At 70.6% G+C, this 56,190-nt stretch carries 55 protein-coding genes; 38 read left to right on the top strand and 17 right to left on the bottom strand.

The genetic code is table 11. The features are described 5' to 3' along the window. Positions 1-3 precede the first annotated feature (3 nt). The 4 genes from FXO23_RS35635 to FXO23_RS35620 all read left to right on the top strand — a co-directional run bounded on the left by FXO23_RS35635 (position 4) and on the right by FXO23_RS35620 (position 4,591). Complete coding sequence (locus tag FXO23_RS35635) at positions 4-1,197, top strand: alpha/beta hydrolase (protein WP_158890531.1); 1,194 nt, start codon at positions 4-6, stop codon at positions 1,195-1,197. Then, on the top strand, positions 1,194-2,420 hold the full coding sequence (locus tag FXO23_RS35630; RefSeq protein ID WP_158890529.1) for an MFS transporter: 1,227 nt from the start codon (positions 1,194-1,196) through the stop codon (positions 2,418-2,420). Before FXO23_RS35635 ends, FXO23_RS35630 begins: the two co-directional genes overlap by 4 nt. Before the next feature lie 78 nt (positions 2,421-2,498). Continuing rightward, positions 2,499-3,665, top strand: coding sequence for an alpha/beta hydrolase family protein (locus tag FXO23_RS35625; RefSeq protein ID WP_158890527.1), 1,167 nt, complete (start codon positions 2,499-2,501; stop codon positions 3,663-3,665). 74 nt (positions 3,666-3,739) lie between these two features. Continuing rightward, positions 3,740-4,591: an alpha/beta hydrolase gene (locus FXO23_RS35620; RefSeq protein ID WP_158890525.1), complete on the top strand. Its 852-nt coding sequence runs from the start codon at positions 3,740-3,742 to the stop codon at positions 4,589-4,591. Here FXO23_RS35620 and FXO23_RS35615 read toward each other — a convergent pair. Both FXO23_RS35615 and FXO23_RS35610 read right to left on the bottom strand, forming a co-directional pair. Beyond that, positions 4,575-5,063, bottom strand: a complete 489-nt coding sequence (locus tag FXO23_RS35615; protein ID WP_158890523.1) for a pyridoxamine 5'-phosphate oxidase family protein — start codon at positions 5,061-5,063, stop codon at positions 4,575-4,577. The genes FXO23_RS35620 and FXO23_RS35615 overlap by 17 nt on opposite strands. Before the next feature lie 222 nt (positions 5,064-5,285). Then, positions 5,286-8,984, bottom strand: a complete 3,699-nt coding sequence (locus FXO23_RS35610; RefSeq protein ID WP_158890521.1) for an nSTAND1 domain-containing NTPase — start codon at positions 8,982-8,984, stop codon at positions 5,286-5,288. Between the two features lie 178 nt (positions 8,985-9,162). On the opposite strand from FXO23_RS35610, the gene FXO23_RS35605 reads away from it, so the two are divergent. The 4 genes from FXO23_RS35605 to FXO23_RS35590 all read left to right on the top strand — a co-directional run bounded on the left by FXO23_RS35605 (position 9,163) and on the right by FXO23_RS35590 (position 12,919). Continuing rightward, positions 9,163-9,789: a response regulator transcription factor gene (locus tag FXO23_RS35605; protein WP_158890584.1), complete on the top strand. Its 627-nt coding sequence runs from the start codon at positions 9,163-9,165 to the stop codon at positions 9,787-9,789. Positions 9,790-9,908: 119 nt separating this feature from the next. Then, positions 9,909-10,286, top strand: coding sequence for a nuclear transport factor 2 family protein (locus tag FXO23_RS35600; RefSeq protein WP_158890519.1), 378 nt, complete (start codon positions 9,909-9,911; stop codon positions 10,284-10,286). Positions 10,287-10,333: 47 nt separating this feature from the next. Beyond that, positions 10,334-10,936 (top strand): TetR/AcrR family transcriptional regulator, encoded by a 603-nt coding sequence (locus tag FXO23_RS35595; protein ID WP_158890517.1) that lies wholly within the window; start codon positions 10,334-10,336, stop codon positions 10,934-10,936. Between the two features lie 111 nt (positions 10,937-11,047). Beyond that, the gene (locus FXO23_RS35590) at positions 11,048-12,919 is read left to right on the top strand and encodes a sensor histidine kinase (protein ID WP_158890515.1); all 1,872 of its coding nucleotides are present in this window, start codon (positions 11,048-11,050) and stop codon (positions 12,917-12,919) included. Positions 12,920-13,059: 140 nt separating this feature from the next. Here the strand turns inward: FXO23_RS35590 and FXO23_RS35585 are convergent, their stop codons facing one another. Then, positions 13,060-13,674, bottom strand: coding sequence for an HD domain-containing protein (locus FXO23_RS35585; RefSeq protein WP_158890513.1), 615 nt, complete (start codon positions 13,672-13,674; stop codon positions 13,060-13,062). A 58-nt stretch (positions 13,675-13,732) separates the two neighbouring features. Here FXO23_RS35585 and FXO23_RS35580 point away from each other — a divergent pair, with 58 nt between their 5' ends. After that, a complete protein-coding gene (locus tag FXO23_RS35580) occupies positions 13,733-14,302 on the top strand; it encodes a periplasmic substrate-binding domain-containing protein (RefSeq protein WP_158890511.1) in 570 nt (189 codons plus the stop codon). A 4-nt stretch (positions 14,303-14,306) separates the two neighbouring features. On the opposite strand, the gene FXO23_RS35575 is transcribed toward FXO23_RS35580, so the two are convergent. Then, positions 14,307-15,089 carry a PP2C family protein-serine/threonine phosphatase gene (locus tag FXO23_RS35575; protein ID WP_158890509.1) on the bottom strand — a complete coding sequence of 261 codons (783 nt, stop codon included), beginning with the start codon at positions 15,087-15,089 and terminating at the stop codon, positions 14,307-14,309. Between the two features lie 83 nt (positions 15,090-15,172). Here FXO23_RS35575 and FXO23_RS35570 point away from each other — a divergent pair, with 83 nt between their 5' ends. From FXO23_RS35570 to FXO23_RS35560, 3 genes are all read left to right on the top strand, one after another. Then, the gene (locus tag FXO23_RS35570; RefSeq protein WP_158890507.1) at positions 15,173-16,909 is read left to right on the top strand and encodes an N-6 DNA methylase; all 1,737 of its coding nucleotides are present in this window, start codon (positions 15,173-15,175) and stop codon (positions 16,907-16,909) included. A gap of 16 nt (positions 16,910-16,925) precedes the next feature. Beyond that, entirely contained in the window at positions 16,926-17,828 is a 903-nt protein-coding gene (locus FXO23_RS35565) for a serine/threonine-protein kinase (RefSeq protein ID WP_158890505.1), read from the top strand. An 81-nt stretch (positions 17,829-17,909) separates the two neighbouring features. Then, positions 17,910-19,202, top strand: coding sequence for a vanadium-dependent haloperoxidase (locus FXO23_RS35560; RefSeq protein ID WP_158890503.1), 1,293 nt, complete (start codon positions 17,910-17,912; stop codon positions 19,200-19,202). A gap of 20 nt (positions 19,203-19,222) precedes the next feature. On the opposite strand, the gene FXO23_RS35555 is transcribed toward FXO23_RS35560, so the two are convergent. After that, positions 19,223-19,354 carry a SapB/AmfS family lanthipeptide gene (locus FXO23_RS35555; protein WP_158890502.1) on the bottom strand — a complete coding sequence of 44 codons (132 nt, stop codon included), beginning with the start codon at positions 19,352-19,354 and terminating at the stop codon, positions 19,223-19,225. Positions 19,355-19,575: 221 nt separating this feature from the next. After that, entirely contained in the window at positions 19,576-20,565 is a 990-nt protein-coding gene (locus tag FXO23_RS35550) for a YeiH family protein (RefSeq protein WP_246258222.1), read from the bottom strand. A gap of 72 nt (positions 20,566-20,637) precedes the next feature. On the opposite strand from FXO23_RS35550, the gene FXO23_RS35545 reads away from it, so the two are divergent. From FXO23_RS35545 to FXO23_RS35530, 4 genes are all read left to right on the top strand, one after another. Continuing rightward, positions 20,638-21,537 (top strand): LysR family transcriptional regulator, encoded by a 900-nt coding sequence (locus FXO23_RS35545; protein WP_158890500.1) that lies wholly within the window; start codon positions 20,638-20,640, stop codon positions 21,535-21,537. A gap of 179 nt (positions 21,538-21,716) precedes the next feature. Further along, entirely contained in the window at positions 21,717-23,060 is a 1,344-nt protein-coding gene (locus FXO23_RS35540) for an amino acid permease (protein ID WP_158890580.1), read from the top strand. Between the two features lie 109 nt (positions 23,061-23,169). Beyond that, positions 23,170-23,532, top strand: a complete 363-nt coding sequence (locus FXO23_RS35535; protein ID WP_246258221.1) for a hypothetical protein — start codon at positions 23,170-23,172, stop codon at positions 23,530-23,532. A 28-nt stretch (positions 23,533-23,560) separates the two neighbouring features. Next, positions 23,561-24,745: a cytochrome P450 family protein gene (locus FXO23_RS35530; protein WP_158890496.1), complete on the top strand. Its 1,185-nt coding sequence runs from the start codon at positions 23,561-23,563 to the stop codon at positions 24,743-24,745. Here FXO23_RS35530 and cysC read toward each other — a convergent pair. Together cysC and cysD are read right to left on the bottom strand one after the other, a co-directional pair. After that, positions 24,735-26,549 (bottom strand): adenylyl-sulfate kinase, encoded by a 1,815-nt coding sequence (gene cysC, locus FXO23_RS35525; RefSeq protein ID WP_158890493.1) that lies wholly within the window; start codon positions 26,547-26,549, stop codon positions 24,735-24,737. The genes FXO23_RS35530 and cysC overlap by 11 nt on opposite strands. Then, positions 26,549-27,463 (bottom strand): sulfate adenylyltransferase subunit CysD, encoded by a 915-nt coding sequence (cysD, locus tag FXO23_RS35520; protein WP_246258226.1) that lies wholly within the window; start codon positions 27,461-27,463, stop codon positions 26,549-26,551. Before cysD ends, cysC begins: the two co-directional genes overlap by 1 nt. A 76-nt stretch (positions 27,464-27,539) precedes the next feature. Here cysD and FXO23_RS35515 point away from each other — a divergent pair, with 76 nt between their 5' ends. After that, entirely contained in the window at positions 27,540-28,001 is a 462-nt protein-coding gene (locus FXO23_RS35515; protein WP_158890490.1) for a nuclear transport factor 2 family protein, read from the top strand. On the opposite strand, the gene FXO23_RS35510 is transcribed toward FXO23_RS35515, so the two are convergent. Further along, complete coding sequence (locus FXO23_RS35510; RefSeq protein ID WP_158890488.1) at positions 27,998-28,879, bottom strand: IclR family transcriptional regulator; 882 nt, start codon at positions 28,877-28,879, stop codon at positions 27,998-28,000. The two genes, FXO23_RS35515 and FXO23_RS35510, sit on opposite strands and share 4 nt — an antisense overlap. Before the next feature lie 85 nt (positions 28,880-28,964). Between FXO23_RS35510 and FXO23_RS35505 the strand changes: the two genes are divergently transcribed. From FXO23_RS35505 to FXO23_RS35495, 3 genes are read left to right on the top strand one after another with little or no spacing between them, the layout of a single operon-like run. After that, positions 28,965-30,134, top strand: a complete 1,170-nt coding sequence (locus FXO23_RS35505) for a hypothetical protein (protein ID WP_158890486.1) — start codon at positions 28,965-28,967, stop codon at positions 30,132-30,134. A 4-nt stretch (positions 30,135-30,138) separates the two neighbouring features. Next, positions 30,139-30,915: an SDR family oxidoreductase gene (locus tag FXO23_RS35500; protein ID WP_158890484.1), complete on the top strand. Its 777-nt coding sequence runs from the start codon at positions 30,139-30,141 to the stop codon at positions 30,913-30,915. 16 nt (positions 30,916-30,931) lie between these two features. Then, complete coding sequence (locus tag FXO23_RS35495; RefSeq protein ID WP_158890482.1) at positions 30,932-32,092, top strand: sulfotransferase family protein; 1,161 nt, start codon at positions 30,932-30,934, stop codon at positions 32,090-32,092. Positions 32,093-32,348: 256 nt separating this feature from the next. On the opposite strand, the gene FXO23_RS35490 is transcribed toward FXO23_RS35495, so the two are convergent. Further along, on the bottom strand, positions 32,349-33,263 hold the full coding sequence (locus FXO23_RS35490; protein WP_158890480.1) for an SCP2 sterol-binding domain-containing protein: 915 nt from the start codon (positions 33,261-33,263) through the stop codon (positions 32,349-32,351). 76 nt (positions 33,264-33,339) lie between these two features. On the opposite strand from FXO23_RS35490, the gene FXO23_RS35485 reads away from it, so the two are divergent. Further along, entirely contained in the window at positions 33,340-34,005 is a 666-nt protein-coding gene (locus tag FXO23_RS35485) for a TetR/AcrR family transcriptional regulator (protein ID WP_158890478.1), read from the top strand. 34 nt (positions 34,006-34,039) lie between these two features. Next, the gene (locus FXO23_RS35480; protein ID WP_158890476.1) at positions 34,040-35,032 is read left to right on the top strand and encodes an LLM class flavin-dependent oxidoreductase; all 993 of its coding nucleotides are present in this window, start codon (positions 34,040-34,042) and stop codon (positions 35,030-35,032) included. On the opposite strand, the gene FXO23_RS35475 is transcribed toward FXO23_RS35480, so the two are convergent. From FXO23_RS35475 to FXO23_RS35465, 3 genes are read right to left on the bottom strand one after another with little or no spacing between them, the layout of a single operon-like run. Further along, entirely contained in the window at positions 34,973-35,785 is an 813-nt protein-coding gene (locus FXO23_RS35475) for an alpha/beta fold hydrolase (protein WP_158890474.1), read from the bottom strand. The two genes, FXO23_RS35480 and FXO23_RS35475, sit on opposite strands and share 60 nt — an antisense overlap. Further along, positions 35,775-36,983 carry a glycosyltransferase 87 family protein gene (locus tag FXO23_RS35470; RefSeq protein WP_158890472.1) on the bottom strand — a complete coding sequence of 403 codons (1,209 nt, stop codon included), beginning with the start codon at positions 36,981-36,983 and terminating at the stop codon, positions 35,775-35,777. The genes FXO23_RS35475 and FXO23_RS35470 overlap by 11 nt, the downstream gene beginning before the upstream one ends. Positions 36,984-37,031: 48 nt before the next feature. Then, positions 37,032-37,448: a PPOX class F420-dependent oxidoreductase gene (locus FXO23_RS35465; protein WP_158890470.1), complete on the bottom strand. Its 417-nt coding sequence runs from the start codon at positions 37,446-37,448 to the stop codon at positions 37,032-37,034. Positions 37,449-37,569: 121 nt separating this feature from the next. Here FXO23_RS35465 and FXO23_RS35460 point away from each other — a divergent pair, with 121 nt between their 5' ends. Next, a complete protein-coding gene (locus tag FXO23_RS35460; protein ID WP_246258220.1) occupies positions 37,570-38,127 on the top strand; it encodes an HAD family hydrolase in 558 nt (185 codons plus the stop codon). An 87-nt stretch (positions 38,128-38,214) separates the two neighbouring features. Then, positions 38,215-41,796, top strand: coding sequence for a GH116 family glycosyl hydrolase (locus tag FXO23_RS35455; protein WP_158890468.1), 3,582 nt, complete (start codon positions 38,215-38,217; stop codon positions 41,794-41,796). A 32-nt stretch (positions 41,797-41,828) separates the two neighbouring features. Here the strand turns inward: FXO23_RS35455 and FXO23_RS35450 are convergent, their stop codons facing one another. Beyond that, positions 41,829-42,371: a TetR/AcrR family transcriptional regulator gene (locus FXO23_RS35450; RefSeq protein ID WP_158890466.1), complete on the bottom strand. Its 543-nt coding sequence runs from the start codon at positions 42,369-42,371 to the stop codon at positions 41,829-41,831. A 90-nt stretch (positions 42,372-42,461) separates the two neighbouring features. Between FXO23_RS35450 and FXO23_RS35445 the strand changes: the two genes are divergently transcribed. Continuing rightward, complete coding sequence (locus FXO23_RS35445; protein ID WP_158890464.1) at positions 42,462-43,676, top strand: MFS transporter; 1,215 nt, start codon at positions 42,462-42,464, stop codon at positions 43,674-43,676. Here FXO23_RS35445 and FXO23_RS35440 read toward each other — a convergent pair. Then, the gene (locus FXO23_RS35440; RefSeq protein ID WP_158890462.1) at positions 43,651-44,403 is read right to left on the bottom strand and encodes a Long-chain-fatty-acid--CoA ligase; all 753 of its coding nucleotides are present in this window, start codon (positions 44,401-44,403) and stop codon (positions 43,651-43,653) included. The two genes, FXO23_RS35445 and FXO23_RS35440, sit on opposite strands and share 26 nt — an antisense overlap. Positions 44,404-44,484: 81 nt before the next feature. Between FXO23_RS35440 and FXO23_RS35435 the strand changes: the two genes are divergently transcribed. From FXO23_RS35435 to FXO23_RS35400, 8 genes are all read left to right on the top strand, one after another. Beyond that, complete coding sequence (locus FXO23_RS35435) at positions 44,485-44,901, top strand: phage holin family protein (RefSeq protein ID WP_158890460.1); 417 nt, start codon at positions 44,485-44,487, stop codon at positions 44,899-44,901. After that, positions 44,901-45,158 (top strand): DUF3618 domain-containing protein, encoded by a 258-nt coding sequence (locus FXO23_RS35430; protein ID WP_158890458.1) that lies wholly within the window; start codon positions 44,901-44,903, stop codon positions 45,156-45,158. Before FXO23_RS35435 ends, FXO23_RS35430 begins: the two co-directional genes overlap by 1 nt. After that, the gene (locus tag FXO23_RS35425; RefSeq protein ID WP_158890456.1) at positions 45,155-45,418 is read left to right on the top strand and encodes a DUF4235 domain-containing protein; all 264 of its coding nucleotides are present in this window, start codon (positions 45,155-45,157) and stop codon (positions 45,416-45,418) included. The genes FXO23_RS35430 and FXO23_RS35425 overlap by 4 nt, the downstream gene beginning before the upstream one ends. 7 nt (positions 45,419-45,425) lie before the next feature. Continuing rightward, a complete protein-coding gene (locus FXO23_RS35420; protein WP_158890454.1) occupies positions 45,426-46,445 on the top strand; it encodes a chemotaxis protein CheB in 1,020 nt (339 codons plus the stop codon). A gap of 8 nt (positions 46,446-46,453) precedes the next feature. Beyond that, a complete protein-coding gene (locus FXO23_RS35415; RefSeq protein ID WP_158890452.1) occupies positions 46,454-47,212 on the top strand; it encodes an ATP-binding protein in 759 nt (252 codons plus the stop codon). Between the two features lie 115 nt (positions 47,213-47,327). After that, complete coding sequence (locus tag FXO23_RS35410; RefSeq protein WP_158890450.1) at positions 47,328-47,705, top strand: STAS domain-containing protein; 378 nt, start codon at positions 47,328-47,330, stop codon at positions 47,703-47,705. A gap of 36 nt (positions 47,706-47,741) precedes the next feature. After that, the gene (locus FXO23_RS35405; RefSeq protein ID WP_158890448.1) at positions 47,742-49,016 is read left to right on the top strand and encodes an NAD(P)/FAD-dependent oxidoreductase; all 1,275 of its coding nucleotides are present in this window, start codon (positions 47,742-47,744) and stop codon (positions 49,014-49,016) included. 14 nt (positions 49,017-49,030) lie between these two features. Then, positions 49,031-49,591, top strand: coding sequence for a hypothetical protein (locus FXO23_RS35400; RefSeq protein ID WP_158890447.1), 561 nt, complete (start codon positions 49,031-49,033; stop codon positions 49,589-49,591). Positions 49,592-49,851: 260 nt separating this feature from the next. Here the strand turns inward: FXO23_RS35400 and FXO23_RS35395 are convergent, their stop codons facing one another. Then, positions 49,852-50,295 (bottom strand): DUF4383 domain-containing protein, encoded by a 444-nt coding sequence (locus tag FXO23_RS35395; protein WP_158890445.1) that lies wholly within the window; start codon positions 50,293-50,295, stop codon positions 49,852-49,854. A gap of 141 nt (positions 50,296-50,436) precedes the next feature. On the opposite strand from FXO23_RS35395, the gene FXO23_RS35390 reads away from it, so the two are divergent. From FXO23_RS35390 to FXO23_RS35375, 4 genes are read left to right on the top strand one after another with little or no spacing between them, the layout of a single operon-like run. After that, positions 50,437-50,868, top strand: coding sequence for a hypothetical protein (locus tag FXO23_RS35390; protein ID WP_158890443.1), 432 nt, complete (start codon positions 50,437-50,439; stop codon positions 50,866-50,868). Next, a complete protein-coding gene (locus FXO23_RS35385) occupies positions 50,865-51,662 on the top strand; it encodes a SigB/SigF/SigG family RNA polymerase sigma factor (protein WP_158890441.1) in 798 nt (265 codons plus the stop codon). The genes FXO23_RS35390 and FXO23_RS35385 overlap by 4 nt, the downstream gene beginning before the upstream one ends. Positions 51,663-51,679: 17 nt before the next feature. Beyond that, complete coding sequence (locus tag FXO23_RS35380; protein ID WP_158890439.1) at positions 51,680-53,788, top strand: catalase; 2,109 nt, start codon at positions 51,680-51,682, stop codon at positions 53,786-53,788. A gap of 20 nt (positions 53,789-53,808) precedes the next feature. Beyond that, on the top strand, positions 53,809-54,636 hold the full coding sequence (locus tag FXO23_RS35375; RefSeq protein WP_158890437.1) for an SDR family oxidoreductase: 828 nt from the start codon (positions 53,809-53,811) through the stop codon (positions 54,634-54,636). Here FXO23_RS35375 and FXO23_RS35370 read toward each other — a convergent pair. After that, entirely contained in the window at positions 54,633-55,361 is a 729-nt protein-coding gene (locus FXO23_RS35370; protein WP_158890435.1) for a helix-turn-helix transcriptional regulator, read from the bottom strand. The genes FXO23_RS35375 and FXO23_RS35370 overlap by 4 nt on opposite strands. 152 nt (positions 55,362-55,513) lie before the next feature. Here FXO23_RS35370 and folE point away from each other — a divergent pair, with 152 nt between their 5' ends. Continuing rightward, positions 55,514-56,122 (top strand): GTP cyclohydrolase I FolE, encoded by a 609-nt coding sequence (folE, locus tag FXO23_RS35365; RefSeq protein WP_158890433.1) that lies wholly within the window; start codon positions 55,514-55,516, stop codon positions 56,120-56,122. The last annotated feature ends 68 nt before the right edge of the window (positions 56,123-56,190 follow it).

The raw sequence follows: 56,190 nt of genomic DNA, 5'->3' as shown, positions 1-56,190 counted from the left end.
CGGGTGGTTTCGCGTACGGTGCTCGGCCCGCGGCTGGTGGAGTACGAACTCGACTCGCCGGTCCTCGGCGAGCGCACCATGGCCCGGATCCTCTTCCCCGCCGACTACGCGGCGAATCCCGCGACCCGGTACCCCGTGCTGTACCTGCTGCACGGCGGTGGCGACGATTTCCGGTCCTGGACCGACAAGGGCGAAGCCACCGAGTCCACTGCGGACCTGCCGCTGATCGTGGTGATGCCGGAGGCCCGCAACGGTTTCTACTCGGACTGGGTGAAGGCCGGTGCGCACGGCAGAACCCCCTGGGAGAGCCACCACGTCGGCGAGCTGATCCCGTGGGTCGATCGGACGTTCCGCACGATCGCCGACCGCGGCGGGCGGGCGCTCGCCGGGCTGTCGATGGGCGGGTTCGGCGCGATGTCCTACGCGGCACGGCATCCGGACCTGTTCACCGCGGCGGCGAGTTTCTCCGGGGTGCTGGACACCAACCGGCACACCTGGATCCCCGGGATCGCGGCGCAGCGCGACGGCGGGCCGCCGGACGCGATCTGGGGCAGCCGGCTGACCCGGGAGATGCGCTGGCGCGCGCACAATCCGTGGGACCTCGCGGCCAACCTGCGCGGTATGTGGCTGTCCGTGCGCACCGGGACCGGTGTGCCGTCCGATTTGGACAAACATCCGAAGCTGGACCTGATCGAGGCGATCGTGTGCCACTGGTCGGTGCGGCTGCACCGGAAGTTCACCGAACTCGGCATCGAGCACGACTGGTACTGCGGTCGGGGCACGCACGACTGGCCGTACTGGGCGCGGGATCTGCGGGTGACCCTGCCCTCGCTGATGAAGACCTTCGCCGATCCCCCGCCCGCACCGAATCCGCTCTCCTACACCTCGGCCGAACCGGAATACAGCGTCGCGGGCTGGACCGTCCGCAGTAGACGGATGCGGGAGGCCTTCTCCACGTTGTCCAGCGCGCATCGCGCCGGGTTCTCGCTGACCGGCGTGGGCATGGCCGATGTGCGCACGGCGACCTGGTACGAGCCGGGGCGCGCGTACCGGGTGTGGATGGCGGGCCCGTTCGAGCACCGCACGATGGCGTTGAAGGCGGACGGAGTCGGCAGCCTGACGATGAACGTGCGGCTCGGCCCGTTCGGGCTGGGCGGGCACACCGTGCACGTGGCCATCGCCGAGGACTGTGCATGACGACCGCGCTCGAGGAACCGACGACCTTCGTCCGGCCGCGGTGGATCGGCGCGCTGTCCGGCGCGGTCCTGGGCATGTCGCTGGCGGTGCTCACCCCGATCCAGGTGCTGCTGCCGTTGCAGATCGAGGCGATCGATCCGGCCGCCAAGGTGGTCAACCTGGGCTGGATCACCACGGCCGCGGCGATCGTGTCCATTGTGGTCTGCCCGATCGCCGGTGCACTGTCGGACCGCACGACGTCCCGGTTCGGGCGGCGGCGGCCGTGGGTCCTGGGCAGCGGGCTGGTGTGCGCGGCGGGCCTGGTGACGCTCGGGCTCCAGGGCGCGATCATCGGGGTCGCGCTGGCGTGGATGCTCGTGCAGGCCGGGACGAACGCGATGTACGCGGCGCTGACCGCGTCGGTGCCGGACCGGGTCCCGGTGCCGCAGCGGGGCCTGGTGTCCGCGTTCGTCGGGCTCCCGGCGCCGCTCGCGCTGATCCTCGGCTCGTTCCTGGTGAGCAAGGTGGTGACCGGCCGGTTCGCCGGGTACCTGCTGCTCGCCCTGCTCCTGCTCGCGTTGATCCTGCCGTTCGTGCTGGACCGTTCGGACACCCCGGTGCCCACGCGCCCGGCGACCCCGCTTTCCGCCCAGCTGCGCGGAATGGCGCGGGCGCTGTTCGCGACCCGGGACCTGATGTGGGCGTTCGGCTGCCGGTTCGCGATCCAGCTCGCGAACGCGATCGGCACCTTGTACCTGCTGTACTACCTGCGCGATGTGGTGCGCGATCCCGATCCGGCGGGCGCGGTGTTCGTGCTCATTCTGCTGTACACCGCGGGAATCCTGGTCACCAGCGTGCTCGCCGGGCGGTGGTCGGACCGGATCGGGCGGCGCAAACCGTTCGTCATCGCGTCCTCGGTGGTGGTCGCGGTGGCGATGGGCGTGCTCGCGCTCGGCGAGACGTGGACCGCGACGCTGGCGGCCGCCGCGATCCTGGGCGTCGGCTACGGTGTCTACCTCGCGGTGGACAACGCGCTGATCACCCAGGTCCTGCCGTCCGCGGGCGACCGCGCGCGGGACCTCGGCGTGGTGAACCTGGCGAACACCGCACCGCAGGCGATCGCCCCCGCGGTCGCCGGTGGCGTCCTCGGCCTGCTCGGCGGCTACACCTGGCTGTACCTGCTCGCCGGAGTCTGCGCCCTCGTCGGCGCCGCCCTCATCCACCCGGTCCGCTCGGTCCGCTGAGGAGTCCTACCCGCGAGGGAGGCGGCGAGGCGGCTCTTCTGGTGGAATCGGGGCAAGATCCGCGAATCGGAGGTGCGCATGGGGGACTTCGGGGTGATCGGGCGGCGCGCGGTGCTGGTGGGGACGGCGGCCGCCGCGGCGGGGGCGGCGATCGGCGTGCCCGCGCTGGCGGCGCCGGGTACGGGTGTTCCGGCGCGGGTCGACCTGCCCAGGCCGACCGGCCCGCACGCGGTGGGCACGCGGGCGCTGCATCTGGTCGACCGCGACCGGGCGGATCCGTGGTACCCGGACCGGCGGCGCGAAGTCATGGTCCAGCTCTGGTACCCGTCCTGGCCGCTGCCCGGCGCGCCGAAGGCCGGGTACCTCCCGCTTTCGGTGGCGCGGCTGTATCTGGCGCAGTTCGATTTGGGTGACCTGCCGGAGGACGTGTTCACCCGGCTTCGCGGCCACGCCGTCGACTGCGCACCGCCCGCCCCCGGCCCGCGCGGGCGGCCACTGGTCCTGCTCTCCCACGGCCACGGGCAGTACCGCACCGCGCTGACCGGCCTCGCCGAGGAGCTGGCCAGCCGGGGCATGGTGGTCGCCTCCATCGACCACCCCTCGGACGCCGTCGGGGTGGAGTTCCCGGACGGCCGGGTCACGCCCTACCGGGAACCGGGGGAAGGCGAGATCCCCCGGTACCTGGACACCCGGACCGAGGACAGCGTGTTCGTGCTCGATCAGCTCCTCGGACCGGATTCCGAGCTGCGCGGCCGGATCGATCCGTCCCGGGTGGGCATGTTCGGCCATTCCCTCGGCGGTGCGACCGCCGCCGAGGTGATGCGCGTCGACCCGCGCGTGCGCGTGGGCGCCAACCTCGACGGGTCCCAGTTCGGCCGGGTGGTGGAGACCGGGCTGGATCGCCCGTTCCTGCTCTGGCAGATGTCGGCGATTCCCGGCGGGATGCCCGGCTGGGCGCAACTGTGGGCCGGACTGCGCGGCTGGCGGCGGCATCTGCTGCTGGACCGGGCCGGGCACATGACCTGCACGGACCTGACCGCGCTCATCGATCCGCTGGAACTCGCCCGCCGCCTGCCGCCCGAGGACTTCGCCTTCGGCTTCGGCTCGCTCCCCGGCGGCTATTCCCTCGAGGTGAACCGCGCGTACGTGTCCGCGTTGTTCACCCGGCACCTGCTGAACCGGCCGGATCCGCTCCTGGAAGGTCCGTCGCGCCGATTCCCCGAGGTGTCGTTCGTCGGTCGCTGAACGGGAAACCCACCCGGCCGGTCCGGGACCTCGGTCCCTGTCTTCCGGGACGGGATCCGGGCACGGTCGGAGGCATGACTCCCACTTTCGTCTTCGTCCACGGTTCGAACGGAAACTCCCGCATGTGGGCGAGCCTGCAGCGCGAACTGGCGTTGCGCGGCCACCGCTCGCTCGCCGTCGACCTGCCCGGGCACGGCCGGGGCGCCGGTTTCACCGCGGCCTACCAGGCGCCCCAGGATCTCGTGGCCTTCGCCACCGCGCCCTCGCCGCTGGCCGGGGTGACCTACGCCGAGGGTGTGGAGCACGTGATCGACACCGTGCGCCGGGTGCGCGCGTACGGGCCGGTGATCCTGGTGGGCGCCAGCCGGGGCGGGGTGGTGCTGAACGGGGTCGGCAACGCGATTCCCGATCTGCTCGACCGGATCGTCTACATCTCCGCCTGGTGCTGCGCGGAAAAGACGGTCGCCCAGTACCTGCTGGGTCCGGAATGGGCGGCGAGCGCGCTCAACGAAGTGCACGGCCTCATGATCGGCGACCCCGCGGCGCTCGGCGCGGTGCGGATGAACTGGCGCTCCGCGGATCCCGAACTGCTCACCGCGCTGAAGCGGGCGCTGCTCGCCGACGGCACCGACCAGCAGTTCCTCGGTTTCCTGAGCAGTTGCGAGCCGGACGACATCCTGGACTTCGGCGCGGACCTCGTCGATCCGGACACCTGGGGCCGGGTCCCGCACAGCTACCTCCGCCTGACCGAGGACCTGGCGATGCCGCTGGCGCTGCAGGACCTGCTCATCGAACGGGCCGACGCGATGACCCCGGACAACCCGTTCGACGTGCATTCGGTCGCCTGCAGCCATGCCGGTTTCGCGCTTCCCCAGCACGTGGGCAAGGTCGCGGCGATTCTGGACGGGGTCATTCCCGCCAGGTGACGGTCCGGTCGAACCGCCCGGCGAGGTAGTCGTCGCCGGAAAGCGCCCGCAGCCGCCAGGGACGCAGGCGCAGTGCGGCGAACGCGGGCGAGGTCGGCGTGTCCCAGCCCGGCACGCCGATCCCGCCCGGGTCGTAGCCGAGGGGTTCCGGGGTTTGCTTGAGCAGGTTCCACACCTTGGTGCGGGTTTCGTCGTCGGTCAGCAGTTCGGCGTGGCATTCGGCGGTCGCGTTGTCGTGGCTCGGCGCCCAGTAGCCGACCGAGACGTACGGACTGTGCGCGAGATGCGCGCGCTTGACCGGAGTCGGCGCGGTGCCGATCCAGCCGACCAGCGATTCGCCGTCCCACTGCCAGATCGGGTGCAACACCCGGGAACGCGGCCGGTTCGACCGGTCCACGGTGGTCACGTTCGCCCACACGACGCGGTGCGCTATGTCTACAAAGGACGGTGCCACCTCGGCAAGAGTCGTCATGCCTCCCACCCTAGCCAAAGCGCGGCCACCCGAGCGGGCACCCGAAGTTCCGGACGCGCGAGTTCCCCGTTCCGGTAGTCGAACTACACACTCGGGCGAGCGAACTACACATTCGGAGCCACCCCGTGCCCCCTGACGGGAACCGCGCACTCGGCTGCCTGAATGCGCAGTTCGCGGTCCCGAACGTGAAACTCGCTTACCCGAGTGTGCGACTCGCGGCAGTCACGGCCCACAGGGTGGCTGGTAGGCGACGCCGGGGAAGTACTGGGACCATTCCTCCGGGGTGATCCGGGGGTGGGCGAGGTCGCACACCCGGGCCGCCACTCGGTCCGGGTCCGGGTCCCACACCGCCGGGGCGAAATCGACCGACGTGGCGAGCAGCCGTCCATCGGGGCTGAACGTGGCGTTGATCGCCGGTCCGACGCTGCCCGCGAACACCCCGAGCGGCACCGGCGCCCGCGGGTCGGACACGTCCCACAGCCGCGCGGTCCGGTCGGCGCTGCCGCTGGTGAACCGGCGACCGTCCGGGCTGAACGCCAAGCCGTACACGAAGTTCGTGTGCCCGGTGAGCAATCCGAGTGCCTGCGGCCGGGCCGGATCGCCGAGATCCCACAGCCGCACCCCGTTCTCCCGGGTCCCCGTCGCCAGCACCCGGCCGTCCGGGCGGAACGCCAGCGACCCCTCGGGCAGGCGGGCCAGTTCCCGCGGCGCACGTGGATCGGCGACGTCCCAGATCCGGGTGGTGCGGTCGGCGCTCGAGGTCGCCAGCAGGCGGCCGTCCGGACTGAAACTCGCCTGGTGGACCGGTTCCGGGTGCGCGGTGATCGTCGCCAACTCCACCGGGTTCCGGAGATCGGTGACGTCCCACAGCCGCGCCGCGCGCGCGGCCGTCGCGGTGGCCAGCCACCGGCCGTCCGGGCTGAATTCCACCCACTGCAGTTCGCCGTCGAGACGGGGGAGCACGCCGAACGGCGCGGGCGCGCGCGGATCCGCCACGTCCCACAGCCGGACGGTCCCGTCGTAGGCCGCGGTCGCCAGGGTGCGGCCGTCGGGGCTGAACGCGACGTGCCAGACGACCTGGGAATGTCCGGTGATGATCGCCAGCAGCCGGGGGTGCAGGGGATCCGCGGCGACGTCCCACAACCGCGCGGTGTTGTCGTGGCCGCCGGTGGCCAGCACCTTGCCGTCCGGGCGGTACGCGACCCATTTGATCCCGTCGCCGTGCTCGTGCAGGTTCAGCTCGGACAGCACGTCCAGCCGGACGGTGGTGTCGCCGGTGGAGGACAGGGTCCGCCCGTCCGGGCTGAACGCCACCGCGTTGACCGAATCGGTGTGGCCGAGCAGCCGCGCCGCCTGCCGCGGCGCGCGCCGATCCGCCACATCCCAGAGCCGCGCGGAATTGTCGCTGCCCGCGGTGGCGACGAACCGGCCGTCCGGGCTGAACGTCACGCCGTAGATCGGGTGGGTGTGCCCGGTGAGCACGCTCAGCAGCGCGGGCGCACGCGGCTCGGTGACCTCCCACAACCGCGCGGTGCGGTCGTGACTGCTGGTGGCGAGCGTGCGGCCGTCGGGGCTGAACGCGACGCCGGAAACCGGGGCGGTGTGCCCGGTGAGCACCGCGATCTCGCGCGGGGAGCGGAGATCGGCGACCTCCCACAACCGCGCGCCGAAGTCCCCCGCGGTCGCCAGGATCCGGCCGTCCGGGCTGAACGCCACCGCCCCCACGGTGCCCGCGTACGCACCGAACGCGGTGATCTCCCGCCCGTCCGCGACCGACCACAACCGGGTGGTGCGGTCGGCGCTGACGCTCGCCAGCACGCTGCCGTCCGGGCTGAACGCGGCCGCGTAGACATAAGAGGTGTGCCCGTTCAAGGTCACCAGTTCGCGGGCTCGCGCCGGATCGGTGACATCCCAGAGGCGCACGGTGTGGTCGCGGCTCATCGTGGCGAGGGTCCGGCCGTCCGGGCTGAACACGGCGCTGAACACCACATCGGAATGCCCGCGCAACACCGCCAGTTCGCGAGTGTGGCGCGGATCGGCCACGTCCCACAGCCGCGCGGTGCGATCCGCCGAGGTGGACGCCATGACCCGGCTGTCCCGGGAAAACGCGACCCCGCCGACGGTCTCGGTGTGCCCGGTCAGCCGAGTCGAGTACGGACTGTGAAAGGCGCCGAGCAGCCCGTCGCGGGCCTCCGGGAGCGGGTTCATCCGGTACGCGGCCAGGCTGAGCTGGGTGGACAGCGCCGGATTGGCCGCGCGCAGCCCGGCGGCGTCGCTCACCGCCTTGCGCACCAGCGCGATGTTCCGCTGTTCGGTCGCGGTGTCCTCGGCGCGGACCGCGTAGACCGTGGCGGCCACCGCCACCACCAGCAGGACGCTGAGCAACGCGACCAGTTGCCGCAGCCGCCGGGTGCGGCGGCGGGCCGCGGCGCGTTCGGCGGCTTCGGCCGCCAGGCTGGCGTCCAGGAACTCGCGTTCGCGTGCGGTGAGCGCGGATTCGTGCGCGTCGGCCCAGCCCTGCGCCCGGGCGAGCCGGACGCCGCGGTACAGCGAGCCCGGATCTCGATCGAGTGATTCCCACGCGTCCGTGGCCTCGGTGAGCTGGCGGTGGACGCGCAGGCCCTCCCGATCGTCGGCGAGCCATTCGCGGAGCCGGGGCCAGCTGCGGATGAGCGCCTCGTGCGCGATGTCGATGCCCTCGTTGTCCAGCGCGAGCAGGCGGGCGTGCGCGAGTTCTTCCAGCACCACGCCGGTGTCGGGATCGGATTCGTCCAGCTCCCGGCGGCTGATCCGGCGCTTGGTGTCCTCGGTCCCCTCCCCCAGCGCGGTCAGCCGCAGGAAGATCTGCCGGGCCACCTGGCGCTGGCCCTCGTCCAGTCCGGTGTAGACGTTCTCCGCACTGCGCGCGATCGCGTCCTGGATGCCGCCCGCCGCCTCGTACCCGGCGACGGTCAGGGTCAACCCCTGCCTTCGCCGCCAGGTTTCCAGCATCGCGTGCGAGACCAGCGGGAGCACGGCGGGCTGCCCGGTCGCGTCGGAGATCAGCCGCGACACCAGGGCCGTCTCCACCCGGCAGCCGGTGCGCAGGGCGGGTTCGGTGATCGCGGCCCGCAGTTCGTCCGGGCTCATCGGGCCGATCAGCACCTGCGCGTCGCGCAGGGCGTCGACCAGGCCCGGATGGCGTCCGCAGTGCCCGTAGAAATCCGCGCGCACGCCGAGCACCACCCGGGCCCGCCCGTTCGCGGCGGCGAGGAGTCCGTCGATGAACCGGTTCCGCTCCTCGGGGTCGGGGCACAGCGTGAAGACTTCTTCGAACTGATCGACGACGAGAAGTTGGTCATTCTCCAACGCGTCACCGTTGAGTTCGGACAGTCGATTTCCGTGCTTGGCCATGGGATGCGGTCCCGGCGTGAGCACCGCGGCCGACCGGCGCCCGTCCCCGGTCAGCTCGGCCACCAGGCCCGCCCGCAGCAACGACGACTTCCCCGATCCGGAGGCGCCGAAGACCCCGACGAACCGCCGCTCGCGCACCCGGGCCAGCAGCTCGGCGAGCACCTTCTCGCGCCCGAAGAACCGGTCGGCGTCGGCCGGTTGGAACGGGGCGAGGCCGAGGTAGGGAGCCCGGGTTTCCTCGTCGGCCTCGGGTTCCCGGGCCGCCAGTTCGGCGGCCGTGGCCCGCCAGCGGGCCTCCCATTCGGCGGTGTCGCCGAGGCAGGCGTCCACATAGGCCAGGGTCAGCGGCAGGCTCGGCAGCTTCCGGCCGCCCGCGGCGTCGGACAGCGCGGCCGCCGAGTATCCGGCGAGCTTGCCCAGCTCGCGGTAGGTCGGGCTACCCGCTTTCTCCCGGAGCGAACGTAGTCCGGCGGCGAATCGCAACAGGACGTCATCGCCCGGTTCCAGCGGGCGCTCACGTCGAGGCATGTGTATCTACCCCCTCTTGCCGAGCCTCATTTTTGTGCGGTCGTTGTTCAACGTCCAGCTCGCGACACTGAACAACCGATCTGCGATAGAACGGCCAAGCGGTGCGTCGACGCCAGCGCATCGCCGAAGGCGGGGAGAAGTCGTGACGGTACAGGCAGTGCGAAAAGAAGTGTCGGTGATGCTCGTCGACGATCATCCGGTGGTCCGGGGCGGCCTGCGCGCCCTGCTTTCCTCGGTCGGCGGGATCCACGTGGTGGCCGAGGCGACGACCGGTGCGGAGGCCCTGCGCGAAGCCGTCACGCACCGGCCCGACGTCATCCTGATGGACCTGCAGCTGCCGGATCTGAACGGCATCGCGGTCACCCGTCAGGTGCTCAAGAGCGCACCCGGTACGGCCGTGCTCGTGCTCACCATGTTCGAGGACGACGAGTCCGTGGTCGCCGCGATGCGCGCCGGAGCGCGCGGATACCTGCTCAAGGGCGCCTCGCAGGACGACATCGTGCGGGCCGTGCACGGCGTCGCGCGCGGCGCGGCGATCTTCGGCCAGAACATCGCCCACCGGGTGATCGGCCTGCTCGCCGAACCGCAGCGGCTGGAGGCCTTCCCGGAACTCACCACCCGGGAACGCGAGGTGCTCGACCTGATCGCCGCGGGCCTCGGCAACGCGTCCATCGCGCAGCGGCTGCACCTTTCCCCGAAGACGGTCAGCAATCACATTTCGGCGATCTTCGTCAAGCTGCGCGTGGCGGACCGCGCGGAGGCGGTCGCGCGGGCCCGGGCCGCCGGTCTGGGCCGCGCCGGTTAATGACTTGACCGCGACGCCAAGCTAGCGGTTCACTACGATAGTAGTACATGACGATCAGCTGAGGGGGCTCGCTGATGTTGTTGTCCGAGAACAGTGCTGATACCAGATACAAGGCCTTGGTGTTGCGGCTGAACGCGGCGCTCAACGCCAAGGACCTCGCGGCGATCGACGACTGCGTGACCCCGGATTTCGTGGAGCTGCGCGCCGGTGCGCGTTCGGGCCCGGAAGGCCTGCGGGATTGGCTCCGCGAGGTGTACCGGACGGTCCGCGAACCGCGCTGGCAGGTGCTCGGCCTGGTCGCCGAGGGCACCACGGTCGTCCTGCGCGTGCTCTTCACCGGCATCGACGCGTCGGGCGCGCCGATCAGCGTGGAGCAGGCGCACTTCTACGAGGTGCGGGACGAGCGGTTGGCCATTCACCATGTGATCCAGCACTGCGAAGACGAATGCGGGGAGCTGACCGGATCCGGCAAACGCCCGGCGGCGAGCGTCGCATGAACTACGCTGCCCTCTCGGTACCAGACGGGAGGACGGACTTGCCGCCGGTGAACCAGCAACGCCGCGACTCGCTGGCCGACGCGGGCATCGAACTGCTCGCCGAACAGGGCGCGCACGGGTTGTCCCACCGTGCCGTCGACGATCGGGCGAGGGTGCCCAAGGGCACCACGTCCAACTACTTCCGCTCGCGTGATGCGCTGCTGGCCGCGGCGGCCGAGCGCATCATCGAGCTGCATTTCGCCTGGCTGGACGAAATCCGCGCCCGGCACCGGGGCGAACTCGACCGGGAACGGCTGATCGAGATCATGGCCGAGGTCGTCGAGCAGGCGCTCGGCCACTACCGCCCGCGTTATCTCGCGATGTTCGAACTCTCCCTGGAAAGCACTCGCCGACCGCAGCTCGCCGAGGCCCTGGGCCGGATCGCGGACACCTCCCTGCAGCTGACCCACGGCGCGCACCTCGGCTCCGGCGTCGAACCGACCCGGCTGGACATCGCGCTCCTGCACGTCTTCTACAACGGCATGCTGTTCAGCTCCCTGGTCATCCCGAAAACCCTGGGCAAGGGCAGCCCGAGGACACTGGTCCGCACGATGCTCGACCGCGTGCTGCCCCCGGAGAAACCCGCCCGGCGCGGGCGGAAGGCGGGCTGACCCGTTCCCGGTCCGGCTGGGAGCGCGGTCCCAGGCGCACCGGGAGGTTTTCCCGATCAAGGTCACCTCGCGCGGGACGACAAACCCGCGCGCGCCGGGGACCATGTAGCGGTGCCGCCGATCGATCGACAGCGGGTGATCACCTGCCTGGCCTGGGTGCTGCTCGCCCTCGCCGGGCTGGAGGCCGCCACGGCCACCGTGCTGGCGTTGATCGTCGATCCGGCCGTGGTGCGGACCCCGCCCGTGTTCGACGCGACGAACGTGGCCATCGGGATCACCTGCGTGGCGAGCGGCGCGCTGGTGGCGTGGCAACGCCGGCGCAACCCGATCGGGTGGCTCCTGATCGGGTCCGGGGTGGTCACCGCGGTGGTGCCGCTGGCCACCGCGGGGACGCGCTGGCCGCTGACCTGGGCCACCGCGCTGGGTATCGCGCTGGCGCTGGTGTTCTTCCCGAACGGGCGGCTGGCAGGGTGGGGCTGGCGGGCCCTGGCCCCGGCGGTCGCCCTGGCCCAGCTCACCGGTTACCTCACCACGACGTCCTGGAACCGGCTCACGCCGTGGTCGACGCTGGTCTGGTTCGGGCTGCACGCCGCCGTGCTGGGCTCGCTGATCCTGCGCTACCGCCGGGGCGACGAGGTGCTGCGCCGCCAGGTGCTCTGGCTCCTGCTCGCCGCCGCGCTCGGGATCGTCATGCTCGTCCCGTGGGGGCTGTCCCCGGTGCGCTCGCTGCTGATGCTCCCGGCGGTGCCGCTGTTCCCGGCGGCGATCGCGGTGGCGATCCTGCGCTACCGGCTGGTGGACATCCGGCTCGTGGTCTCCCGCGTGCTGCTCTACCTGACGCTCGTGCTCGGCCTGATAATTGTCTACATCGGACTGTTCCGATTGCTGGAAGTAGTGCTGCGCGAGAATGTCGGGGCGACGGGGGCCGCGGTGCTGACCGTGATCGTCGCGCTCGCCGGGCATCCGGTCCGGGTGCGGCTCCGGCGGTTCCTCGACCGCACCCTGCGCGGGCCGCAGGTCGATCCGGTGCGCGCGCTCAACCACCTCCACGCCGGGCTGGACGCGGAGACCGGTTCGCTGGACGCCCTGCTGACCACGATCCGCGGCGCGCTGCACCTGCCGTTCGCGGCGTTCCGGTTACGCGGTCAGGAGATCGCCGCGTCGGGTTCGGCGACCGGCGCGCTCGAGGTCGTGGCCCTGCCGACCGCCGGGGTGGCCGACGGGGAGCTGGTGATCGGGGTGCGGGCCGGGGAGCACCGGCTCGGCGCGTCGGAACTGCGGGTGCTCTCGGTGCTCGCGATCCCGCTCGGCGCGACCCTGCGGGCGACCATGCTGTCCGAGGAGCTTTCCCGGTCCCGGGGCCGGATCGTGGCCGGGCGGGAAGAGGAGCGGCGGCGGCTGCGGCGGGATCTGCACGACGGGCTCGGGCCGACGCTGAGCGGCGTCGGGTACGCCATCGACGCGGTCCGCAACCTGATCCGCACCGATCCCGATTCGGCGGCCGAACTGCTCGACCGGCTGCGCGGCGACATCGGCGGCGCGGTCGCGGAGATCCGCCGCCTCGTCGAGGGATTGCGCCCGCCCGCGCTGGACGAACTCGGCCTGATCGGCGCGCTGCACCGGGAGGCCTCCCGGCTGTCCTATCGCGACGGTGGAAATCCCTTGTCGGTCACCGTGGACACGCGCGGGAAACTGCCGGAGCTACCGGCGGCGGTGGAGGTCGCGGCGTACCGGATCGCGACCGAGGCGATGACCAACGCCGCGCGGCATTCCACTGCCGAACGGGTACGGGTGCTGGTCACGGTCGGCGAGGAACTCCGCCTCCGGATCACCGACAACGGTTGCCGGGGCGCCGACTGGACGCCGGGGGTCGGCATGTCGTCGATGTCCGAACGGGCCGCCGAGGTCGGTGGCCGCTGCACCGCGGGCCCGACACCCGACGGCGGCCGGGTGGAGGCTTTTCTTCCCCTGCACACACATTAGTGTTACCAGCGAGTTCCCCGTTGCGGTCTACCGAGTTCCCCATTTCGGTAGGCGAGTTCCCACCCCGGCGCCCCACGAGCACGGCGAGAAGCCGCGCACTGAGAAGAAATCTTCATTGGGTGCCAACGCACGAACACGGCCTAGTCGCCGAGCATCCCGCGCCGGTGTGCGTCGTCGATGAGCGCCGCGGCCACCGGACCGAGCGATGGCCAGAACTCTTCGATCACCGACATCAGGCGGCGTTCCTGCTCGACGGTCACCCCGCGCGCGGACCACACCGCCCCGTTCCCGGCCCAGTGCAGCAGCAACGGCTGGATGCGGTCGACGGCCCGCGCGAACCGGGCCTCCGGGGTCCGCGCGTCCTCGAACTCCTCCCACAGGCGCAGCAGTTCCGCGCCCTGGGTTTCGGGCAGGCGGCCGAACAGCCGCGCGGCGGCGCGGTGCTCGGCGGCGGCCACCTCCACCCGGGCCTGCTCGTCGTAGATCGGCACGTCTCCGGCGTCCACCTCGACGAGATCGTGGATGGCCAGCATGGTCAGCACGCGCGCGAGTTCGACCTCCGGCGCGTGCTCCCTGGCCAGGGCGATCGCGGTGAGAGCGAGGTGCCAGCTGTGCTCGGCGCTGGTTTCCCCGCGACTGTCGTCCAGCAACCGGTTCAACCTGGCGACCCCGGTCAGGGCGTGCGAGGTGACCAGGAAGTCGAACTGGCGGCGCGTGGATTCGGGAATCGGCAAGGCGGACAGGTCGGGGAGCATCTTCGTCCTTTCCCGGCTCGCTTGACTTCGACCTAGGTCGAAGTTTCAGCATGGACTCATGGCACAACAGGGAAACCTCTCCGAGTCGCGGGTTCTGATCTTAGGGCGCAAGCAGGAAGTGCTGGACGGCATCCTGCGGCAGTTGCGAGAACTCGGGATGGACGTGCGCGGGTCCACTTCCCCGGAGCACGCGGACACCGAGTTCGACGCGCACGAGTTCGACCTGATCGTGTTCGGTTCGGGTGCGGTCGGCCCGCTCAGCGAACGGCTGCGCCGCGAGTTCTCCCGGCGCAACCCCGCGGTGCGCTTCCTCGACGCGTTCGCGCCGGTGGCGATTCGTCAGATCACCGCGGCCGCGTCCGGGCGGCGCGAACTGCTCGAGGAGTTCACGACCGCGGCCGACGAATCCGGCGTCCGGATCGGCGGGACGCTCCGCGCCGCGTCCACCGTGGGGGTCGCGGTGTACCGGGTCGCCGAGGACGGGCTCGTGCGCCAGGAACTGAACCGGTCCCCGGCGCGAGCCGGGCGGTACGAATTCCGGGTCGCCGCCGATGCGCTGGCGGGCGGGCACATGCTGGTGGTGAACGTCGGCGAGGACGAGTTCCACCTGCACCGGATCGCTTCGTGACCGTTCACCGGCGCCGGGAGAACCAGGTGCCCTTTCCCCGCGACGCCTCGCCCACGTCGGCGAGCACGCAGGAGATGTTGTCCGGGCCGCCGCCCTCGTTGGCCAGTTCGATGAGCCGGCGCACGGCGGCGTCGGGGTCCTCGATCTCCGCCAGGGCCTCGCCGACGGCTTCGACCGGCACCACATCGGTCAGGCCGTCCGAGCAGAGCAGGTACCGGTCGCCCGCTGCCACCTGGTGCAGGAACAGGTCCGGCTCGACCTCGGTGTCGGCCTGCAGGGCCCGCACCAGCACCGAGCGCCGGGGGTGCTCGGCGGCCTGTTCCGGGGTGAGGCGGCCGCTGTCCACCAGGGCCTGGATCATCGTGTGATCCCGGGTGATCTGGTGCAGGGTGTCGTCGCGCAGGAGGTAGCCGCGGGAGTCGCCGAGGTGGACGACCCCGAACTCCCGGCCGTTCCACAGCAGCGCGGTGAGGGTCGTCCCCATGCCGGTGAGCCCGGCGTCCTGCGAGATCAGGTCGATCAGCCGGCGCGCGGCCTCGGCGACCGCACCCGCGAGGGTCGCGAGCAGATCGATGTCCCCCAACTCGGCCGGCAGGTTCGCGTCCAGTTCGGCGAGTACGGACGCGGTCGTGCCGCTGGCGACTTCCCCGTGCGCGTGACCGCCCATTCCATCGGCGACGGCGAGCAGGCGGGAACTCGCGTACACCGCGTCCTCGTTGTTCGACCGCCGGAGACCGGGATCAGATCCCACCGCATACCGCAACACCAGACCACCATTGTGTGCCATTCACCCAGTGAACCATTGGTTGACTGTGTTCACAAGCATTTTGCCTGTGGACTGATCACACGAGCTGCCGTAGTGTGAACACGGTGAGCCAAGACGCGACTGTGAACGCGGGTGACATCGCCCGCCTCGTCGACGTGGGGCGCGCGGCGGTGAGCAACTGGCGCCGCCGCCATGAAGACTTCCCGCGGCCGGTGGGCGGCACCGCGTCCAGTCCGCTGTTCTCCCTGCGCGAGGTCGAAGACTGGCTCAGCCGCAACGGAAAGCGGTTCCGGATCTCGGTCGCCGATCGCACCTGGCAGCGGCTGCGGGCCGGCGGCGACGATCTGAACCTCGGTCGCCTGGTGGTGGGCGCGGGGGTCCAGCTGCTGCGGCAGCAGCACGGTTCGGACAAGGTCGTCGACCTGGTGCCCGGCTTGCCCGCCGAGCCGCCGACGGATCCCGGGCTACTCACCGAACTGGTCGAGGAGCGCGGATTCCCGAGCGCGTTCGAGGCTTTGTGCCAACGCTACGTGCAGGCCCATTCGCGACGACTGGACGTGACCTCCGAGGACCTGTCGGCCTGGGTGACGCGCCTAGTCTACCAGGGGGAAGGCACGGTTCTCGATCCGGCGTGCGGGCTGGGCAACCTGCTGCGCGCCGGCCCGGCGGAACGGGTGCTCGGCCAGGACGTCGACGAGACCGCCGCCGCGATCACCGCGATCCGGCTGCTGCTGCACGGGGTGGACACCCGGATCGTCGCCGGGGATTCCCTGCGCTGGGACGGCTTCCCGGGCGAGCTGGCCGACGCGGTGGTCTGCCATCCCCCGTTCAACGAGCGGGCGTGGGGGTACGCGGAACTGACCAGCGATCCGCGCTGGGAGTACGGATTGCCGCCGCGCGGCGAGTCCGAGCTCGCCTGGGTCCAGCACTGCCTCGCGCACGTGAAGCCCGGTGGCCAGGTCGCGATCCTGATGCCGACGGCGGCCGCGAGCCGGCGGCCCGGCAAGCGGATCCGCGGCAACCTGCTGCGCTCGGGCGCGCTGCGTGCGGTGGTGACCCTGGCCGAGGGCGGCCCCGATCTCTGGCTGCTGCGCCGCCCGAAACCGGGTGAGAAGGCGCCTTCGCTGCTGTGGCTGATGGAGGCGGACGACGATCTGCCCGAGGTGGAGAAGTGGTGGTTCTACCACCAGATGGATCCCAACGCCGAATCACCGCACACCGTCCGGATCATCGACGTGCTCGACGACGACGTCGACCTCAGCCCGGCCCGGCGGCGCCTCGCCCAGGGCGGCCGCGATTTCGCCGCCGAGTTCACCGGCGTGCTGGAAAACCTGCGCAAGGCCTCCCTCGACCCGCCCGATCTGGAGTTGCTCGCCGAACCGCGCGCGCATCCGGTCACCACGATCGGCGAGCTGGCCAAGGCCGGGCTGCTCGCCATCCACCACGCCCCCGCCAAGAACGCCGACGCCGAACCGGTGCCGGTGCTGCCCGGCGATGTGGTCGCCTCCCCCACCGGGCAGGCCGAGGTGGTCAGCGACGCGGGTGTGCTGGATCCGCCGCTCGCCCGCTACCGGGTCGATCCGGAGCACCTCGACCCGGACTTCCTGGCCGGGGTGCTGCGTTCGGCGGTGCCGCGCACGCAGCCGGGATCCAGCCGGATCGACGCGCGGCGCGCGCAGGTCCCCCGGCTGTCGCTGGCCGAGCAGCAAGCCTACGGCCGGGCGTTCCGGGAGCTGGCCGCCTGGGAGGAGCGGTTGCGGGAGACTGCGGCGCTGGGCGAATCACTGGTACGGCTAGGCTTCGACGGACTCGTCGAGGGTCACCTTCGGCCGGAAAGTTAGCGTCGAGAGGTGGGGAATGCTCATAGCCGACCGGTATGAGCTCGAGGAACTACCCCTGGGGCAGGGTGGGATGGGCGCGGTGCACCGCGCGCACGACAAGCACCTGGATCGCCGGGTGGCGGTCAAGTTCCTCCACCTTCCCGGCGGGCGGGACGTCGAACTGGAGCAGCGGTTCATCCGGGAGGCGCGGATCCTGGCGCGCCTGGAACACGCGGGCGCGCCGACCCTTTACGACTTCGGCATGTTCGACCAGCGGTTGTACCAGGTGATGCAGTTCATCGACGGCGTCACCGTGTCCGATGTGGTCGGCGAGTACGGGCCGCTGCCGGTGCCGTGGGCCGCGTCGATCGCCGCGCAGGCGTGCGCCGTGCTCGCCGCCGCGCACGCGCTGTCCATCTGCCACCGCGATCTCAAGCCGACCAACCTCATGCTCTGCCCGGACGGCAGCGTGAAGGTGCTCGACTTCGGGCTGGCCATGTTGCGCGAATCCGATGTCGCCCAGTTCACCCGCGCGGGCCAGATCCTCGGCACCCCGGCGTACATGGCGCCGGAACAGATCCAGCGCGGAGTCGCCGAACCGCGCAGCGATCTCTACGCCCTCGGCTGCGTGCTGCACGAGATGCTCACCGGGCGCCAGCTGTTCACCGGGCCCACGGCGTATGCGGTGTTCGAAAAGCAGGTGCGGGAACGGCCCGCCCCGGTGCCCGGGGTGCCCGCCGAACTCGACCGGCTCCTCCAGGACCTGCTGGAGAAGGAACCGGACCACCGCCCCGCCGACGCGAGTGTCCTTTTCGGACGACTCCAGCCGTTCGCGCACGAACTCCCCATGCTGCCCGGATTCCTGACCCCGCCGTCGGTGGCCAGCCCGGTACGCATGTACGCGCGCATGGTCGGGCGGGTTCTCGCCGACGAGGCGTAGGAAAGCGCCGTCGTCCGTCGTAACCGCGACCGCCGTCCGCCGCAGTGACGCGGCCCGCGGTTCGCGGCATCGTGGGGAACCATGACGCACACGCTGTCCCGAAGAAGCCTGTTGATCGCCGGCGCCACCCTCGCGACTGGGATACGGCCGCCGGCCGCCGTCGCGGACCGGCCCGATCCCCCGGTCGTGACCGACTGGAACCGCACCCTGCTGCGGATCGTCCGCACCCCCGGTGCTCAGCCCACGACCGTGCACGCCACCCGCGGTTTCGCGATGACGCACGGCGCCCTGCACGACGCCGTCGCCGCCACCACCGGGTGGGGCGCGCCGTATCTGTCCACTTCGGACAGTGCGCGGGGAGCGTCACCGGTGGCCGCGGCGGCACAGGCCGCCCACGACATCCTGATCGCGCTGTACCCGGCCATGGCCGCCGACCTGGACCGGCAGCTCGCCGCCGACCTCGGCCGCGTGCCCGACCCGGATGCCCGCGAGGCCGGTGTGCGCGCCGGTCGGCGGGCCGCGAGCCGGATGCTGGTATGCCGTGCGGGCGACGGCTCGGCGGCAACCCCGCCCGCCTTGCCGCCGGGGACCGAACCCGGGCAGTACCGGCCGACTCCGCCCGGCTTCGCACCGGCCGTGTTCACCCACTGGGCGGCCGTCACGCCGTTCGTTCTCGGCCGCGCCGACCGGTTCCGCCCCGCCCCTTATCCGGCGTTGACGAGCCGCCGCTACGCCGAGGCGATCGGCGAGGTCGAGCGCCTCGGCCGGGACACCAGCACCGCACGCACCGCCGACCAGACGCTCCAGGCTCGCTTCTGGGGCGCGCCCATCTGGAACTACTGGAACGAGATCGCCCAAAGCGTCGCCCTCGACCGGCGCAGCGACCTGGTCACCACCGCCGCGGTGTTCGCCCGGCTCAACCTCACCTTCGCCGACACGGCCATCGCGTACTACGACGGCAAGTACCACCACCGGATCTGGCGGCCGATCACCGCGATCCGGCTGGGCGGCACCGACACCAATCCGGACACCCCCGGCGACCCGGCGTGGAACAGCCTGGGCACCACCCCGCCGGACCCGTCCTATCCCGGCGGGCACAGCACCATGGCACGAGCCGGGGCCGCCGTGCTGCGCGACGCCTACGGGCCCGTGCACCGGGTGACCGTCACCTCCGAGGCGCAGCCCGGCACGACACGCACCTTCCGCCGGTTCGGCGACATCGCCGCCGAAGCGGGGCTGAGCCGCCTGTTCGCCGGGGTGCACACCCGCCTCGACCACGACGCCGGAGCCCTGCTGGGCGAAAACGTGGCCCGGTTCGTGCTCGACCGGACCGGTTGCCGCGATCGGCTCACGGCTTCGGGATCATCGCGGTGATACCACCTCTGCGGGCGTCGCTACTGGTGCACGCAGGTGATCAGGCTCAGGGTGCTGTCACATCCGAGGCTCAGGAAGCTGACGTCCTTCGGAGCCTCGGCGTCGGGGAACGCCCTTTCCACCGGAAGCGCTTGCAGATCGAGGATGTGCATGGTGGCGATTCCTCACTCCTGGTAGGGGAACACGGCAAGATCCAACTCCGACGCTAGGTCCTCCGCTGTGCGCCACCAAGTGCCCTCGGGTACCCCTTCCCCGCCCCAGAACCGCCGACGCGGCGGCAGGAAGGGAGGTTTGCTGCCCGGAAACGTGAGCGAGGGACCTTTACTCTCGAAATACGTGAGTAAAGGTCCCTTCCTGCCGCCGCGTCGCGGGATCAGGCGAAGAGGATCATGGTGGTGTAGGCGGCGCCGCCGATCAGGATCGTGGAGAGCAGGCCCAGCAGCAGGGCGCGTCCACCGGTGCGCACCAGGCGGCCGAGGCGGACCGCGCAGCCGAGCCCGAACAAGGCGCCGGCCAGCAGCAGGGTGCACGCCGTCTTCGCGACGTCGAGCACGCCGCCCGGCACCACCCCGGAACTGCGGACCAGCACCATGCCGAGGAAACCGAGCACGAACAACGGCACCAGCGCCGTCCGGCGGGCTTCGGTGTTCTTCGTACGACGGGACCGTTCGTACACGCTCACCGCCGCCACCATCGGCGCGAGCAGGACCACCCGGCTGAGCTTGACCACGACCGCGACGGCCACGGCCGCCGTCCCGGCGGGTGAGGCGGCGGCGACCACCTGCGCCACTTCGTGCACGCTCATCCCGGCCCAGGTCCCCAGCTCCGGTCCGGCGAGACCGAGCCAGCCGCCGAGCAGCGGCACCGCCGCGATCGCGAGGCTGCCGTAGCAGGTCACCAGCGCGACCCCGGTGGCCACGTCCGAATCGTCCCGTTCGACCACCCCTTCCATCGCCGCGATGGCCGAGGCGCCGCAGATGGAGAAGCCGGTGGCGACCAGCATCGCCAGGCCGCGCGGCACCCCGATCAACCGGCCGAGGCCGAGCGTGCCGAGGAACGTGATCGCGACGGTGAGCACCACCGCGAGCAGGATTCCCGCGCCGAGGTCGAGCACCGCGGGCAGCGCGAGTTGCAGCCCGAGCAACACGACCCCGGCCCGGAGCAACCCCTTCGTCACCCGCCCGATGGCCTCCCGGGTCTCGTCGGAGAGCACCGGAAGCGAACCGGTCAGCACCCCCAGCAGAACGGCCGCGGTGAGCGCGCTGACCACCGGCGCCGCCAGGCTGACCAGGTACGCCACCGCCACGCCGAGTGCGGTCACCGCGAGACCGGGGAACAACGGACGCAACTGAATGGTCTTCACAATTACCGAGCGTCGCGAAATTCGGCGCCGTTCGGTAGCCACCAGTACGTTGCCAGGTCATACCCTAGGGCTATGACTCCGCCCGATCTCGAATCGCTGCGCCTGCTCGTCCTCGTCGGCGAACTGGGCAGCATCGGCCAGGCCGCGGCCGAACTCGGCATCGCGCAGCCCTCCGCCAGCAAGCGTCTGTCCACTGTGGAGCGCAGGCTCGGGCTGGTGCTGGTGGACCGCACACGCCGGGGCTCCGCCCTCACCCCGGACGGGCGCGCGGTGGCCGGTTGGGCCCATCGCGTGCTCGCCGAACTGGACGGGCTGCTCACCGGCGCCGAGGCGCTGCGCGCGCACCGCGAGGCCGAGTTGCGCATCGCCGCGAGCATGACGCTGGCCGAGCACCTGGTGCCCGGCTGGATCGGCGAGCTCAAACGCGTCCACCCCGAGCTCTACGTCGGGCTCCAGGTCACCAACTCGGATCGGGTGGCCGAGCTGGTCCGCGCCGGCGAGGTCGACCTCGGTTTCGTCGAATCCCCCGGTCCCCTGGCCGGGTTGGCCAGCCGCCGGGTGGCCACCGATCACCTGGTCGTCGTCGTGCCCGCCCACCATCCCTGGGCACGGCGACGGCGCCCGCTGACCGTGGCCGAACTCGCGGCGACCCCGCTGGTGGTGCGCGAACCGGGCTCGGGAACCCGGGAAACCGTGGACGCCGCCCTGCGCGACGCGGGCGCCGAAACCGCCGATCCGCTGCTCGAACTCGGCTCGGCGGCCGCCGTGCGCAACGCGGTGATCACCGGCGCGGGCCCGGCCGTGATCAGCGAACTGGCCGTCGCCGGGGATCTCGCCGACCACACGCTGGTGCAGGTCCCCGTGGACGGGCTCGACCTGGGCCGCGTGCTCCGCGCGGTCTGGCCCGCCGGACGCCGCCTGGTCGGCCCCGCCGCGGCCCTGCTCAGCGGGGTCAGCCGCGGCAAGCGCTGACCGGACTACGTCCCTGGTGGGCGCCAAGCGCGGCGGTGGGGCCGTTCCGCGATCTGGGCGCGCTGGCCCGGATCGTGGCACCGCCTCATAGTGGCGGGGAATGACACCGTCGCGAAGGAGATCAGGTGAGCGCTGCCCCGGAGACCGGCGGGCTGCGGCCGGGACTGGCGAAACGGCACATGAACCTGATCGCGCTCGGCGGGGTCATCGGCGCCGGGCTTTTCGTCGGCAGCGGTGTGGTGATCTCCTCGACCGGCCCGGCCGCGGTGGTCTCGTTCCTGATCGCCGGGATCCTGACCGTGCTGATCATGCGGATGCTCGCGGAGATGACCGTCGCCCGCCCGGCACTCGGCTCGTTCTACGCCTACGCCCGCGAGGCCCTCGGCGATCGCGCGGGCTTCGCGGTCGGCTGGATGTACTGGTACTTCTTCGTCATCGTGGTCGCCGTCGAAGCGGTCGCCGGGGGACGCATCCTGCGGCTGTGGCTGCCGGGCGTGCCGTTGTGGGTGCTCAGCCTCGGCCTGCTCCTGCTGCTCACCGCGACCAACCTGGTCTCCGCGCGGTCCTACGGCGAGTTCGAGTACTGGTTCTCCTCGATCAAGGTCGTCGCGATCGTGGTGTTCCTCGCCGTCGGCGTCCTCTACCTGTTCGGCGTCTGGCCGGGCGCCCGCGGCGGCCTGGGCAACCTGGTGGACCACGGCGGATTCGCCCCGCTCGGTATCGGCGCGGTGCTCGCCGCGGTCGTGCCGTGCATCGGCTTCTACACCGGGGCCGAGATCGTGACGATCGCCGCGGCCGAATCCGCCGAACCCCGGCAGGCGGTCGCGCGGGCGATGCGGTCGATCATCCTGCGCGTGGTCGCTTTCTACGTCGGCTCGGTGTTCCTCGTGGTCGCGATCGAACCGTGGAACTCGGAGGCGATCGCGGTCAGCCCGTACGCCGCGGTGCTGGCGGTGCTCGGCATCCCGGCGGTCGGCACGATCATGAACGCGATCGTGCTCACCGCGGTGCTGTCCTGCCTCAACTCCGCCCTCTACACCTCGTCGCGCATGCTGTTCGCGCTCACCCGCACCGGCGACGCGCCACGCGCGTTCACCAGGCTGTCCGGCAAAGGGGTGCCGCGCCGCGCGATCCTGGCCGGAACGGTCGCCGGGTTCGGGTCGGTGGTCGCCGCATACGTCTCGCCCGATCTCGTCTTCGGCTTCCTGGTGAACTCCTACGGCGCGGTCGCGCTGTTCGTGTACCTCGCGATCGCGGTCGCGCAGGTCCGGCTGCGGCGGCGGATCGAACGGGAGGAGCCGGGCGAGATCACCCTGAAGATGTGGCTATTCCCCGGATTGAGTTACGCCACCATCATTGCCCTGGCCGCGGTCCTGGCGGCCATGGCGATCCTGCCCGCGAGCAGGTCACAGTTCTGGCTCAGCGCGATCACCCTGGCCGTGATCTTGGCCGTTTTCGAGGTGCGCAAACGATATCGGCACGACCGGGTGTCACCCACGGGCATGGTCCACAGTAGCCGTTAGGGGCAACCGCGGCGCCGCCGGGCACGCACCGTGCTGAACTTCGAGGATGACTCAACCAGCCATTTCCCGAACCCGCCGAGTGCTCGTCGCACTCGCGGTGTGCTGCGCCATGATCGGTCTCGCCCCGGCCGCCTCGGCGACCGAATCAGCCGTCGACAAGACCAATGTGAAGGTCCACGCCAAGCTCGACAAGAATCAGGTCAAGGTCGGGGAGAAGGTGAAGCTCAAGGGCAGCTTGGAGATCGATGCGCCCGCCCGCTCCGGGAGCGACGGCCTCGAGCTCCTTCTCGTGCAGAAGCTCCAGGCGGGTGTGTGGGTGAACATCGCCGATACCTCGTGCCGCCCCAACGGCAACTACTCGCTCAACCTGAGCTTCAGCGTGTCCGCGCAGCTCAGCCTGCGCGTCTATTACCCCGGAACCAGCATCTACGCGGCGGCGTCCTCGGAGGTGTTCGGGCTCGTCGTGCTCTAGGCGGTACGGCCGGGGATACGGTGGTCCCATGACCATCGAGTCCCCGGCCACCCCGTTCGACCACCAGCATTTCGCGAATCCGGATCCCACCTTCGCACGGCTGCGCGAGGAAGGTCCGGTCCACCGGATCCAGACGCCGGACGGCTACCCGATCTGGCTCGTCACCCGGGAAGCCGACGTCCGCGCCGCGCTCGCCGATCCCCGCCTGGCCCTGGGCAAGGCGCACGCGGGGGACGGCTACACCGGGTTCAGCCTGCCCCCGGCGCTCGACGCGAACCTGCTCAACCGGGACGGCGCGGACCACATCCGCCTGCGGAAGCTGGCCGCGGCGCCGTTCTCCGCCCGCCGCGCCGAAGCCCTGCGCGAGCGCGTGCACACCATCGCCGACGAACTCGCCGACGCCATCGCCGAACGAGGAAACGCCGACCTGATCGCCGAGTTCGCCTTGCCGCTGCCCTTGTCCGTGGTCGGCGAGCTGCTCGGGATTCCCGACGCCGATCGCCGCTCGTTCGCCGAGTGGACGAGCTCGCTGCTCACCCCCGCCCATCGGGGCCAGGTGGCCGAATCGGTCCGCGAGATCCACCACCTGCTGCTGCGCCTGATCGAGTCCCGGCGGGCCGAACCCGGTGACGACCTGCTCTCCGCGTGGATCACGGCGCGCGACGAGGCAGACCGGCTCAGCGAAGACGAGCTGATCTCGCTGGCGTTCCTGGTGCTGTGGGCGGGCATCGAGAACGTCACGCACGTGATCGGCCACGGCACCCTGCTCCTGCTGCGCGAACCGGAAACCGCGCGAGCCCTGCGCGACGATCCCGCCGGGCTGGCGACCGCGGTCGAGGAGATGCTGCGCTACACCGTGCCGCCGGTGGTCTCGATTCGCCGGTTCGCCCGGGCCGAACTGGAGATCGGCGGGGTCACGATCCCCGCCGGGCACACGGTGATGCTCGGCCTCGCCTCCGCGAACCGCGATCCCGCGCGCTTCACCGACCCGGAACGCTTCGATCCGGCGCGCACCGAGAACCCGCATCTCGCGTTCGGGCACGGCCCGCACTACTGCCTCGGCGCGCCGCTGGCCCGGATCGAGTTGACCACCGCCTTCGACGTGCTGCTGCGGCGGTTCCCGGCACTCGCGCTCGCCGTGCCGGAAGCCGACCTGCGGTGGCGGCCGTCGTTCCGGATGCGGGCCCTGGTCGAGTTGCCCGTCACCGTGTGAGCCGGGCGAGCACCGCTTCGGCCATCGCGGCCGGGTCACCGTTTTCCGGGCGCAGCACCAGATCCGGCCGCTCCGGAGCCTCGTAGGGGTCGTCGACGCCGGTGAACCCGGTGATCTCGCCCGCCCGCGCCTTCGCGTACATCCCCTTCGGATCGCGCTGCTCGCACAGCTCTATCGGCGTGTCGACAAATACCTCCACAAAGGACAGTCCGGCCCGCTCGTGCGCCGCGCGGACCCGGTCGCGGTCCGCGCGGTACGGGCTGATCAGCGACACCACCGCGACCACCCCGGCGTCGGCGAACAGCCGCGCCACCTCGCCGACCCGGCGCACGTTCTCCGCGCGGTCCGCGGCGCTGAACCCGAGATCGGCGTTGAGGCCGTGCCGGAGGTTGTCCCCGTCGAGCAGGTAGGCGGGCCGCCCGGCGGCCACCAACCGGCGCTCGAGTTCCACCGCGACCGTGGACTTGCCCGAGGCGGAGAGCCCGGTGAGCCAGATGGTCAGCCCGCGCGAGGCGCGCTCCTCCCGGCCCACCGCGGCCGCGTGCCAGACGACGTTGGCCGAGGGGCCGGTGATCATGCCCGCGGCGACGGTGTTGTTGGTGACGTCGTCGACCAGGATGAAACTGCCGGTGTCCCGGTTGCGGCGATAGGGATCGAACGGCAACGTCTGCTGGGTGCGCAGCCGGATCCGGCCGATCTCGTTGAGCGCCAACGCGTTCGCCGATTCGTCCCGGTGCAGGGTGTTCACGTCCAGCCGGTAGTCCACCGTCTGGATCCGCGCGGGTGCGGCCCGGGTGGTGTGGCGGATCGTGTACTTCGCGCCCTCGGTGAGCTGGGCGGTCTCGGTGAACCAGCAGACCATCGCGTCCAGGTCCTGCCCGAGGTGCGGCCGGTTGTTCGGGCGGCAGATCAGATCACCGCGGCCGACGTCCAGATCGTCGGTGAGCTGGAGGGTGACCGCCTGGGGCGGGAACGCCTCGTCGATCCGGACCCCGCCGGGGCCCCAGATCGCCCGCACGGTGGTGGTGAAACCGGACGGCAGCACGACGACTTCGTCCCCGGGTTTGAACACCCCGCCCGCGACGGTGCCCGCGTAGCCGCGGTAGTCGTCGCGCGGCCGGATCACGTACTGGACCGGGAACCGCGCGTCGATCAGGTTGCGGTCGGAGGCGACGTGCACCTCCTCGAGCTGGTGCAGCAGCGGCGGGCCCTCGTACCACGGCATGCTCGTGCCGCGGTGCACGATGTTGTCGCCGTGCAGCGCGGAAACCGGGACGAAGCTCAGATCGTGCACGTCCAGTTTCATGGCGAAGCGCCGGAAGTCCTCGCGGATCTCCTCGAACCGCTCGGCCGACCAGTCCACCAGGTCCATCTTGTTGACGCACAGCACCATGTGCGGGATGCCGAGCAGGCTGGCCAGGAACGCGTGCCGCCGGGACTGCTCCAGCACGCCCTTGCGCGCGTCGACCAGGATCAGCGCGAGGTCCGCTGTGGACGCCCCGGTGACCATGTTGCGGGTGTACTGGATGTGGCCCGGGGTGTCCGCGATGATGAACTTCCGCCGGGGCGTGGCGAAGTACCGGTGGGCAACGTCGATCGTGATGCCCTGCTCGCGCTCGGCGCGCAGCCCGTCGGTGAGCAGGGCGAGGTCGGGGTACTCGGCGCCGCGCTCGCGGCTGGTCCGCTCGATCGCGGCGAGCTGGTCGGAGAAAAGGGTTTTGGAGTCGAAGAGCAGCCTGCCGATGAGCGTGGACTTGCCGTCGTCGACGCTTCCCGCGGTGGCGAGCCGGAGCAACTGGGTCACTAGAAGTACCCCTCTCTCTTCCGATCCTCCATACCCGCCTCGGAGATCCGGTCGTCCGCGCGGGTCGCGCCACGCTCGGTGACCCGGGTGGCCGCGACCTCGGCGGCCACCGCTTCCGGTGTGGTGGCCACGGATTCGACGCAGCCGGTGCAGGTCGCGTCGCCGACGGTCCGGAACCGGACCTGGGCCTCGAACGGCTCCTCGCCGGGCAGCAGGGTCGTGAACCGGGTGTGCGCGAGCAGCATGCCGTCGCGCTGGAAGACCTGGCGGCGGTGGGCGTAGTAGATCGACGGCAGCTCAATGCGTTCGTCCACAATGTACTGCCAGATGTCGAGTTCGGTCCAGTTCGACAGCGGGAACACGCGGATGTGCTCGCCCTTGCGGTGCCGCCCGTTGTACAGCTTCCACAGTTCCGGCCGCTGCGCGCGCGGATCCCACTGGCCGAACTCGTCGCGGAAGCTGAACACCCGCTCCTTCGCGCGCGCTTTCTCCTCGTCCCGGCGCGCACCGCCGAACACCGCGTCGAACCGGTGCTCGCTGATTGTCCGAAGTAACGTTGTGGTCTGCAACCGGTTGCGGCTCGCGCGCGGTCCCGTCTCCTCGGTCACCCGGCCCGCGTCGATGTCGTCCTGCACGCTGCTCACCAGCAGGCGCACGCCCAGGCGCCGCACGGTTTCGTCGCGGAACGCGAGCACCTCGTCGAAGTTGTGCCCGGTGTCGACGTGCAGCACGCCGAACGGCAGCGGTGCGGGCCAGAACGCCTTGGCGGCCAGGTGCAGCATCACCACCGAATCCTTGCCGCCGGAGAACAGCAGGACCGGCCGCTCGAACGTCGCGGCGACCTCGCGGAAGATGTGCACGGCCTCGGCTTCCAGGGCCCGCAGATGGGTCAGTTCGTATGTCGTGGTCACGATGAACCCGCCCTTCGGATGCCAGCGAAAGTAGAACAAGTTCTTGCGCTTGGTCAACCCGCGGCGCAGGCTTGACCGCATGGACCTGGCCACGTTCGAAGATCTCCGCCGCCTGAAGTACCGCTACCTCCGCACGCTGGATCTGAAGGATTGGGAGCCGTTCGCCGAGACGCTGACCGAGGACGCGACCGCCTGCTACGGCGGCGAACGGCTGACGTTCTCCGGGCGCGCCGAGATCGTCGGCTTCATGCGGAACTCGCTGGGCCCCGGGGTGATCACCGTGCACCACTGCCACCACCCGGAACTCGAGGTGGACGGCGACCAGGCCACCGGGATCTGGGCGCTGGACGACACCGTGATCGTCCCCGAGCACCGGCTCGTGCTGCGCGGCGCCGCGTTCTACGAGGACGCCTACCGCCGCGGTGCCGACGGCGCCTGGCGGATCGCGCGCACCGGCTACCGGCGGACCTACGAGGCCACGCTCTCCCTCGACGACCTGCCGAGTTTCCGCCTCACCGCGAACCGCTGGGCAGACGGCTAGGAAGCCTTCCGGCCACCGGATTCCGCGGTGATCCGATCGGCGGCCTCGACCAGTGCCGCGCCCCGGCGCGCGATCTCCGCCCCGGTGATCGCCTCGCCCACCGACAACGTGAGCACCAGGTGCTGGGCGCCGTCCGGGGCGAAGGTCGGCGCGGCGATCAGGTTCACCGGATGCTTGCGGCGGGCGGAAAGATCGGCGTCGAGGTAGACCCGTTCCCCCAGGCTGGACACCATCTCGCCGACCAACTCCCGGACCTCGTCGGGCAGGTCGTACGCGGCCACCCCGGCCATCAGCGAATGCAGGCGCAGCCCGGCGGGGGTCAGGCTCTCCACCAGGTAACCCCGCTCGCGGCATTCCGCGACGACGCGGCGCAGGCGCGCCCGGTCCAGCCGCACCGGCAGCGTCGGCGGCCGGTCCAGCCAGCGCTCGAGCGCGGTATCGGGGCCCCACAACACGTACATCAGCCCGACCGGCGGCGCGAACGGGTACCGCTGGCCGATCTTGACCGCCCTGGACCCGGCGCGTTCCAGGATCACGATCTGGTCGCCGACCACCGCGGACGCGGTGCACGTGGTCCGGTACCGCGCGCTCAGCTCGCCGAGCACCCGCCGCGCGATCTCGCCCGCGGCGAAGTCGTCCTGGGCGGCGCGCCCGGCGGCCATCAGCGCGGGCCCCAGCCGGTAGGCCTTGGTCCGCGGATCGCAGGACAGGTACCCGGCGTCGGTCAGTTCGGTGAGGATGCCCAGGCAGGTGGGTTTGGCCAGGTCCAGCTCCCGTGCGAGCTCGGACAGGCCGAAGCGTTCGCCCTGCCGGGCGACCAGGAAGTCGAGCACCTGGATCACCCGCTGGGTCGGCGGCGATCGGCGGGCAGGCGGCATTGACCAATCCTTAGAACGAGTTCTACTCTCGGTCAGCACGGATTGTACCCCGTTGGTCCATATTTGTACCGTTAAGGAGCCGCCGGTGATCACCCAGCCATTCGCGGACGCGGTCGTCGAGGCCGAGCAGGTCATCACCGGCGCCCCGCACGTGCAGAGCGAGCAGGACCTGCGCGAGGGATACGACTACCTCGCGGGCAGCATCCGGGCCTCCCTCCAGATGGCCTGGGCGTACGAACGCGACTTCCCCTACTTCGTCCAGTCCACCGGGCCGTACACCAAGATGGGCCTGGACAACCCGGACACCCTGTACTTCCACGCGTACCTGCGCGAGGACGCGGAATACGTGGTGACCGGCCGGCGCGGCACCACCACCGATCTCAGTTTCCAGGTGCTGAACGGGGACTACTCCCCGGTCGACGTGCCGGACAGCCTGACCGCGTTCGACGACCGCGAGATCGAGATCGCCGAGGACGGCACGTTCGAACTGCGGTTCGGCCCGAAGAAGGCGAATCCGGGGCGGAACTACTTCACCCTCGGCCCGGGTTCGGCGATGCTCGTCGTGCGCGAGGTGTACAGCGACTGGACCGCCGAACGCCGCGGCATGATCCGCATCCACCGCGCGGACACGATCGGCGCGGCCCCGCCGACGCCCGCCCCGGACGCGCTCGCCAAACGCTACGGCGTGGCCGGGAAGATCCTGCTCAGCAGGCTCAAGACGTTTCTCGCCTTCCCGGAGTGGTTCTACCTCAAGCTGCCGGTGAACACGATGACCGAACCGCGCTCCACACCGGGCGGGCTCACCACCCAGTTCTCCTCGGTCGGCCACTACGACCTCGACGACGACCAGGCGCTGGTGATCACCGTGCCCGCCTCGGACGCGCCCTACCAGGGCTTCCAGCTCGGCAGCATGTGGTACCTCTCGCTCGACTACATCAACCACCAGACCAGCCTCACCGCCGACCAGTCGCGGATCGACCCGGACGGCAAGATCCGGTTCGTGGTCAGCGAACGCGATCCCGGCCTGGCCAACTGGCTGGAGCGCACCGGCCACCGTCGCGGGTACCTGCAGATCCGCTGGCAACGGCTGTCCCGGGACCTCAAACCCGAGGACGGCCCGGAAGTGGAGATCGTCGGCGTGGACGAACTCCCCGACCGGCTGCCGTACTACGAGCAGGCCCGGGTGACGCCCGCGGAATGGGCCGAGCGGATCGCCACCCGGCAGGCCGCGGTCGCGGCCCGGATGCTGGGCTGAAGCCGTGCTGCTGCAAGGGAAAGTCGTCGTGGTGTCCGGGGTCGGCCCGGGGCTCGGCCGGTCGATCGCCGTGCGCGCCGCGCACGCGGGCGCCGATGTCGTGCTCGCCGCGCGCACCGAATCCCGGCTCGCCGAAGTGGCCGCCGAGGTCACCGCGGCCGGGCGGCGGGCGGTGACCGTGCCGACCGACATCACCGACGAAGGCGCCGCCACCCGGCTCACCGAGCGGGCGCTGGCGGCGTTCGGCCGGGTCGACACGCTGGTCAACAACGCGTTCGCGATCCCGCCGATCACCGATCTCGCCGACGTGGACCTGGCCGACGTCCGGGCGGGTTTCGAAACCAACGTGCTCGCCGCGCTGCGGCTGACCCGGCTGTTCACGCCCGCGCTCGCCGAGTCGAAGGGCTCGGTGGTGATGATCAATTCGGCGGTGCTGCGGCATTCGCGGCGGACGTTCGGCGCGTACAAGATGGCCAAGGCGAGCCTGCTCGCCCTCGCGCAGAGCCTGGCCACCGAACTCGGCCCGCGGGGTGTGCGGGTCAACTCCGTCGCGCCCGGTTACATCTGGGCCGATTCGCTGAAGTGGTACTTCGCCTATCTCGCCAAGGAACGCGGCGTGGACCCGCGGCAGGTCTACGACGAGACCGCGGCGACCCTGGACCTGCGCAAGCTGCCCGAGCCGGACGAGATCGCCGACGCCGTGGTGTTCCTGGCGTCCGGGATGGCCCGCGCGATCACCGGGCAGTGCCTCGACGTCAACGGCGGCGAATTCCACCACTGAGCTAAGGAACTTCGGGATGAGCACACCAGGACGCGCGAGCGTCGGCACGGTCGAGGATCTGCACGCCTCGGCCACGAAGATCACCGGGCTGGACGACTTCGGCACCGACGACTACCGCGAGGGGCTCGCGGTGCTGCTGGACTCCTACGCCCGCGAAGCCCGGCTGACCCCGTGGGGCAACAAGGTGAATCGGGCGTTCCTGCGCGGCGCGCTGGTGGCCCGGCTGCTCAGCGAGGCGGCCTGGAAGCAGCACCCCGGGCACGCGGACGTCCGGATCGAACGGCCGATCTTCGTCACCGGCCTGCCGCGCACCGGTACGACCGCGCTGCACCGGTTGCTCACCGCGGATCCGGCGCACCAGGGACTGGAGATGTGGCTCACCGAAATGCCCCAGCCCCGGCCGCCGCGGGAAACCTGGGCGGACAACCCGGTTTTCCAGAAGCTCGAAGAGGGCTACCGGAAGCACCACGTCGAACACCCCGAGTTCATGGGCCTGCACTACATCTCGGCGGATCAGGTCGAGGAGTGCTGGCAGCTGCTGCGCCAGTCGATCATGTCCATCTCGTACGAATGCCTGGCCAGCGTGCCAAGCTATTCGTCCTGGTTGGACGGTCGTGATTGGACGGAGGCATACCACCGGCACCGGCGCAACCTGCAGCTGATCGGCCTGCCGGACGCCGACCGGCGGTGGGTGCTCAAGAACCCCAGCCACCTGTTCGCGTTGAACGCCCTGTTCGACGCCTACCCGGACGCGCTGGTCATCCAGACCCACCGCGCGCCGCGGACCGCCCTGGCTTCGGTGTGCAGCCTCAACGAGCAGGCCACCGCGGGCTGGTCCGAGACGTTCCGCGGCGAAGTCGTCGGCCGCGCGCAGCTCGACCTGTGGGCGCGCGGGCTCGACCGGTTCCGGGCCGACCGCGCGAAACACGATGCGGCGCGGTTCTACGACGTGCACTACGACGATTTCGTGGCCGATCCGATCGGCACGGTCGAGGCGATCTACGCGTACTTCGGCCTGCCGCTGACCGAAGACGCGCGATCGGCGATGCGCGCGATGCACGAGGAGAGCCGGTCCGGCGGGCGGCGACCCGCGCACCGCTACGAACTGGCCGATTTCGGGCTCACCGGCGAGGAAGTGGACGAACGCTTCGCCGACTACCTGCGCGCCCACTGGTAAGCCCCCTGGGCCCGCGAGTCGCACATTCCGGCAACCGAACTACACACTCAGGCACGCGAACTACACATTGCGGTTTCCAGTGTGCGGGCTTCGCCCGAGTTCCCCATTCCGGAACCCAGTCGACACCGCACCGGATGGTCTCGCGCGTACGAGAACGTGTAACTCGTGGTCCCGAACGTGCAATTCGGGTGCGCGAACGTGTAACTCGTGGTCCTGGACGTGTAACTCGCGTGCGGGAACGTGTGGTTCGCGGGTGTTAGCCGCGGGGGACGGCGAACAGGGTGGGCAGTTGGCTGGCGAACATCAGGTCACCGCGCACCGAGAGTTTGCGGGTGAGGAAGGCGGTCACCGGGTTCGCGTTGCCGGTGACCAGTTTGCAGAACTGGATCGGGTCGGTGCGGATCGACACCTTCGGCGTACCGGGTAGCTCGGCGCCGACCGTGCACTTCCCGTCCACGACCTGGGTGCGGTACTCGTCGTAGCCGCCGTCCGGGCGGCCGGTGATCTGCCAGACGATCAGCGCGTCCACCCCGGACGCCCGGTTTTCGTCGAGGTAACCGGGCATGCGCCGGAAGATCTCGTCGAGCAGGAGCTGCCGCACCGGTCCGCGCAGCCGCTTCGCGAGTTCGCGGTCCGGGGTGTCGCGGACCAGGCGGGCGATCGCGCCCACGTCGACCTGACCCGGATCGCCGACCGGCACCACCCCGTCCCCGGACGGAATCCGCAGGAACCGCACCAGATCGAGGGCGAGCGAGGCGTCGCCGTCGAGCGTGAGCGCGCCGGAGAGCACCATCGTCGACGGATCGGCGTTGCCGGTGGCCAGGGTGAGGAAATCGGCCGTCGCCAGGCGCAGGGTGACCGCGGGGGTGCCGGTGAGTTCGCGTCCGGCGCGCGCGGTCCCGTCGGTGATCTCCAGGAGGAACCGGTCCGGGTCGCCGTCCTCGCCGAGGATCTCCCAGGCGACCGTGGCGGTGACCCCGGCGGCGGCCTCCGCGTCGACGTAGCCGGGGATGCGGCGGATCACCTCGTCGAGAATGCGCTCGCGCAGTTCGCCCCGGGTGGCCGCGCGGAGCAACTCGTCGGGGACCTGGCCGATCAGCCGCGCCAGGTCGGCGGCGTCGAGCGTGGTCAGGTCGACGTCCGCGAACGCCGCGGCGAGGTCCTCGGTCATGACTGCCTCCATCGGCACGCGCCGAAACTTTCCTACCGACACGTAGGAATTTCCTACTTTGATGTAGCATCGTCAAGTGGCGAATCGTAAAGTGGTCCGGATCACCCCGCCCCGGGTGACGGTGTCCCGGAAACCGCGGGCGGCGCATCTCGGCCCCGAGAAACGGCGGCCACTGGTGCTCGACGCCGCCCTGCTGGTGTTCCTGGAACGCGGGTACCGGGGCACGTCGATGCAGGCGGTCGCGGAAGCCGCCGGGGTGACGAAACCGGTGGTGTACGAGTGCTTCCCGAGCAAGGACAAGCTGCTCCTGGCGCTGCTGGACCGCGAGGAGCAGCGGTTGATGGACGCGATCCTGGAGGCGCTGCCGAAGAACCCCTCGTTCGAGAACCTCGAGGCGGTGATCGCCTCCGGCCTGTCCGCGTTCCTGGCCGCGGCCACCCAGGCGACCGACGCGTGGCGGATCGTCTTCGACTCGCAGCACGGCTCCGACACCGTGGTGGCCGAACGCGTGCGGGCCGCGCGGGAACAGCTGATCGGCCGGTTGCGCGAACTGGTCGTGCTGTACCTGGAAACCCTCGAGGTCGACGACATCGACCGCAAGTCGCCGGTGCTGACCGAGTTGTTCGCCGGGGTCGCCGAATCCTGCGCCCGGATGCTGGTCATCCAGCAGTTCCCGTGGACGGTCACCGAACTGGCCAGCTACGTCGCCTCGCTGATCACCCGGGGCGTCAAGCGCAGCTAGGGAATCACCCGCGCTCGCGGGCGTTGACCATGGTGTGACCACCCGATTTTCCGTGCTCGACCGGTCCCGCACCCGGCAGGGGCAGCGCCACGCCGAAGCGCTGCGGGAGACCGTCGCGTTCGCGCGGCAGGCCGAAGCGCTGGGCTACCACCGGTTCTGGGTGTCCGAGCACCACGGCGTGCCCGGGGTCGCCGGTTCGGCGCCGACGGTTCTCGCGGCGGCCGTCGCCGCGGCGACCTCGCGCATCCGCGTCGGCACCGGCGGGGTGATGCTGCCCAACCACCAGCCGCTCGTGGTGGCCGAGCAGTTCGGCGTGCTCGAATCGCTGCACCCGGGTCGGATCGACATGGGCCTGGGCCGTTCGGTCGGGTTCACCGGCGGGGTCCGCCGCGCGCTCGGCCACGGCAAGGACGACGCCGAGCACTTCGGCGAGCAACTGGCCGAACTGCTCGGCTACTTCACCGGCGACCAGCGCGTCCACGCCCGACCGTCCGAAGGGCTGCGGGTGTCGCCGTTCGTCCTCGCGACCGGATCCAGCGCCCGGTTCGCCGCCGAGGCCGGGCTGCCGCTGGTGATCGGCGCGTACCGCGGCGAGGACGCGATGCTGCGCGCGATCGAGGCATACCGCGCGCAGTTCCGCCCGTCGGTCTGGTCACCGGCGCCGTACGTGGTGGTGTCCTCGACCATCGCGGTCGCCGGGACGAGCGAGCGGGCGCGGCGGCTGCTGATGCCCGAAGCCTGGTCGAGCGCCTACTCCCGCACGCATGGCGTGTTCCCGCCGCTCAGCTCGGCCGACGAGATCGACTCGCTGACCATGACCGAGCGCGAGCGGAAGTTCTTCGACGAGGCGATGCTCGGCCACATTCACGGCACTGCGGACGAGGTGGCCGACGCGCTGCACGCGCTGACCGCCCGCACCGGCGCCGACGAGTTCCTGGTCACCACCAGCACGTTCGACCGCGCGGAACTACTCGATTCCTACCGGCGGCTGGCCGAACTCACCGGTGTCCTCGCCCCGGCCCGCTAGGAACTCGGCAAGCGCTGCCCCGAACTCCGGCGTGGTGACCGCGGTCGTGTGGTCACCGGGCAGCACGACATGCCGTCCCGCGGGCAAGGCGGCGGCCAGCGCACCGGCGGTGTGGTGGTAGTCGTCCTCCTCGCCGGTCGCGACCAGGATCGGCATCCCGAGGCTCCCGAGCGCCTCGCGCGGGGTGTCGACGGACGTGCCGAGCACGTGCAGCAGGGCCACCGGATCACCGCCGACCGCGTGCAGGAACTCCTCCGCCCGTGCCTGCATAGATCCGGGCTCGAACGTGCCGAGGTTGGTGAGCAGGTGCCGGAACCAGTCGCCGCCGCGGCGGCCCGTGGCGTGCACGACCCCGTCCAGGCCCAGTCCGCCGAGGATCGCCTGTCCCGGGCGAGCACCGCGGGCCAGCATCCGCAGGGTCGTCCGCGCGCCCAGCGAATAGCCGCCGAGGTCGTAATCGGTCAGCCCGAGGTGCTCGATCAGGGCGAACCCGTCGTCGGCGAGCACATCGGGCGGGTACGCGGCGGCATCGTGCGGTTTGGCGCTGTCCCCGTGCCCGCGCAGATCCGGCAGGATGAGCCGGTAACCCCGCGCCACGAGTTCCTCGGCGTGGCCGTAGCCGACCCAGGTGACCATCGCGGTCGAGAAGTAGCCGTGGATCAGCACCAGCGGCCGCCCCTCCCCCAGTTCGCGGAAGGCCAGCTCGGTGCCGTCGCGGCCGCGGAAACGCTGGATCAACGGGTCACGCGGCATGGAGCGCCTCCCGGGGTGCGGCACGGGTCTCGCGGTTGAGCAGCAGGATCGCGCCCAGGACGACCGGGAAGAAGACGTAGGCGTTGCTGAGCAGGAAGGTCCATGCGTTCAGGGCCGGTTCGCCGTTCTGGCCGGGGTTCATCGAATGCAGCGGGCGTTGGGCGAAGACGAACACCGTGACCGGCAACAGGAGCCAGGCCGCCCGGCTACCGGTGCAGGCTGCCGCGGCGAGCAGGGCGACCAGCGGCACGATCCAGACCCAGTGGTGGATCCACGACACCGGGCTCACCAGCAGGGCGAGGAACGCGGTCACCAGCAACGCGTGCACCGGCAGGCCCGCGCGGTGGTAGCGGCGCACCAGGACGACCGCGCCGACCGCGAGCACCGCGGCGATCGCGTAGGCGACCGGCTGCGACCAGGACGCCATCTCGGACAACCGCCGCACGACGCTGCCCAGCGACTGGTTCCACGACCACTGGGTCGGGCCGATGCGGGACGAATCGAAAACCGTGTGCGTCCAGAATCGCGAAGTGTCGTGCGGTGCGATGAGCAGCATCAGGCCCTGCAGCCCGGCGAACGTTCCGGCGGCCCGCGCGGCGTCCGCTTTCCGGCCGGTCAGCGCCAGGTGCACCACGAAGATCAGCGGGGTCAGCTTGGTCGCCGCCGCGACCCCGATCAGCACGCCGCCCCAGCGTCCGGAGCGCCCGCACACGACCAGCACGTCGACCACGACCATGGCCATCAGCACCGCGTTGATCTGCCCGTACTCGAGCGTGACCCAGACCGGTTTGGTCACCAGCATCAGCAAGGCGACCGCGACCCCGCCCCAGACCGGGGACAGCCACGCGGGCCGCCGGGGCACCCTGCGCAGGACCAGCCAGGCGACCAAACCCAGCGACACCACCGAAAGGGCGTTCAGCAGTCCCCAGGCCACCTGCGGCGGAAAGAGAACCAGCGGAACGAACAGCACCGCCGCGAAGGGCGCGTAGGTGAACGGGAGTTTCGCGTAGTCCGGTTCCGCGGCCAGGACATCGGCGTCGTAGAGCGGATCGCCGTGCAGCAGGGTCGCCGCGCCCGCCTGGTAGACGGCGGTGTCGCCGCCCTCGGGCCAGCCGTGCGCGAAGGAGAACACCCCGCGCGCGGCGAACCCGGCCGCCACCAGCCCGAGCACCACCCAGGCGATCCAGCGACCCCGCACTACTCCCCCATCGCGACCTCGGACAACGGCCAGCAGACTACCCGGCGGCTACCCGGGGACCTTGGCCACCACGATCTTCGCCGGCGTCAGCCGCACGACGACCCGCACCTGGCCGGGGTCCGCTTCCCACGGCTCACCGGTGTAGGCGCGGCACAGTTCGTCCATCAGCTCGCGGCCGCCCTCCTCGGTCAACGTGACCGTGCCGCGTACCTCGACGTAGTGGTAGGGGTTCTCCGGATCGTGCGCCAGCAGGGTCGCCCGCGGGTCCCGGACCAGATCCCGCCACTTCTGCCGATCGCGCACCGTGACCATCAGCAGATCGTCGCCGTCCCGCTTGACCCAGATCATGCTCGAATGCGGTTGGCCGTCCTTGCCGATCGTGGTGAGGACCGAGAAGTACGGAGCGCGGAAGAACCGGGCGGCCTCGTCCGTCAACCGGGCCAGCGCGGAAACCTGAACTGCCATGGCTCCACGAATACACCCGTCGCAACCGATCCGGGCGCGATGGTGGTCGAGCCGACCGTGATCATCGAGACTCGAATCCCGCAGCCAGGCGGCGTGGGCCCGCCTGTTCCGCGCGCACGGAGTGGCCGAAGCCGAGCGGTTCCTGCCGGAATTCCGCGGACGGCCGGGCAAGGAGGTGCTCGCCGGACACCTCGCACTGTTCCCCGGCCGGAGCGTCGACGAGTTGTTCGCCGAGGCCGTGGCGTACTCGCGGCGGCCGGACGTGCCCGCCGCCCGGCCGGTGCGCGGGGCGGTCGAACTGATCGAGCGGCTGCACGGCGAGGGCGTCCCGATCGGCGTGGTGACCTCGGGAACGCGCGACTACGCGCACGCCGAACTGAGCGCGCTCGGCGTGCTCGCCCGGTTCGCGGTGGTGCTCACCGCCGACGACGTGACGCGGGGCAAACCGGATCCGGAGGGCTACCTCGCCGGATGCGCGGCACTCGGCGTCGAACCGGAGCACACCGTGGTGTTCGAGGACGCCCCGGCCGGGATCGCGGCGGCGAAACGCGCGGGCGCCTGGTGCGTGGCGGTGACCACGACCATGCCGCGTTCCGCGCTGACCGCGGCGGATCTCGTGCTCGCCGATCTGTCCGAAGTGGAGTGGCCGGTAGCAGCGGCAGCACCATTTGGCCGCTAGACGCGGGAAGAACCGGTCGCTAGCGTCTTGAGTAATCGATTACTCGACTCGCCCCCTGCCGGCGGGCCTCAGCGTGGAGGCTCGGCTATGTCCGAATGCTGTCCCGACGGCGCCTGCGGACCGGTCTCGATCGGCCCGTCGCGCCGGACGTTCCTCACCCTCGGTGTGGCCGGGCTCGGCCTGATGGCCGTCCCGGCGCGGGCCGCCGCTTCGCTCGGGCTGGATCCCGACCGGCTGGTGGCCGTGCCCCGCGACAAGAACCTCACCCCCGAGGTGGTGCGCGAACTGCTCGCCCGGGGCGAACCGACCGAATACTCCGGCGCCGCGCTGCAGCGGATCGGCATGCCGGTCGGCGGCGGCTGCTGCGGCCTGGTCTACCTGGCCGGGGACGGCAAGCTCTGGGCGTGGGACATCCTCAACCCGGCCAGTTTCCCGCTCGGCGGGGCGACCTGGGAGGGCCTGAACTACGCGCGGCCGCTTTCCGCCTCTTCGCCGTTCCGCCAGGGGTTCACGCTCCGCACGGCCACCGGCGGGCAGACGCGCACCCGCACGCTCGACGCGCAGGGCTTCCCCGAGGCGCGGTTCGTCGGCCGGTACCCGATCGGCACCACGACGTACCGCGCGCCGGACAGCCCGGTCGAGGTGGTCTGCGAGGCGTTCTCCCCGTTCGTCCCGCTGTCCGTGCCGGATTCGACGTTGCCCGCGACCGTGCTGGCCTACACGGTCCGCAACGTCACCCGCGCCCCGGTCCGGGTGGAACTGACCGGCCTCTCGGACAACCCGGTGTGCCTGCCGACCCGCCGCCAGCAGCCGACGAAACTGACGGCCGAGCGGTACGCCGGGCGGGGGCTGCGCGGCGTGCAGTTCAGCGCGGCCGAGGACACCTTGCCCGGCAACGACATCGTGTTCGAGGACTGGGAGAACGGGTACACGGGCTGGACGGTCACCGGTGACGCGTTCGGCGACGGCCCGGTGCGGGCGGCCGACCTGCCCCCGCAACTGCGCCGCTTCGGCGACCTGAACGTGTCCGGCACGCGGTTCGTCACCTCGTACGACTTCCGGTCCGGCCGCAACGACACCGCGCAGGGCACGATGACCAGCCGCGAGTTCACCATCGAGCGGAAGTTCGTGGCGGCCTCGGTCGGCGGTGGCGATCAGCCCGGCCGGGCCTGCCTGAACGTCGTCGTGGACGGCGTGGTGGTGGCCAGCGCGACCGGATCGAACAGCGAACCGTTCTTCTCCCGGATGCTGGACGTGCGCGCCTACCTCGGCCGCACCGCGCACCTCGAGATCGTGGACCGGGCCACCGGCGGCTGGGGACACGTCAACGTGGACGCCATCGTGTTCACCGACTCGCCGGACATCCTGTTCGAGGACTGGGAAAAGGGCACCTACGAGGGCTGGACCACCACCGGGAACGCGTTCGGCGAGGGGCCGGTGCGGCCCGGCGACACACCCGAGTTCTTCCGGCGCCCGGTCGGCGAGATCACCGATCTGAACGTGTCCGGCACCTGGTTCGTCACCTCGCACAACTTCCGCCTCGGCGGGAACTTCGACGCCTACCAGGGCACCATGACCAGCCGCGAGTTCACCATCGAGCGCAAGTACGTCACCGCGTGGGTGGGCGGCGGCGCGGAGGCGGGCAAGACCTGCGTCAACGTGCTCGTCGACGGGGCGGTGGTGGCGAGTTTCCTGGGCAAGGAGATGGAGCCGCTGACCGGGATCTCGCTCGACGTGGGTCCGTGGCTCGGGAAGACCGCGCGGCTGGAGTTCGTCGACGCCTCGAGCGTGCCGTGGGGGCACATCAACGTGGACCGGATCGTCTTCAGCGACCGTCCGGTGCGCCGCAAACCGCTGGCGTCCTCCCCCGACTTCGGCACGTTCTCGCTCGCGGCGCTGGACGACGCGGCCGAGGTACGACTGTCCGGTGTGGACAGTGCAGAGGTGGCGGTGCCGTTCACGCTCGGTCCGGGCCGGGAGCGGACCGTGCGGTTCGTGTTCGGCTGGCACTTCCCCACTCCCGAGCCGTTGCTGTTCGCCTGGCTCGACGACGGCCCGTCGCTGCGGCACCACTACGCGGCCCGGTTCGGTTCCGCGCGTGCGGTGGTCGAACACCTGGCGAAGGAACGCGAGCGGCTGGAATCGCGCACCCGGTCCTGGGTGCGGACCTGGTACGAGGATTCCTCGCTGCCGCACTGGTTCCTGGAGCGCACGTTCGCTCCCGCGTCCACGCTCGCCACGAACACCTGCTACCGCTTCGACAACGGCCGGTTCTACGCGTGGGAAGGGCTGTACTGCTGCGTCGGCACCTGCGGCCACGTGTGGAACTACGCGCAGGCCCTGGCCCGCCTGTTCCCGGAGCTGGAACGCGACACCCGGGAACGGGTCGACCTCGGCCTGGCGCTGCTGCCCACCGGGGAGATCAAGAACCGCGGGGAGAGCACCGACGGCTGGTTCGCCGACGGGCAGTGCGGCACGATCCTGCGCGTTTACCGGGAACACCAGATGTCGCCGGACGACGCGTTCCTGCGCCGGGTGTGGCCGAAGGTCCGGCTCGCGCTGGACTGGGTGGTCCGCGCGGACGGGGACGCGGACGGGATCCTGGAAGGCAGCCAGTGGAACACCCTGGACGCCCAGTGGTTCGGCGAGATCCCGTGGATCAGCGGGCTGTACGTGGCAGCGCTGCGGGCGGGCGCCGCGATGGCCCGGGAAATGGGCGACGCCGGTGCGGCCGAACGGTACGCGGGGCTGGCCGACCGGGGTTCGGCCCAGCTGGCGGACGCGTTGTGGGACGAGCGCTACGGCTACTTCGTCCAGCACGTCGATCCCGCGCATCCGACCGCGGTCAACTCCAACCGCGGCTGCTACATCGACCAGATGTACGGCCAGACCTACGCCGACCAGCTCGGCCTCCCCCGGATCTTCCCCGAGGGCAAGGCGAAGACCGCGCTGAACAACATATTCCGCAACAACTTCCTGCCCGATCCGGCCGCTCACCGGCCGCCGGGCATCCCGGTCGGGCGGGTGTACGCCACACCGGGCGAGCCGGGCACGCTGATGTGCACCTGGCCGTACGGCGGCTCCACCGAAACCGGGAAGGACGGCCCGGTCGGCTACTTCAACGAGGTGTGGACCGGGCAGGAGTACCAGCTCGCCGCGCACCTGTTCGCCACCGGAATGGTCACCGAGGCGATGGCCGTGATCAAGGCGGTGAACGACCGGTACTCGGCGACGAAACGCAATCCGTACAACGAGATCGAGTGCAGCGACCACTACGTGCGGGCGATGATGAGCATCGGCGCCTACCTCGCGGCGTGCGGCTACGAGCACCACGGCCCGCGCGGGCATCTCGGGTTCGCGCCGCGGGTGACCCCGGAGGACTTCCGCGGCGCGTTCACCGCGGCCGAGGGGTGGGGGCTGTACCGGCAGACCCGGACCGGCCCGCGGCAGACGAGCGGAATCGAAGTGCGGTACGGGAAACTGCGCCTGAGCACGCTCGCGCTGGAGGTCCCCGGCGCACCCCGCGAGGTCGCGCTCGCCGGCGCCGCGGCACCCCCGTTCACCACCGCGCCCGGGGTGACCGGCACCCGGATCCTGATCACTTTCCCGAAACCGCTCGTGCTGACCGAGGGGTCGTCGTTCGAAGTGGTGATCTCGCTGGGGTCGTGAGTGGACAGACCGGTTCCAACCGGTCCAAACACTTACGACCCGAGCAGCGCGGCGGCGATCGCCTTGGCGCGCAAGGCGGGTTCGGCCGTGCGCTCGCGCAGCGCGGTGATGATCGCGCCGTCGATCAGCAGGACGAACTGATCGGCTAGCACGGCGTGGTCGCGGTATCCGGCATCGGCGAGCAGGCCGTCCAGATACTCGATCAGCGACCGCTTGTGTTCCGCGGCGACCTGGAACGCCTGGCTGTCCGGATCCGCGAGCTCGACCATGGCGTTGATCGACGCGCAGCCGCGGAAGGAGTCCTGGCCGAAACTTTCGGCGAGCGCGTCGAACACGGTCAGCGGGGCTCGGCCACGCGCGGTGACCTCCTCGTCGAGCCACTGGCGCCAACGCCGGTCGTAGCCGCGGAGCATGGTCACCACGAGGTCGTCCTTGCTGGAGAAGTGCCGGTAGAACGAGGCCCGGCCGACCCCGGAGACGGCCAGCAGCCGCTCGACGCCGACCGCGCGAATGCCTTCGCGGTAGAAGAGTTCCTCGGCGGCGTGGACGAGACGTTCCCGGGCTTGCGTGGGCATACCGCCACGGTATCCGATCTTGACGAAAAATGGAACCGATCGGTACCGTCTGGTCAAACGGAACTGATCGGTACCATTTGAGGAGTCCGCGTGACCCAACCCTCGTCCCGGAAAGTTCGCGCCCGGATCGCGGTCGCCGTTCTCGGTTTCGGCACGTTCGCGGTCGGCACCGACGAGTTCGTCCTGGCCGGGGTACTGCCCCAGCTCGGGGATTCGCTCGGGGTCTCGGTGGCCACGGCGGGCCAGGTGGTCACCGTGTTCGCGTTGACCTGTGCGTTGCTCGCCCCGGTGCTGGCCATGCTGACCGCGGGCTGGTCGCGCCGGAGGGTGCTGCTGCTCGCGGTGCTGGTGTACCTGGCGGGAAACGTGGCCACCGCGCTGGCGCCGTCGTTCGCGTTCGTGCTGATCGCGCAGTTGGTCGCCGCGGCGGGGGCCGGACTGTACGTGCCGACGGCGAGCGTGACGGCCGCGGCGCTGGTCCCCGAGGATCGCCGGGGCCGGGCCATCGCGGTGGTGACGACCGGGTTCACCGCGGCGACCGCCCTGGGCGCGCCGATCGGGACGTTGCTCGGCGGGCTGCTGGGCTGGCGGGCGACGATGTGGTTCGTCGCCGGGCTCGCGGTACTCGGGCTGCTCGGGGTCCTGGCCCTGGTGCCCGCGGTTTCCGCCCCGGCCCCGGAAGGGCTGCGGCCACGGCTGGCGCCGCTCGGGGATCGCCGCGTGCTGGCCGTGCTCGCCACGACCCTGGCCGGCTTCACCGCGGTGTACCTGCCGTACGTCTACATCTCCGCGGTGTTCGAACCGGCCACGGGCGGCGGTGGTGACCGGCTGGCGGTGCTCATCTTCACCCTCGGGGTGATCGGCACGGCCGGGAACTTCGCGGCGGGCTCGCTCGCCGACCGGATCGGCGCGCGGCGCGTGGTGGCGGTCGCGCTCGGCTGGCTGGCCGCGGTCCTGGTGGTGCTTCCGTTGACCACGGGCGGTTTCGGCACGTCCGTCGCGATCATCGTGGCCTACGGTGTGGCGGCCTTCGCCATCACCACACCGCAGCAGCACCGGCTGATCACCCTGCGCCCGGAATCGGCTTCGGTCCTGGTCTCGCTGAACGCGGCGGTCCTGTATCTGGCGATCTCGCTGGCGGGCATGCTCGGCGGGGCCGGGATCGGCCTGGTCGGCGCGAACCGGCTCAGCCTCGTCGCGGCGGGGCTGGCGATCCTCGCCCTGGCGCTGTCCGAAGTAGCCGGCCGCCTGACCCTTCGATCCACAATGGACAGATCTGTCACCGGGGAGCCGGTGTCGCGGTGACCGGGTGCTCGAGCCATACGTTCGGCTCGACGTAGACGCCGAGATCCTGTTCCCGGGACGCGAGGACCGGGGCCAGTCCACCGGCGACGGCGTTCGGCCCGTCGGCGAAGGACTGCCCGGTCCAGCGCCGCCACTGCCCGAGCGTTCCGGTGATGGTCATGGCGAACGGCGCGATCTTGACGAAGGTCGCGCCCAGCCTTTCGTGCGTGCGCAGCCAGGGGTCCTCGGGCAGCCCGTCCGCGCGGCGGCGGCGCAGGTAGTCCGCCATCGGCAGGTAGGGGTGGTCCTGCTTCCCGGTCGGCCGCACCGGAACCACGAACCGCGCCAGGTTCTTCGCCGCGGCGAGGTCGCGCAGCCCGGTCAGCGCCTCGGTCGCGAAGCCACGGCCGCGCCGATCCGCGAAGACGTGGACTTCCAGCGCGGCCAGTGTCGTGAGTGGACGGTCGTCCAGCGCGTCCTCGATCGCCCAGAGGATGATCCCGTCCCAGCCGTGGTCCGGGAGTTCGGTGCGTTCCGGGGTCGGGAAGGCCACCGGCACGCTGACCGCGCGGGCCACCGGGACGGCACCCTCGAGCACGACGAGGAAGTACTCGGGCCACCGCCGGGCCAGGCGGCTCGCCCGGGTCAGCGTGCCGATCTGGTCGTACCGCATGAACTCGGCTCCGACGTCACCGAGGTCCAGCGCCGGTTCCAGCAGATCGGGCCGGGCGGCCAGGTCGGTGATCATCGCCGCATCATCCCGCGTTGCCGGGATTGGCACCAGCGGTTCCGGGGTAACCGGGCAGCGACGCACTGTCGGGAGGTAGGCATGATCGAAGAAGCGGGTCGCGGGTCGACCGCGACCGAGGAACGTTCGGTCGCCCAGCTCGTGAGCGACCTGTCCGAGCAGCTCAACCGGCTGGTCCGGGACGAGATGCGGCTGGCGGTGCTGGAGCTGCGCGCGAAGGGCAAACGGATCGGCCTCGGCGCCGGGCTCGCCGGACTGGCCGGGGTGCTGGCCCTGTTCGGCGGCGGCGCGCTCGTGGCCACCCTGATCCTGGCGCTCGCGCTGGTGCTGCCCGCGTGGGCCGCCGCGCTGATCGTCGGCGGCGGGCTGCTCCTGCTCGCGGGACTGCTCGCCCTGATCGGCGGGAAGCAGGTCCGGAACGCGACACCACCGGTCCCCGGAGAAGCGGTCACCGGAATGCGCGAGGACGTCGAGGTCCTGAAGGAGAACGTGCGCTGATGAGTACCGAGAAGAAGCAGGACACCGGTTTTCCTTATGACGCCGAGGAAGCCCGGGTGGACCGGGAACTCACCCGGGCCGAGCTCGGCGACACGGTGGCCGAACTGGCCCACCGGGTCAACGTGAAGGAGCAGGCCCGGGAACGCAAGCAGCAGCTCACCGAAACGGTCAAGCACAACCCGGCGCCGGTCGTCGGCGGCCTGTCCGCGCTCGCCGCGTTGCTCGTGCTCTTCCTCATCTGGAAGGCGAAGCGATGAACAAGGCGCTCTACAAACCGCTCGGCATGGTGGTCAGCGCGCTCGGCGGATTCGCCGCGAGCATGCTGTTCAAACAGGTGTGGAAGCGCGCGACCGGCAACGAGGACGCCCCGCGCGCGACCGACCGGGACTACAGCTGGCGCCAGGTCCTGCTCGCGGCGACCGTGCAGGGCGCCATCTTCGGCGCGGTCAAGGCCGCGGTCGACCGCGCGAGCGCCGCCGGTTACCGCAAGGCGACCGGGAAATGGCCGGACGACTGAGCCCACCATGACATCCATCAGGCGGGATGTGGTGGTCGCCGGGGCCTCGGCCGGTGGGGTCGAAGCGTTGAGCCGCCTGGTCGCGGGATTCCCGGTGGATCTGCCCGCGGCCGTGCTGGTGGTGCTGCACCTGCCCAGCGGCGGAACCAGCGCGCTCGCGAAGATCCTCGATCGCGCGGGACCGCTGCCCGCGGTCAGCGCACGCCACGGTGTTCCGCTGGAACGGGGAAAGATCTACACCGCCCCGCCCGACCACCACCTGCTGCTCGCCGACGATCAGCTCGTGCTTTCCCACGGCCCCACCGAAAACGGCCACCGGCCCGCGATCGACGCCTTGTTCCGCTCGTCCGCGATCTCCGCGGGCCCGCGGACGATGGGCGTGCTGCTGTCCGGAGTGCTCGACGACGGGGTCGCCGGGCTGCGGGCGATCTCGGCGCGCGGTGGGCGCACCCTCGTCCAGGATCCCGACGACGCGGCGTTCGCCGGAATGCCCCGCAACGCGATCCGGAACGTGGCGGTCGATCACATCGCCACGACGAGCGAACTCGGAATGATCATCGACAAACTGACGCGGGAGACCGTCGACCCCACGTGGCCTTCCGCACCCGCGAAGGTGATCGAGTTGGAGAACCACATCGCCCGGTACGGCGGCGCTGTGCGGGCGCCCGGGGAGTTCGACGTCGAAGAACTGGGAGCGGTCTCCGAGTTCAGCTGCCCCGACTGCCGGGGAACGCTCATCGAGACCGAACCCGGCAAGGGGCATTTCCGTTGCCGGGTGGGCCATGCTTGGTCGGCACGGGCGCTTTTGGACGCACAGGGGTACGCCCTGGAACAAGCGCTGTGGACGGCGTTGCGGGTGCTCGACGAAAAGGTGAGCCTGGCCAAGCGCATGGGCGAACAAGCGGCCGGTCGCGGAGCCGAGCTGGTCTCGAACCGGTACCGCCGGATCGCCGAGGAGGCCGCCAACGCCTCCGCCATCCTCCGGCAGCACCTCGACGAGATGCCCCCGAGACCGAACGATGAATAATCGCGACGATGTGGCTCGAAGAGGAGACACCGAGCGTCCGCCTGGCGGCGATGGGCATACCAGGCAGGGAACACGCCTTGATCCAGTTGGACGGCGTACTCGATGTCACCACGTATCCCCGGATTCGTGACTTCCTGCTGAAATGTGCCGTGCAGGGGCCGCAGGCGTTGATCGTGGACGTCGGCGGGCTGCGAATGCCCTGCCGCCGTTCGATCCTCGTTTTCGCCGCGGTGTGGATCCGCATCGAGAACTGGCCGGGGATACCGCTGGCACTCGTCGCGGAACACCCCGACACCCGCGAGACGCTGCGGTCGTGCCTGGTGCACGAGTACGTGCCGACCTACCCCGACGTCGCCACCGCGCTGCGGTCCCTCAAACGCCCGCCCGCGCACCGGCGCGTCAGCTGCACGCTGCCGTGGTTCCCGGAGAGCTCCGTCCGGGCACGCCGGTTCGTCGAAGTCACCTGCGCGGGCTGGCGGATTCCCGACACCATCGTCCAGAACGCCGTCGTGATCGCGTCCGAACTGGTCGAGAACACCCTGAAACACACGTGCTCGGAGGCCGAACTGCGCCTGGAACTACGTCGCGGGCTACTGACCGTCGCGGTCTCCGATCTCGATCCGGCGGAGGCTCTCCTGATCGAGCGAACCAATCGCACCCCATCGGGCTACGGGCTGTTACTGGTCTCCCACCTGGCGAAGGCGTGGGGCTGCACGCCGACCGCGATCGGGGGCAAGGTTGTCTGGGCCGTTCTGGTGGTGGGGTAGCTCCGTCGGAGCCCGCTCGTTACTCTGGCGTGGCACGGTTAAGCAGCAGCCGCACCTGGAGCGAACCACCCGCCCGCTCTCGTGAAGGCACCGCGGTAGGGAGGTGCAAACAACCGTGCAAGCGAAGCCGGGGCCGATGATCCACATCGCGGTCGAGGATTGGCTCGATCACGTCGCGGTGGCTCGTGTGTCCGGCGAGGTGGACGTCTGCGGAGTCACCGCGTTGCGCGACTGCGTCGGCGCGGTGCTCGCCCGGAGCCGCGATCTCGTGATCGATCTCGGCGGGGTGAGCTTTCTGAGCGCGGCCGGGTTGTCCGTGCTGATCGAGACCGATCAACGGGTTTCCGAAGCCGGTCTGGTGTGGGCGATGGTGGCCGCCACCCATCCGGTCACCCGCCCGCTGTCCCTCACCGGCCTGGACACCGAGCTGCCGATTCACCGGACGGTCGAAGCCGCCGTGGCGCACGTCCACCAGGCGAAGCCCGCCACCTGACGATTGGCGAATCGGCATCGCGGGTACGCCTGCGCCATGCGCAACATCCTGATCGTCGGTGGCGGTTATGTCGGCATGAACGCGGCTCGGCGCCTGCGCGCGAAGCTGGGCGCCGAAGAGGCCGCGATCACCGTGATCGACCCGCGTTCCTACATGACCTACCAGCCGTTCCTGGCCGAAGCGGCCGCGGGGTCGGTCGAACCCCGCCACGTGGTCGTACCGCTGCGGGAGGTCCTGAAGGGCTGCCAGGTGCACTGCGGCACGGTGACCGGCATCGACCACAAGCGGAACGCGGTGACCCTGGAGGTCGCCGATGGGCATGTCGAGGAACTCGCCTACGACGTGCTGATCGTCGCGCCGGGTTCGGTGTCCAAGACGTTGCCGATTCCCGGGCTGGCGGAGCACGCGGTCGGCTTCAAAACCCTGGACCAGGCGATCTACCTGCGAAACCACGTCCTGTCCCGGCTCGACGAGGCGGCCAGCACGATGGACCGCGAGGTGCGGCGGCGGCTGCTGACGTTCCTGTTCGTCGGCGGCGGGTATGCCGGTATCGAGGCGATGGCCGAGCTCGAGGACATGGCCCGCCAGGCGATGGCCTACTACGACGCCCTGGATCCCGGCGACATGCGCTGGGTGCTGGTCGAGGCGATGGACCGGATCATGCCGGAGATCAGCCTGGACCTCGCGCGCTACACCCTGGACCGGCTCGCCGAACGCGGTTTCGAAACCCATCTGGAGACGACGTTGCGCTCGGTGGAGAACGGGCACGCGGTGCTCGACAACGGGGTGGAGTTCGACACGGACACCACCGTGTGGACCGCGGGGGTCAAACCGAATCCGATGCTCGCCGACACCGACCTGCCACTCGATGACAAGGGCCGGGTCCAGTGCACGCCGAACCTCCAGGTGACCGGCACCGAGGACGTGTTCGCGGCCGGTGACTGCGCCGCCGTGCCGGACCTGACCAATCCGGAACCCGGCGCCACCTGCGCGCCCTCGGCCCAGCACGCGGCCCGCCAGGCGCGCCGGATCGCGGAGAACGTGCTGGCCTCGCTGCACGGCGACGAACTCCGGCCGTACCGGCATTCCTACGCCGGTTCGGTGGCCAGCCTCGGCCTGTACCGCGGGGTCGCGGAAATCTACGGCGTCAAGGTCCGGGGCTTCCCCGCCTGGGCGCTGCACCGCACCTACCACCTGGCGACCATGCCGACGCTGCACCGGAAGGCCCGGATCGCCGCGGACTGGGCGCTGTCCTTGCCGTTCCGGCGGCAGATAGTCGCGACGGCCACCGGCCGGCGATCGACCGAATGAGAGAGGGAACCACGATGACCATCGAGAATCACGCGGATCCGGTGCGGGCGGCCGGGCCGCGGTCGGTATGGCGCGGCACCCGCGGGGCCACCGCGCTGCTCGTCTTCGATCCCGCCGGGGAGAGCAAGCACGACGAACTGCCCGCGACCTGGCGGGGACTCGCCGAACAACGTCAGATCGTGTGGTTCCGCCTGGCGACCGAAGGCGCGCTGTCCGAGGCCGGCGAGTTGCTCGCCGATTCGGACGCGCTCGCCCCGATCGTCGACGTGGTCACCAGCGGGCCCGCGGCGGAGTCCACATTGGACGTGGTCGAACGGCATCCCGGGCGGGTGCGCTCGGTGCTGCTGGTCGACCCGGCGGCGGGCCAGGTGGGCGGCTCCCCCGAGGAAGCCGACGCCACCTGGGCGGACCGGAACTCCGATCGCCTCGGAGCGCTGGAAAAGGCGGGCGTCAGCGTACGGATCATCGCGCACAGCACCGAGGACGAGCGGGACCGCATCCCGCCGCCGCTGCCGCTGGGGCACCCGGACGTGGTCACCGCGGTGGAACGCGCGCTCGGCGACCTCGACCGCTGACCCGAAAAAGTCGTGAGTGTTCCGGGCGGTTAGAGCGGGCTCTCATTTGGTCGCCTACTGGTGACCTGGCGTTTCCGTTCGACGAGCCGCACTTGGCCGACAAAGTGCGACACCGCGCCGGTGGTGGTGCTCGGAGGTTGCCCAATGCGGCGTTCGGTACCTTCAACGCCCCGAAAGCCACAGTGGTGTCCTCCGGGTACCGGAACGGGGAACACACGCGACCAGAAAGCGGTCAGGCCGGTCAGAACCGGCCGGAACACTCACGACCGTACGGCCGTCCGCCACCGGGCGAATCCCATGCACAGCCCGGCCAACGCGGTCAGCCCGTGCAGCCAGACGTCGGCCCAGTTGAGGTTGACCGGATCCGCGCTCGTTCCGGTGGCGGCGGCCAGGATGCCGTACGCCGTCAGCCCGGCGAACCCGGCGAAGAGCACCCATCCGTAGATCCGCGTGCCGGAACCGTGCAGGGAGGCGACCAGTCCGAGCACCCCGACCGCGGTGTGCACCACGTTCAGCAGCGGGCTCACCGCGAAGATCCACAGCATGTTCTCCGGATTGCGCACCGGGTGCTGGACGTCGCCCGGGTTCGTGGTGACCTGCTCGCCTTCGGCGAAGAAGAACCCGGCGACCCCGAGCGCCAGGTAGATCAGGCCCAGGAGCAGCGCCAGCCCGCGCGCGAACAGCATCCTGCGATCGTCGTCCATTTCCAGCTCCCACCGATTCCGGAACCTTTTCCCACCGGGGTTCCCAGTTCCGGCGAAAAAAATCCCCCGTGTGACCTCGGCCCGAGCGGGTATCCGGAACGTATGCAACACAGCGGGCCGAATCGGGAACGGGATGAGGCCATGGCAAGCACCGATATCACGGACAGCGTCGAAATACTGCTCGGCAACGTGATCGAGCTGCGGGGCGCCGCGGACACCGCACAGCTGCCGGTGGTGCGCGGGGTGGCGGAGAACGTCGCGCTGAACGAGGACTTCGATCTGGACGCGGTCTCCGACATCAAGATGGCGGTGGACGAGGTGGCCGCGCAGCTGATTTCCCGTGCGGTACTGGGTGGAGTCCTCACCTGCCGGTACTGGCTGATGTCCGGCGAACTGCGCGTCTCGATGTCCGTGCAGACTCCCGACGGCACGCTGCCCGACCAGCGGAGCTTCGGCTGGTTCGTGCTGAGCGCGCTCACCGACCGGATTTCCGCACGGGCGGGTGACGCGGACGGTCGGCACAACCAGGTGTACATCGACTTCGTGAAGCGGAAAGGGAGCCACGTCACGTGACCGTCCACGAGAGCACGGCCCGACGCGCTAGGCCGGTGCACGCTTACGAAAGATCCACACCGGACTTCGCGGAACTGGCCGCGCTACCCGAAGGTGCTCCCGGCCGGGACGAACTGCGCGCCAGACTGGTGACCCGGCACCTGCCGTTGGCCGACCACATCGCGCGCCGGTTCGGCGGGCGCGGGGAAACCCACGACGACCTCCTCCAGGTGGCCCGGATCGGGCTCATCCACGCGGTGGACCGGTTCCAGCCCGAACGCGGCACCGACTTCCTGTCCTTCGCGGTGCCGACGATCATGGGCGAGGTCCGCCGCTACTTCCGCGACGCCGGCTGGGCGGTGCACGTGCCCCGGCGGCTCAAGGAAATCCACCTGATGATCAGCCAGGCCACCAGTTCGCTCGGGCAGCAGCTCGGCCGCGCCCCCACGCCGAGCGAGATCGCGCGCGAACTCGGAGTGGACACCGAGGAGGTCTGCGAGGGCCTGATCGCCGGAAACGCGTACCGCTCGGTGTCGGTGGACAAACCGGTGTCCGAGGAATCGGAGACCATGTCGCTCGCCGACACGCTCGGCGAGTTCGACGAAGACCTGGACGCGGTCGAGAACCACGAGGCGCTCAAACCGCTGCTGCGCCAACTGCCGGCGCGGGAACGCACGATTCTCCTGCTGCGGTTCTTCGGGAACCTCACCCAGACCCAGATCGCGGAGCGCGTCGGGATTTCCCAGATGCACGTGTCCAGGCTGCTCGCGCAGACACTCGAAGGACTGCGCACCCGGCTGACCGAAGAACCCTGATCGCAGAAAGGCAAACCATGGCCGACCGCCGAAACCCGGACGTCAAGGACGAGCAACTCGACCGCGCGCGCGTGCCCGCCGACGAGGGTTACCTGACCACCCAGCAGGGAGTGCGGGTCGATCACACGGACGACGCGCTCACCGCGGGGGAACGCGGGCCGACCCTGCTGGAGGACTTCCACGCCCGCGAGAAGATCACCCATTTCGACCACGAACGCATTCCGGAGCGGGTGGTGCACGCCCGGGGCGCCGGGGCGTACGGCTTCTTCGAGCCCTACGACGATTCGCTCGCCCGGTACACGACCGCCGAGTTCCTGACCGATCCGCAAGTCCGGGTGCCGGTCTTCGTCCGGTTCTCGACCGTGGCCGGATCGCGCGGTTCCGCGGACACGGTTCGCGACGTGCGCGGGTTCGCCACCAAGTTCTACACCCGGCAGGGGAACTACGACCTCGTCGGCAACAACATGCCGGTGTTCTTCATCCAGGACGGCATCAAGTTCCCCGACTTCGTGCACGCGGTGAAACCCGAACCGCCCAACGAGATCCCGCAGGCGCAGTCCGCGCACGACACCTTCTGGGATTTCGTGTCCCTGCAACCGGAATCGCTGCACATGGTGCTGTGGCTGATGTCCGACCGCGCGCTGCCCCGCAGTTACCGGATGATGCAGGGCTTCGGCGTGCACACCTTCCGGCTGGTCAACGCCGAGGGACGCGGCACGTTCGTGAAGTTCCACTGGAAACCGGTGCTGGGCACCCATTCCCTGCTCTGGGACGAATGCCAGAAGGTGGCCGGGAAGGACCCGGACTTCAACCGCCGCGATCTGTGGGACTGCATCGAGGCCGGGCACTTCCCCGAATGGGAGCTGGGCGTCCAGCTCGTCGAGGAATCCGAGGAGTTCGCCTTCGACTTCGACCTGCTGGACCCGACGAAGATCATTCCCGAGGAGCAGGTGCCGGTGCAGCCGGTGGGCCGGATGGTGCTCGACCGCAATCCGGACAACTTCTTCGCCGAGACCGAGCAGATCGCCTTCCACACCGCGAACGTGGTGCCCGGGATCGACTTCACGAACGATCCGCTGCTGCAGGCGCGGAACTTCTCCTATCTGGACACCCAGCTCATCCGGCTCGGCGGCCCGAACTTCGCCCAGCTCCCGGTCAACCGGCCGGTCGCGGACGTGCACCACAACCAGCGCGACGGGTACGGGCAGCAGGCGATCCACAAAGGACAGACTTCGTACTTCAAGAACAGCCTGGGCGGCGGCTGCCCCGCGCTGGCGGACTCCGGCGCCTTCGCGCACTACGCGGAGAAGGTCGAGGGCCACAAGATCCGCAAACGCAGCGAGAGTTTCCAGGACCACTACAGCCAGGCCACGCTGTTCTGGAACAGCATGTCCGAAGTGGAGGCCGAGCACATCGTCGCCGCCTTCCGGTTCGAGCTCGGCAAGGTGGTGGAACGGGAAGTGCGCGCCCGGGTCGTGGACCGGCTCAACCACATCGACCACCGGCTCGCCGGCCGCGTCGCCGAAGGGATCGGGGTGTCCGCGCCCGCCGCGGAGGTCACGCCGAACCACGGCCGCTCCTCCCCCGCGCTGAGCCAGCTCAACCAGCCGAACCTCACCATCGACACCCGCAAGATCGCGGTGCTCGTCGCCGACGGGGTGGACGCCACCGGCGCCCGCCGATTGGCCGACGCCCTGCGCGAACGCGGTGCGGAGGTGGAGTTCCTCGCGCCACACGAGGGCGAGCTGACCGCGGGCCACGGCGATCCGCTCGTCCCGGACCGCCAGCTCAACACGATGGCGTCGGTGCTCTACGACGCCGTGGCGATCCCGTGCGGTCCGGACAGCGTGCGGGCGCTGTCCGGTGACGGGTACGCCGTGCACTTCGTGGCCGAGGCGTACAAACACGCCAAGGCGATCGCGGCGTCGGGCTCCGGCCGGGAACTGCTGCGCAAGGCCGGGGTGGCCGAACGCATCGCCGACGGGACCGAGGTGGTGACCGAGCAGGGCGTGGTCACCACCGGGGCGGCCGAGAACACGATCCCCGACGAGTACGTCGACTCGTTCGCCGCCGAGATCGCCAACCACCGAGCCTGGGACCGGCAGACCGACGCGGTTCCGGCCTAGGGTCAACGGGAGGAGGCACCATGCCACGCGAAGCGGCCCCGCTGCCGCACGAGACCGACCGGCCGCGCACCGCGGTGGTCACCGGATCGGATTCCGGCATCGGGAAGGCGATCGCCGTCGCCCTCGCCGGTGGCGGGCTGGACGTCGGCATCACCTACCACGAGGACCGGGACGGCGCCGAGCGCACCGCGGCGGAGGCCGGGGAACAGGGCGTCCGGGCGCCGGTGCGGCGGCTCGACCTGAGCGACCTGCCGACCTCGGCCGCGGTGATCGACGAACTCGCCGAGGACCTGGGCGGTGTCGACGTCCTGGTCAACTGCGCGGGTACCGGCACCGCGCAGCGGGTGATGGACCTGGACTTCGACACCTGGCGGCACGTGCTGGCGGTCGATCTGGACGGCGCGTTCGTCTGCGCCCAGCGCGCCGCGCGGCACATGATCAAGGCTGGCCGCGGCGGCCGGATCATCAACATCACCAGCGTGCACGAGCACCAGCCCAAGGTCGGCGCGGCGCCCTACTGCGCGGCGAAGGCCGGGCTCGGCGGGCTGACCAAGGTGCTCGCGCTCGAACTGGCGGAACACGACATCACGGTGAACTCGGTCGCGCCGGGTGAGATCTCCACCCCGATGACCGGGCAGGAGGACGCCGATCCCCGGCAGCAGCTCCGCCCCGGGGTGCCGCTCGGCCGCACCGGGGACGCCCGCGAGGTGGCGGCCGTGGTGGCCTTCCTCGCCACCCCGGCGGCCGGTTACGTGACGGGTGCGTCCTGGCCGGTGGACGGTGGCATGCTGCTGATGGGCCCGCAGGCGAGTGCGGAACTGGCGCACCACAACTGGCGCAGCCCCTAACCTTCCGGGTCGCAGCGCACGCCCAGTTCCACGCAGCAGTGGCCGGGCGCGGGGGTGAGCGAGGCGACGACCTTGGTGACGCCGAGCCCGGTGAGGAAGCCGGACAGGAAGGCGTGGTTGATCCCGCACACCAGTTCCGGCGCCTTGGCGGTGTGCGGGCGGAAGGGGCAGTTGCGCAAGCGCAGGCGGGTCGGCTCCGGCCGGCTCGGTTCGAAGCCGTAGCGGACCAGCGCGGTTTCGGCCAGGGTGAGCGCCCGTTCGGCGCCCAGGCGGCCGGTCCGCGCCCGCGCGCGTTCGGCCGCGCCGAGTTCCGCCCCGTGTTCGCGCGCCACCCGGAGCGCGGTGCGCCGGGCGCTCTCGTCGGCGCGTTCGGCGAGCACCGCATCGAGCAGGATGTCCGCGAGCACGTCGGGCCGGCGCTGCGGGATGGTGACCGAGATCTCGGCGCCCGAAGGTTCGTAGACTTTCGGCGTGCGGCCCACCCGGCGTACCCCGCCGACCGGTTCGGACCGGGTGCGCAGCAGGTTCGCCCGCACCAGCTTGTCCAGGTGGAACGCGGCGAGCTTGCGGGAGATCCCGACGGCCGTGGCGGCTTCCTCCCTGGTGACCGGCCGCTGCGCGCGCCGGATGAAGGCATACATCTCCCGGCGCAGGTCATCGTCCAGCGCGGCGACCGAGGTGATCGTGGCCGCGGCCGGGAGCCGGTCTTCCGCAACGCTCGCCATTCACCAAGCGTATCGCCTATTGAGATTTCCGTTATCCCCGGTTACCCAATTGACCTGCAGACTTGACCCGGTCAGCCGATAACACCAATACTCGTTAGTGAAACTGGTGACGGGGAGGCTGGCTCCCACGACAAAAACCGAGGGATACGCCCATGCACTCCCGTTCCGCCTTGCACGTCGTCCACGAACCCACCGATGTCGTGGACCTCGACGCGGCCGAGCGCGCGGCCGGCGACTTCCTGAAGGCCCTCGGGATCCCGCTCACCTCGGAGAGCCTGCGCGGCACTCCCGCGCGGATGGCCCGCGCCTACGCCGAACTCTTCACCCCCCGGGAGTTCGACCTCACCACCTTCCCCAACGACGAGGGATACGACGAACTGGTTCTCGCCCGCAGCATCCCGATGCGTTCGGTCTGCGAGCACCACCTGCTGCCGTTCGTCGGCGTGGCGCACGTCGGTTACCTGCCCGGCGAGCGCATCCTCGGCCTGTCGAAGCTCGCCCGGATCGTGGAGCACTTCGCCTGCCGCCCCCAGGTGCAGGAGCGGCTGACCAAGCAGGTCGCCGACTGGCTGTGCGAGCACCTGAACCCCAAGGGCGTCGGCGTGGTGGTCGAGGCCGAGCACTCCTGCATGACCCTGCGCGGGGTCCAGGCCGTCGGCTCCAGCACGGTCACCTCCACCCTGCTGGGCACCCTGCGCGCGGACGCGCGGTCGCGGCAGGAGTTCTTCGCCCTCACCGGCGTGCATCCCAAGGGGTCGTGAGCGTTCCGGCCGGTTATTGATGCGTAACTCAATTATGGCGTGGTCGTTGGTTATGGTGTGAAGGTGAC

Origin of the sequence: Amycolatopsis anabasis, assembly GCF_009765355.1 — a bacterium.
Lineage (GTDB): Bacteria > Actinomycetota > Actinomycetes > Mycobacteriales > Pseudonocardiaceae > Amycolatopsis > Amycolatopsis anabasis.
This window is presented reverse-complemented; position numbering and strand designations above follow the sequence as displayed.

Coding starts and splice junctions, on each gene's coding strand:
- FXO23_RS35615 (WP_158890523.1), bottom strand. CDS start 5,063: ATGACGACTCTTGCCGAGGTGGCACCGTCCTTTGTAGACATAGCGCAC.
- FXO23_RS35440 (WP_158890462.1), bottom strand. CDS start 44,403: ATGATCACCGACCTGGCCGCCCGGCCCGATCTGCTGGAACCGGCGCTG.
- FXO23_RS35415 (WP_158890452.1), top strand. CDS start 46,454: ATGTGGCTCGAAGAGGAGACACCGAGCGTCCGCCTGGCGGCGATGGGC.
- FXO23_RS35555 (WP_158890502.1), bottom strand. CDS start 19,354: ATGCACATCCTCGATCTGCAAGCGCTTCCGGTGGAAAGGGCGTTCCCC.
- FXO23_RS35475 (WP_158890474.1), bottom strand. CDS start 35,785: ATGCCGCGTGACCCGTTGATCCAGCGTTTCCGCGGCCGCGACGGCACC.
- FXO23_RS35580 (WP_158890511.1), top strand. CDS start 13,733: ATGGCACAACAGGGAAACCTCTCCGAGTCGCGGGTTCTGATCTTAGGG.
- FXO23_RS35510 (WP_158890488.1), bottom strand. CDS start 28,879: ATGCCGCCTGCCCGCCGATCGCCGCCGACCCAGCGGGTGATCCAGGTG.
- FXO23_RS35380 (WP_158890439.1), top strand. CDS start 51,680: ATGGCCGACCGCCGAAACCCGGACGTCAAGGACGAGCAACTCGACCGC.
- FXO23_RS35405 (WP_158890448.1), top strand. CDS start 47,742: ATGCGCAACATCCTGATCGTCGGTGGCGGTTATGTCGGCATGAACGCG.
- FXO23_RS35610 (WP_158890521.1), bottom strand. CDS start 8,984: ATGCCTCGACGTGAGCGCCCGCTGGAACCGGGCGATGACGTCCTGTTG.
- FXO23_RS35495 (WP_158890482.1), top strand. CDS start 30,932: ATGAGCACACCAGGACGCGCGAGCGTCGGCACGGTCGAGGATCTGCAC.
- FXO23_RS35455 (WP_158890468.1), top strand. CDS start 38,215: ATGTCCGAATGCTGTCCCGACGGCGCCTGCGGACCGGTCTCGATCGGC.
- FXO23_RS35530 (WP_158890496.1), top strand. CDS start 23,561: ATGACCATCGAGTCCCCGGCCACCCCGTTCGACCACCAGCATTTCGCG.
- FXO23_RS35370 (WP_158890435.1), bottom strand. CDS start 55,361: ATGGCGAGCGTTGCGGAAGACCGGCTCCCGGCCGCGGCCACGATCACC.
- FXO23_RS35605 (WP_158890584.1), top strand. CDS start 9,163: ATGCTCGTCGACGATCATCCGGTGGTCCGGGGCGGCCTGCGCGCCCTG.
- FXO23_RS35565 (WP_158890505.1), top strand. CDS start 16,926: ATGCTCATAGCCGACCGGTATGAGCTCGAGGAACTACCCCTGGGGCAG.
- FXO23_RS35625 (WP_158890527.1), top strand. CDS start 2,499: ATGGGGGACTTCGGGGTGATCGGGCGGCGCGCGGTGCTGGTGGGGACG.
- FXO23_RS35390 (WP_158890443.1), top strand. CDS start 50,437: ATGGCAAGCACCGATATCACGGACAGCGTCGAAATACTGCTCGGCAAC.
- FXO23_RS35575 (WP_158890509.1), bottom strand. CDS start 15,089: ATGGCACACAATGGTGGTCTGGTGTTGCGGTATGCGGTGGGATCTGAT.
- FXO23_RS35585 (WP_158890513.1), bottom strand. CDS start 13,674: ATGCTCCCCGACCTGTCCGCCTTGCCGATTCCCGAATCCACGCGCCGC.
- FXO23_RS35430 (WP_158890458.1), top strand. CDS start 44,901: ATGAGTACCGAGAAGAAGCAGGACACCGGTTTTCCTTATGACGCCGAG.
- FXO23_RS35540 (WP_158890580.1), top strand. CDS start 21,717: ATGAACCTGATCGCGCTCGGCGGGGTCATCGGCGCCGGGCTTTTCGTC.
- FXO23_RS35425 (WP_158890456.1), top strand. CDS start 45,155: ATGAACAAGGCGCTCTACAAACCGCTCGGCATGGTGGTCAGCGCGCTC.
- FXO23_RS35620 (WP_158890525.1), top strand. CDS start 3,740: ATGACTCCCACTTTCGTCTTCGTCCACGGTTCGAACGGAAACTCCCGC.
- FXO23_RS35630 (WP_158890529.1), top strand. CDS start 1,194: ATGACGACCGCGCTCGAGGAACCGACGACCTTCGTCCGGCCGCGGTGG.
- FXO23_RS35450 (WP_158890466.1), bottom strand. CDS start 42,371: ATGCCCACGCAAGCCCGGGAACGTCTCGTCCACGCCGCCGAGGAACTC.
- FXO23_RS35465 (WP_158890470.1), bottom strand. CDS start 37,448: ATGGCAGTTCAGGTTTCCGCGCTGGCCCGGTTGACGGACGAGGCCGCC.
- FXO23_RS35535 (WP_246258221.1), top strand. CDS start 23,170: ATGATCGGTCTCGCCCCGGCCGCCTCGGCGACCGAATCAGCCGTCGAC.
- FXO23_RS35545 (WP_158890500.1), top strand. CDS start 20,638: ATGACTCCGCCCGATCTCGAATCGCTGCGCCTGCTCGTCCTCGTCGGC.
- FXO23_RS35560 (WP_158890503.1), top strand. CDS start 17,910: ATGACGCACACGCTGTCCCGAAGAAGCCTGTTGATCGCCGGCGCCACC.
- FXO23_RS35375 (WP_158890437.1), top strand. CDS start 53,809: ATGCCACGCGAAGCGGCCCCGCTGCCGCACGAGACCGACCGGCCGCGC.
- FXO23_RS35515 (WP_158890490.1), top strand. CDS start 27,540: ATGGACCTGGCCACGTTCGAAGATCTCCGCCGCCTGAAGTACCGCTAC.
- FXO23_RS35395 (WP_158890445.1), bottom strand. CDS start 50,295: ATGGACGACGATCGCAGGATGCTGTTCGCGCGCGGGCTGGCGCTGCTC.
- FXO23_RS35420 (WP_158890454.1), top strand. CDS start 45,426: ATGACATCCATCAGGCGGGATGTGGTGGTCGCCGGGGCCTCGGCCGGT.
- FXO23_RS35490 (WP_158890480.1), bottom strand. CDS start 33,263: ATGACCGAGGACCTCGCCGCGGCGTTCGCGGACGTCGACCTGACCACG.
- folE (WP_158890433.1), top strand. CDS start 55,514: ATGCACTCCCGTTCCGCCTTGCACGTCGTCCACGAACCCACCGATGTC.
- FXO23_RS35400 (WP_158890447.1), top strand. CDS start 49,031: ATGACCATCGAGAATCACGCGGATCCGGTGCGGGCGGCCGGGCCGCGG.
- FXO23_RS35435 (WP_158890460.1), top strand. CDS start 44,485: ATGATCGAAGAAGCGGGTCGCGGGTCGACCGCGACCGAGGAACGTTCG.